Consider the following 42550-nt stretch of genomic DNA (forward strand, 5'->3'; position numbering starts at 1 on the left):
GCGGCTGATTCAGGCCGCGCCAACGGACTCGTTGCGCACCGCCCACCAGGTCTTCACGGCATCCACCGTCTGCTCCACATCATGCACGCGCACGATAAATGCTCCGCGCTCCAGCGCACACACCGCGGCGGCAATGCTGGCCGCAACACGCTGCTGCGGCGGCCGGCCACCGAGGACCGCGCCCAGCGTGGACTTGCGCGAGATGCCCGCCAGCACCGGCAGGCCCTCAAGTGCCAGCCGCGGCAGTTGGCCGAGCAGGCGCAAATTATGATCGGGTGTCTTGCCGAAGCCAAACCCCGGATCGAGGGAGATGCGCGCATCGTCGATGCCGGCAGCGCGCAGCACGGCAATGCGCTCGGCAAGGAACCCGGCCACCTCGGCGACCACGTCATCGTAGTGCGGGTCTTCCTGCATGGTCTGCGGATCGCGCTGCATATGCATCACGCACAGGCCCGCCTGCCCCGCCGCCACGGCCTCGACCGCGCCCGGCATACGGAAACCCCAGATATCGTTGATGAGATCGGCTCCGGCCGCAAGCGCGGCGCGCATGACCTCGGGCTTGTAGGTATCGACCGAGAGCGGCTTGCCGCAGTCGCGCAGCGCTTCCACCACCGGGATCACGCGCGCCAGTTCGTCTTCCAGCGGCAGCGCCGCCGAACCGGGCCGGCTCGATTCCCCGCCGATGTCGATGATGTCCACACCCTCGGCGATCATCTGCCCGGCATGGCGCAGCGCCGCGTTCCGGCTGGCATGCTGGCCGCCATCGGAGAAAGAATCGGGCGTGACGTTGAGGATACCCATCACCAGCGGGCGCTGGTCCAGGGCAAAGCGAAAACGGCCGCACTGGAAATACCGGGTCTGAGAAGTCTGCTGCAAGGTAGGAATGCTTGATTCAATCCGGGCGCCGCGGATGCCGCGCAAAAGGAAAAGCCGGTGCACCAGGCACCGGCTTCAGGGACAGGCACTACACAGCCATCACTACGGCGTCGTCTGTGAACGAACCAGGATCAGGCCGTGGCGGGCGCGTTGGTCGGCGGCGCCACCGGCGAGCCGCCCGGAGGCGTGCTGCCGCCGCCGTTCGGGCCCGACGCGCTGCGCGGCGGACGCGGCGGCTTGCCGGCCATGATGTCGTTGACCTGGTCGGCATCGATGGTTTCCCATTCCATCAGCGCGTTGGTCATGGCTTCGACCTTGTCGCGGTTCTCTTCGAGCAGGCGCTTGGCCAGCGCGTATTGCTCGTCGATGATGCGGCGGATCTCGGCGTCGACCTTCTGCTGCGTGGCTTCCGACACGGTCTTCGACGACAGCTTGCCGAACATGCCATCCTGCTCGGTATCCACGTAGACCATGGCACCCAGCGAATCGCTCATACCGAAGCGGGTCACCATGTCGCGGGCAAGCTTGGTGGCGCGCTCGAAGTCGTTGGAAGCACCGGTGCTCATGGCGTTGAGGAAGACCTCTTCCGCCGCGCGGCCGCCGAAGAGGATGGCAACCTCTTCCAGCATGCTGTCCTTGTACTTCGAATACTTGTCATGCTCCGGCAGCTGCCAGGTCACGCCCAGCGCCCAGCCACGCGGCATGATGGTGACCTTGTGCACCGGATCGGCCTTGGGCAGCAGCTTGGCCACCACCGCATGGCCCGACTCGTGGTAAGCCGTGGCCCGGCGCTCTTCTTCGCGCATGACCGTCGACTTGCGCTCCGGACCCATATAGATCTTGTCCTTGGCATCTTCGAAGTCCTGCATATCGACCACGCGCTTGCTCCGGCGGGCGGCAAACAGTGCGGCTTCGTTGACCAGGTTGGCCAGGTCCGCGCCCGAGAAGCCCGGGGTGCCGCGCGCGATGATCGAGGCGTCGACATCGTTGCCGATCGGCACCTTGCGCATATGGACCTTCAGGATCTGCTCGCGGCCGCGGATGTCCGGCAGGCCCACGTAGACCTGGCGGTCGAAACGGCCCGGACGCAGCAGCGCCTTGTCCAGCACGTCGGCACGGTTGGTCGCGGCGATCACGATCACGCCCGAGTTGGCCTCGAAGCCGTCCATCTCGACCAGCATCTGGTTCAGGGTCTGCTCGCGCTCGTCGTTGCCGCCGCCCATGCCGGCGCCACGATGGCGGCCAACCGCGTCGATTTCATCGATGAACACGATGCAGGGTGCCTGCTTCTTGGCGTTCTCGAACATGTCGCGCACGCGGGCCGCACCCACGCCGACGAACATTTCCACAAAGTCGGAACCCGAGATGCTGAAGAACGGTACCTTGGCCTCGCCGGCAATGGCGCGCGCCAGCAGCGTCTTGCCGGTACCCGGAGGGCCGACCAGCAGCACGCCGCGCGGGATGCGCCCGCCCAGCTTCTGGAACTTCTGCGGGTCCTTCAGGAAGTCGACCAGCTCGACCACTTCTTCCTTGGACTCGTCGCAGCCGGCCACGTCCTGGAACGTGACGGCGTTCTGGTTCTCGTCGATCAGGCGCGCACGCGATTTGCCGAATGAGAAAGCGCCGCCTTTGCCGCCCCCCTGCATCTGGCGCATCATGTAGAACCAGAACACGATGATCAGCAGGGTCGGCCCGAGGTAATACAGGGCCTGGACCAGCACGTTGGGTTCGTCGTCCGCCTTGCCGGTCACCTGGACGCCGTACTTCATCAGGTCGCCAACCATCCAGATGTCGCCCGGCGAGATGATGGTGTACTTGGCGCCTTCCTTGGGCGAGACCACCAGGTTGCGGCCCTGCACGTCGACACGCGACACCTTGCCATTCTTGGCGTCATCCATGAACTGCGAATAGGTGACGCTGTCCTGCGCACGGGGCTTGTCGAACTGCTTGAAGACGGTAAACAACACCAGCGCGATCACGAGCCAGATTGCCGCCTTTTGAAACAGGTTGTTATTCAAGGCCGAACTCCTTTGCAATTGCCTTGCCAACGGATAGCTGCATTGTAATGCAGCGCCCGCCCTCGGGGGGAAACAGAGAAACTATGATGCCGATAGCACCGGGTGGGGCACTTTCCACGCTTCTTTTTTTCGCCCTGGCTTGTATCGAGACCGGTCAATCCACTGCCTTGAGGTAGCGCCCAAGGATAAAGGTTTCGGAAGACTTGTCGCGAGACGCCTTGGGCTTGCGTTTCGCAACCACTTTGAAATGCCGTTTGAACTTCTCCACGATCTGGCTGTAGCCGCTCCCGTGGAAGCACTTTACCAGCAATGCCCCCTCCGGCTTAAGATGGGCCTGCGCAAATTCCAGCGCCAGGTCGCACAGGTACTCGATCCGTGCTGCATCGGCGAAGGCCACACCGGACAAATTGGGGGCCATGTCCGACAAAACAAGGTCAATCTTGTTACCGCCGGAGGCGTCCAGCACCACACTTTCCAGTTCGCGGAAGACCGATTCCTCGCGGAAGTCCCCCTGGATGAAAGTGACGTCGGCGACCGGTTCCATCGGCAGCAGGTCGATCGCGACCACGGCGCCATCGATCCTGCCGTCCTTGGCCCGGGGCGAGTCCGCCAGCTTGTTGCGGGCGTACTGGCTCCAGCTGCCCGGCGCCGCGCCCAGGTCGACGATCACCTGCCCCGGGCGGATCAGCTTGTCCTGCTCGTCGATCTCCTTGAGCTTGTAGGCCGCGCGGGCGCGATAGCCCTCGCGCTGGGCCATTTTCACGTACGGATCGTTGATGTGGTCGTGCAGCCACGAATGATTGAACTTGTTTTTTGCCATACCAGTTACCAGCCTGTTCCCTGCCCCGCCCGCCGCTCAATGCCGCCCGCGAAGGTTTTCCTACTGTTTTGATGATTTTGCTGCCCGACAGTGCCGGATTGACGGATAATACGCGCCAATCCGCATACCGACCGCCGGCTCGCCTTATCAGCTGCCGGCTTGCCGCCCCCGGGCGGCCGTCGGCAGCCTGTCCTTGCCCGACCCGCCGTGTCACGACCGGCGCGGGCTGCAGCGCCCGATTTCCAGCGCCCACGCGCTCTATCACTATTTCAAGCGCCTAATAATCAGCGCCAACCTATGCCCGCTCTACAACTAGTCCCTGCCCAGCGCTCTGACCTGCGCTCCCGTGCCCATGCCCTGAACCCGGTCGTGATGGTCGGCGCCGAAGGCCTGACCCGTGCCGTACTGGCCGAGATCGACCGCAGCCTGGCCGCCCACGACCTGATCAAGATCCGCGTGTTCGGCGACGATCGCGACGCGCGCATCGCCATCTACGAGGAAATCTGCGACCAGCTCAGCGCCGCGCCGATCCAGCATATCGGCAAGCTGCTGGTGGTCTGGCGTCCGGGCGAAGCGCGCCTGAAGGAAAACCAGGCCGAAGACCTGGGCCGCCACACCCCCGCCCGCCGTGGCGGCGCGGCCCCGCGCACGGTGACGGTCAAGAAGCCCAGCGCCGCGCCGAACCGCCGTCCGACCCGCAAGGAAGTCACGGTGCTTGGCAACGAGCGCGTCACCGCCGGCGGCAATGTGAAGCGTTCGCGCGCACGCCCGACCAGCCAGAAGAAGAAGGCGCTGGGCTGAGCACGATCAGCTGAAGCATGACGGGGTTGCTGCCAGGCGACGCCCGATGCCGGCACGCCACGCCCGTGGCCGTGCCGGCGGCCGGCCTCACTCCCCGGCCGAACGCGGCGCCGAAGCGCGCCACACCAGCACCAGCGCCAGCAGGCTTTGCAGCAGGTAGAAGGCGCTCGACACGCCGTGCAGCATGCCGAACTGCGCCTTGTAAGGCGATTCCGAAACGCCGACGCCCAGTGCCAGCGCCTTTTCCTTCAGGCCGGCCATGAACGGCTGGGTGCCGAAGTAGCCCGCCAGCACGCAGCACAACATGCCCAGCACCAGCCAGCGCAGGCCGCGATAGCGGTGGGCACCGCGCCGGATCATCACGTTGCACAGCACCAGCTGCAGCACGCCGATGGTGACCCCGACGATGGCCTCGGTATGGAACAGGTGCCCGGCGATCATGCCCGCCATCTCGCGGCTGGGCAGCACCGAAAACAAAGTCGGCGCCACCATGTAGCCGACGGTCCAGAGGCTGCCCGCCCACACCACCGTCAGCAGCAGGAAGATGCGGTGCGGCAGCGGCGGCAGATTGTTATAGGAATTGGAGAACACGTGCCGGTCTTTCCGGGGGCCGGGCCAGGTGCAAGCCTGCCGGCCGGGCCGGCGTCAGATATAGCGTACGGTAATGACTTCGTACTCGCGCTCGCCGCCAGGGGCCAGCACGGTTGCGACGTCGCCTTCGAACTTGCCGATCAGCGCACGCGCGATGGGCGAGCTGACCGAGATCTTGCCGACGTCGATGTCGGCTTCGTCATCGCCCACGATCTGGTAGCTGACGGGACTGCCGGACTCCAGGTCTTCCAGGTCCACAGTCGCGCCAAAGACGATGCGGCCGTCGGTGTCCAGCTGGGTCGGGTCGATGATCTGTGCGGCCGACAGCTTGGCCTCCACTTCCAGGATGCGGCCTTCGATAAAGGCTTGCTTTTCCTTGGCGGCGTCGTATTCGGCGTTTTCAGACAGGTCGCCCTGTGCGCGGGCTTCCGAGATCGCATTGATCACCGACGGACGCTCGACAGCCTTCAGGCGCTGCAGCTCCTCCTTCAGGAGCTCTGCGCCACGCTTGGTAATCGGAATGGTGCTCATGTCTTCGTTCAACAAAAAAATGAGCCGCAGCGGAGCTGGAGCCATCCCTGGCCAATGCTGCCAGGGCACTTCCGCTCAACCGCGGCTTTCAGACAGGACCGAATGCGGGCACGCCGCATCGATCGGCGAATTTGACGTAGTTTAGGCCAGGAAGCCCGCCGGCAGCAACTCCGGCGGGCTTCCTGGACTTGACCGGGCACAACCCGCCCGGCCAGTGGCAATGTGCCGCTTGCCTTACCTGCGGGGCTTCAGGCCAGCGAGGCGTGCAGGCTCTGCAGGTCGTAGACCTCCAGGCTCTGCATGTGCTTCAGGCCCTCCACCGCGGCGCGGGCGCCGGCGATGGTGGTGTAGTAAGGAATGCGGTGAGCCAGCGCCGAGGTCCGGATCGAGCGCGAATCGGCAATCGCGGTGCGGGTTTCGTCCACAGTGGTGAACACCAGCGCCAGTTCGCCGTTCTTGATCATGTCCACGATATGCGGACGGCCGTCCTTGACCTTGTTGACGGTCTTGACCGGGATGCCGGCGGCCTCGATGGCCGAGGCGGTGCCGCGGGTGGCAACGATCGGGTAGCCCATGTCGTGCAGCATGCGAGCCACGCCAACGGCGCGCGGCTTGTCGCTGTCCTTCACGGTGATCAGCACGGTGCCCTTCTCCGGCAGGCGCGAACCCGCGGCCAGCTGGCTCTTGAACAGCGCCTCGCCGAAGGCCTTGCCCACCCCCATCACTTCGCCGGTCGAGCGCATTTCAGGTCCGAGGACCGGATCGACGCCCGGGAACTTGTTGAACGGGAACACCGCTTCCTTGACGCTGTAGTACGGCGGGATGACTTCTTCGCCGATGCCCTGCTCGTCCAGCGACTGGCCCGCCATGCAGCGCGCGGCGATCTTGGCCAGCTGCAAGCCGGTGGCCTTGGACACGTACGGCACAGTACGCGAGGCGCGCGGGTTCACTTCCAGCACATAGACGGTATCGACGCCGTCGTTCTGCTGGATCGCGAACTGCACGTTCATCAGGCCGATCACGTTCAGCGCCTTGGCCATCGCGGCGGTCTGGCGCTTCAGTTCAGCCACGGTCTCGGCCGACAGCGAGTACGGCGGCAGCGAGCAGGCGGAGTCGCCCGAGTGCACGCCAGCCTGCTCGATGTGCTCCATCACGCCGCCGATGAAGACGCGCTTGCCGTCGGAGATGGCATCGACGTCGCACTCGATGGCGTCGTTCAGGAAGCGGTCCAGCAGCACCGGGGAATCGTTCGAGACCTTGACGGCCTCGCGCATGTAGCGCTCGAGGTCGCGCGGCTCATGCACGATTTCCATGGCGCGGCCGCCCAGCACGTACGACGGGCGCACCACCAGCGGGTAGCCGATCTCTTCGGCCAGGCGCAGCGCCTCGTCCTCGGCACGCGCGGTGCGGTTGGGCGGCTGGCGCAGGCCCAGCTCCTGCAGCAGTTTCTGGAAGCGCTCGCGGTCTTCGGCCGCGTCGATCATGTCGGGGCTGGTGCCGATGATGGGCACGCCGTTGGCTTCCAGGTCCAGCGCCAGCTTCAGCGGGGTCTGGCCGCCGTACTGCACGATCACGCCGACCGGCTTCTCGAGCGCGACGATCTCCAGCACGTCCTCCAGCGTCAGCGGCTCGAAGTACAGGCGGTCCGAGGTGTCATAGTCGGTCGACACGGTTTCCGGGTTGCAGTTGACCATGATGGTCTCGTACCCGTCTTCGCGCAGCGCCAACGCGGCGTGCACGCAGCAGTAGTCGAACTCGATGCCCTGACCGATCCGGTTCGGGCCGCCGCCCAGCACCATGATCTTCTTCTTGTCGGTCGGCTGCGCCTCGCACTCGCCATGCTCGGCCTCGTAGGTCGAGTACATGTAGGCGGTGTTGGTGGCGAACTCGGCCGCGCAGGTGTCCACGCGCTTGTAGACCGGGCGCACGTTCTGGGCGATGCGCGCTTCGCGCACGGCCTTGGCGTCGGTCTTCAGCAGCTTGGCCAGGCGGCGGTCGGAGAAGCCCTTCTGCTTCAGGAAACGCAGCTCGGCGGTCGACAGGCTTTCCAGCGTGCGCGTCTTGACCAGGCCTTCGGTCTTGATGATGTCTTCGATCTGGGCCAGGAACCAGGGGTCGATGTCGGTCTCGGCATAGACCTCTTCCAGCGACATGCCCAGGCGGAAGGCGTCGCCCACGTACCAGATGCGGTCGGGGCCGGCTTCGCCGATTTCCTCGACGACCTCGTCACGGTCCGACGACTTTTCGTCCAGGCCGTCGACGCCCACTTCCAGGCCGCGCAGGGCCTTCTGGAACGATTCCTGGAAGGTGCGGCCCATCGCCATCACCTCGCCCACCGACTTCATCTGGGTGGTCAGGTGGCTGTCGGCCTGCGGGAATTTCTCAAACGCGAAACGCGGCACCTTGGTGACCACGTAGTCGATCGACGGCTCGAACGAAGCCGGGGTCGCGCCGCCGGTGATCTCGTTCTTCAGCTCGTCCAGCGTGTAGCCCACGGCCAGCTTGGCCGCGACCTTGGCGATCGGGAAGCCGGTGGCCTTGGAGGCCAGCGCCGACGAACGCGACACGCGCGGGTTCATCTCGATGACGATCATGCGACCGTCCTTCGGGTTGATCGAGAACTGCACGTTGGAGCCGCCGGTGTCGACGCCGATCTCGCGCAGCACGGCCAGCGACGCGTTGCGCAGGATCTGGTATTCCTTGTCGGTCAGGGTCTGGGCTGGAGCGACGGTGATCGAGTCGCCGGTGTGGATGCCCATCGGGTCCAGGTTCTCGATCGAGCAGATGATGATGCAGTTGTCCTTCTTGTCGCGGACCACTTCCATCTCATACTCTTTCCAGCCCAGCAGCGATTCTTCGATCAGCAGCTCGCGCGTCGGCGACAGGTCCAGGCCGCGCTTGCAGATCTCTTCGAATTCTTCGCGGTTGTAGGCGATGCCGCCGCCGCTGCCGCCCAGCGTGAACGACGGGCGGATCACGATCGGGTAGCCGCCGGTGCCGGTTTCCTGGGCAATGCGCGACTGCACGGCCATGGCTTCGTCCATCGAGTGGGCGATGCCCGACTTGGCCGAACCCAGACCGATCTTGGTCATGGCGTCCTTGAACTTCTGGCGGTCCTCGGCCTTGTCGATGGCTTCCGGCGAGGCGCCGATCAGCTCGACCTTGTATTTCTCCAGCACGCCGTGACGGTGCAGGTCCAGCGCGCAGTTCAGCGCGGTCTGGCCGCCCATGGTCGGCAGGATCGCGTCCGGGCGTTCCTTCTCGATGATGCGCTCGACCACTTCCCAGGTGATCGGCTCGATGTAGGTCACATCGGCCGTGTTGGGGTCGGTCATGATGGTCGCCGGGTTCGAATTGACCAGGATGACCTTGAAGCCTTCCTCGCGCAGCGCCTTGCAGGCCTGGGCGCCGGAGTAGTCGAACTCGCACGCCTGGCCGATGATGATGGGGCCCGCGCCGATGATCAGGATGCTCTTGATGTCTGTGCGTTTTGGCATTGCACGCTCTCTTTATGGGCCGGCCCGCCTTGCCTGCGGACCGCGCCGGTAATCAGGGAATCCGTCAGGATTCAAAAATATCGTCTTGCTCAGTTCATCGTGGCCGTCGCCAGCTTGGCGCCGAAGCCGATGAACATCGCGCCCACCCCGCTCGACATGCCCGCCGACAGGCGCCGGCGGCGCCGGAATGCGTCGGCCAGCTTCGCGCCCACGAAGATGATCGTGGTCAGGTAGGCAAAGCTGCAGAACTGGGCGACCAGGCCCAGCACGGAGAACGACAGCACCGGGTAAGCGAAGGCCGGGTCGACAAACTGGATGAAGAACGAGATGAAGAACAGGATCGCCTTCGGGTTCAGCAGGCTGATCAGCAACGCCTTGCGGAACGGGTCGGACTGGTCGGCCTTGCTAACCGGCGCGGTGGCGGCGGCATCGCCGCGCGCGGCCCAGTTGCGCAGCGCGCCGCGCAGCATGCTGAAACCAATCCACGCCAGGTAGGCCGCGCCAACGTACTTCACCACGTAGAACAGCGCCGGGCTGGCCTTGAGCAGCGAGGCCACGCCCGCCGCCGACAGCACCATCAGCACGAAGTCGCCCAGGAACACCCCGCACGCGCCCTTGTAGCCGGCGCGCACGCCGCGCTGCGCCGCCACCGACAGCACATACATCGAGTTCGGCCCCGGCAGCAGCACGATAAAGATCGTGCCCAGCACATAGGTCCAGAAATCGGTGATGCCGAAAGCGGTATGCATGAAGGCGTTCATGGGATGTCCCTGAGGTCTGCGCTGTTCTTCTTGCCCGCTTACTTGCGCGCGTCCGTCATCAGCTTGATGAAGCGGTCGAACAGGTAAGCCACGTCGTTCGGACCGGGCGACGCTTCCGGGTGGCCCTGGAAGCAGAAAGCCGGCTTGTCGGTCAGCGCGAAACCCTGCAGCGAACCGTCGAACAGCGACTTGTGCGTCACGCGCACGTTCGACGGCAGCGTGTCCGCATCGACCGCGAAGCCGTGGTTCTGCGACGTGATCACCACGCGGCCATCGTCCAGGTCCTTGACCGGGTGGTTGGCGCCGTGGTGGCCGAACTTCATCTTCAGGGTCTTGGCGCCAACTGCCAGCGCCATGATCTGGTGGCCCAGGCAGATGCCGAAGGTCGGGATGCCGCGCTCGATGAACTCGCGCGTGGCGGCGATGGCGTAGTCGCACGGCTCGGGGTCGCCGGGGCCGTTGGACAGGAACACACCGTCCGGATTCAGCGCCAGCGCGTCGGCGGCGCTCGCCTGCGCGGGCAGCACCGTGACCTTGCAGCCGCGCTCGGCCAGCATGCGCAGGATGTTGTACTTGACGCCGTAGTCATAGGCGACCACGTGGAATTGCGGCTTGTCCTGCTTGCCGTAGCCTTCGCCCAGCTTCCATTCGGACTGGGTCCACTCGTACGGTTCCTTGACCGAGACCACCTTGGCCAGGTCCATGCCGGCCAGGCCGGGGAACGAGCGGGCCAGGTCGATGGCCTTCTGGACATTGTCTTCGCCGGCCAGGATGCAGCCGTTCTGGGCACCCTTTTCGCGCAGGATACGCGTCAGCTTGCGCGTATCGATGCCGGCGATGGCCACCACCTTTTCCTGCTTCAGGTAGTGGGCAAGGGTGTGCTCCTTGCGGAAGTTCGAGGCCAGGATCGGCAGATCCTTGATGATCAGGCCGGCGGCATGGACTTTCGTGGCTTCGACATCCTCAGGATTGACCCCGTAGTTACCGATATGCGGATACGTCAGCGTGACGATCTGCCGGGAGTAACTCGGGTCGGTGAGGATTTCCTGGTAACCGGTGATGGCGGTGTTGAACACCACTTCACCGATGGTATGGCCGGAAGCGCCAATGGAATAGCCACGAAAGACCGTGCCGTCTGCAAGCGCGAGAATGGCGGACGGAAAAGACGGTAACACGGGTAGGCTCCTGCTGGACTCACCCCGTGACCGACCAATCGACGCCTCGTGCCTCCCAGGCTGGATCCGTGACGGCGGCAGCGGCATTGCGCCGATGCGGTCGGATCCGGTTGCGACATGCTCCTTGCGTCACATTGAATGCGGACAGCAAAGGCGGCGCGGCTGGGGGCGGCGGAAGGTGGAAAGCGGTAGGCGCTAGGGTGAAGGGTTCTGAAAGCGAAACTTTCGAATTATATCCCGCGCAACCCAATTTCTCAAGTTTTCAAGGACTTGCACGCGGCAGGCGCCGGCTGCGCCACGCCGCCGGCCACCATCCAGCCCTGTGCCTGCTACGTTACGCCCGCGGCGGCACGACCGCCGTGACCTCGATTTCCACCTTGGCGCGCGGCTCCACCAGGTCCGCGACCTCGACCGCCGTCATCGCCGGAAAGTGGCGGCCGATGATGGCCCGGTAATGCTGGCCGATCGCCCCATAGGCGCCGACATATTCCGCCTTGTCCTTCACATACCAGGTCATGCGCACGATATGCTCGGGCAGCGCGTCGCCGGCCGCCAGCACGGCAACCACGTTGCGCAGCGCCTGTGCCACCTGCAGGCCGAAGTCGTCGGTCTCGAATTCACATTTGCCGGTCCAGCCGATCTGGCCGCTGACAAAGAGGAGGCGGCTGCCGACCTGCATTTCGGTCATGGTGCCGTTGGCGTAGCCACGCGGGGGCGCCCAGTCGGGCGGCTGCAGGATGTTCATGGTGCGTTTTCCTGTTGGTATCTGTATGAGTAGATGGAATTCGGGGATTCAGGCCGTCGCGACTAGGTAGGACGACATGGCCTGGCGCACGGCATCGGGCAACGGCTGCGGAGCAATCGAGCCGGTATCGACGCAGACCAGCCGCTGCGTCACTTCCATGCGGGTATCGTCATGCGGGCCGGCGAAGCGGATCGCGAGGGTAAAGCTGGACTGGCCCAGCTTCAGCACGCGCAGCTCGCGCGTCAGCACCTCGCCCAGCCGGCTCGGAGCCAGGAAGCGGCACTCCAGCTCGGCGGTCGGCACGCCGGCGCGGCCCTCGCCATGCATGGCATCGAAGGGCCAGCCCAGCGCCTCGCTGAACCAGTCTTCGATCAGGTCGTTGAGCATCTCGAAATAGCGCGGGTAGAACACGATGCCCGCGGCGTCGCAGTGCTTGAAGCGCACCAGGACGGTGCTGCGGAACACGGGGCTCATGGCTTCCCCGCCTGGTTGACGCCGCCATTGCCGCCGCCATTGCCGCCGCCATTGCCGCCGCCATTGCCCTGCTCCGCCATCTGCCGCAGCCGGAAGCGCTGCAGCTTGCCGGTCTCGGTGCGCGGCAGCGCCGGCACGAACACAATGCGGCGCGGATACTTGTAGGGCGCGATCTGGCGCTTCACGTAGTCCTGCAGCGCGGTGCGGGTAGCGTCGTCCGCCGCCACGCCCTCGCGCAGCACCACATAGGCCATCACCACCTGGCCGCGCCCGTCGTCGGGCGCGCCGACCACACCGCATTCGGCCACTGCCTCGTGCTGCATCAGTGCGCTTTCCACCTCCGGCCCGGCGATGTTGTAGCCGGCTGAGATGATCATGTCGTCCGAACGCGCCTGGTAGAAGTAGTAGCCGTCCTCGTCGACGAAAAAGGTATCGCCCGGCAGGTTCCAGCCCGCCTTCACATAGTTGGACTGGCGTGGATCGTCCAGGTAGCGGCAGCCGGTCGGCCCCTGCACCGCGAGCTTGCCGACCTGCCCCGGCGGCAGGGGCTGCATGTTCTCGTCGACGATCTGCGCGACATAGCCCGGCACCACGCGCCCGATCGCGCCCGGCCTGACCTCGGCGCCGGCGCTGGAGATAAAGATATGCATCATCTCCGTGCCGCCGATGCCGTCGGTCATCTCGATGCCGGTGGCCGCCTTCCAGCTCTGGCGCGTGGCGTCCGGCAGGGCTTCGCCGGCCGACACGCTCTTCTTCAGGCTGGACAGGTCGTAGCGCCGCGCCAGCGCTGCCATCTGCCGGTAGAAGGTCGGGGCGGTAAAGACAATGGTGGCGCGGAAATCCTGGATCAGCCCGAGCAGCGTCTCTGGCGTCAGCTTCTCGGCCAGCACGGCGCTGGCGCCGATGCGCAGCGGGAAACACAGCATGCCGCCCAGCCCGAAGGTGAACGCGATCGGCGGCGTGCCGCAGAACACGTCGTCGGGCCGCGGGCGCAGCACGTGGCGCGGGAACAGGTCGCACATGGCCAGCACGTCGCGATGGAAGTGCATGGTGCCCTTGGGCTGGCCGGTGGTGCCGCTGGTAAAGGCGATCAGGCAGACGTCGTCGCTGGCGGTGTCGCAGGCCTCGAAGGCATCCGGCTTGCCCGCCATCGCCGCCTCCAGCGAACCCTCGCCTTCACCGTTGAAGTACAGCGTGCGCGCCAGGCTCGGGCAATGGAATTCGCCGCCGGCCTGCAGGTTGGCATCGAGTTCCTCGCGCAGCCGCGCATCGCACAGCGCGGCGCTGACCTGGGCCTTGTCGATGATCTGCTTCAGTTCCTTGGCGCGCAGCAGCGGCATGGTCGGCACCGCGACCAGGCCCGCCTTGAGCGTGGCCAGCCAGCTGGCGGCCATCATCAGGTTGTTGGGCCCGCGCAGCAGCACGCGATTGCCGGGCACCAGCTGCATGTCCTCGACCAGCACATGGGCGATGCGGTTCACCAGCGCCGCCAGCTGCGCATACGTGACCGTCTCGACCTGTCCGTCGCGGCGATGGCGGATGGCGATGCGCTCGCCGCGGCCTTCGCGCACATGGCGGTCTACCAGTTCCACCGCGGCATTCATCCGCTCCGGGTAGTCGGTATCGGCATTGAAGCGGAACACCGGCCACATATCGGGCGGCGGCAGGCGGTCGCGCGCGAAGGTATCGAGGTGGGCTGTGGTCGCCATGGCTTGTCTCCTGTCTGCTCTGTATCGGTACGGCAGTTCGTGGGTGGCACGCGGGCGCGTCAGGCTTTGCGCCCGGCCAGCGTCTCGCGCGCAATGATCAGCTTCTGCACTTCGGTGGCGCCTTCATAGATGCGCAGCGAGCGGATCTCGCGGTACAGGCTTTCCACCCGCGTGCCGACCTTGACGCCCAGGCCGCCGAACATCTGCACCGCACGGTCGATCACCTGCTGCGCATTCTCGGTCGCCACCATCTTGGCCATGGCCGCCTCGCGCGTGGTGCGCTGGCCCTTGACATCGCGCAGCCAGGCCGCGCGGTAGGTCAGCAGCGCCGCGGCGTCGATCGCGGTGGCCATGTCGCCGATGGCGGCCTGCGTCAGCTGCAGGTCGGCCAGCACGCCGCCGAACATCGGGCGCGCGCAGGCGCGCGCCAGTGCATCGTCCAGCGCGGCGCGGCCAAAGCCCAGCGCCGCCGCCGCGACGGAGGCACGGAAGATGTCGAGCGTCATCATCGCCACCTTGAAGCCCTGCCCCGCCTCGCCCAGCCGGTTGCCCACGGGCACGCGGCAGTTGTCGAAACGCAGCGTGGCGAGCGGGTGCGGCGCCATCACGTCGATGCGCTCGGCGATGGTCAGGCCCGGCGTATCGGCGTCCACCACAAAGGCGGAGATGCCGCGCGCGCCCGGCGCCTCGCCGGTGCGCACGAACACGCAGTAGAAGTCGGCAATGCCGCCGTTGGAAATCCAGGTCTTGGCGCCATCGATCACATAGTGGCTGCCGTCGTCCGACAGCCGTGCGCTGCACTGCATGGCGGCCACATCGGAACCGGCCTCCGGCTCGGACAGCGCAAACGCGGCAATCGCCTCGCCGCGGGCCACGCGCGGCAGGTAATGCGCGCGCAGCGCATCGCTGCCGGCCAGCGAGATCGCGCCCGAGCCCAGCCCCTGCATGGCAAAGGCAAAATCGGCCAGGCCGTCATGGCGCGCCAGGGTCTCGCGCAGCAGGCACAGCGAGCGCGAATCCAGCGCCGGCAGCGCGCCGCCGTGCGCGGCCGGCACGCAGTAGCGCAGCCAGCCGGCATCGCCCAGCTGGCGCACCAGCGCGCGGCAGGCGGCGTCGGTATCGCTGTGGTCGACATGGAGGTGTTGCGCGCACCAGGCGTCCAGTTCGCGCTCCAGTGCGCGGTGCGCGTCGTCGAACAGCGGCAGGTCGAGATAGGTCTTGTCGGACATGGCGCTTCAGTCCCCTTCGAACACCGGCTTGGTCTTGGCGACGAAGGCCTCGTAGGCGCGGCGGAAGTCGCGCGTCTGCATGCAGATGGCCTGGGCTTCGGCCTCGGCCTCGATGGCCTCGTCCAGCCCCATGTTCCATTCCTGGTGCAGCAGCTTCTTGGTCACGCCGTGGGCAAAGGTCGGGCCGGCGGCCAGTTGCGCGGCCAGTGCCTGCGCCTGGGCCAGCACCGCTTCGGACGGATGCAGCGCATTGAAGAAGCCCCACTGCAGGCCCTCTTCCGCGCTCATCGAGCGGCCGGTGTAGAGCAGCTCGCTGGCACGCCCCTGCCCGATCACGCGCGGCAGCAGCGTGCACGCGCCCATGTCGGCGCCGGCCAGGCCGACGCGCGTGAACAGGAACGCGGTCTTGGCCTGCGCCGTGCCCAGGCGCATGTCGGAGGCCAGCGCCATCATCGCGCCGGCGCCGGCGCAGATGCCGTCGACCGCGCTCACCACCGGCTGCGGGCAGGCGCGCATGGCCTTGACCAGATCGCCGGTCATGCGCGTGAAGTCGAGCAGCTCAGGCATGGTCATGCGCGTGAGAGGCCCGATGATCTCGTGCACGTCGCCGCCCGAGCAGTAGTTGCCGCCCGCGCCCGTCACCACCACCGCCTTGATGTCGCTGGCATAGCACAGGCCGCGGAACAGATCGCGCAGCTCGGCGTAGGAATCGAAGGTCAGCGGGTTCTTGCGCTCCGGCCGGTTCAGCGTCACGGTGCCGACCTTGCCGTCGCCGGACACCGACCACAGGAAGTGCTCCGGCTGGTAGCCGGCAAAGCTGCGCTTGTGGTGGCGCATGTCGAGTGCGATCTCTGTCATGGGTTCTCTCTCAGGTCCTTGTGCTGTCGTTGTCAGCCGGCCATCACCTCGCCGCCGGCCACCGGGATTGCCTGGCCGGTGATCGCCGCGGCGGACGGCTGGCACAGCCAGGCCACGGCGTCGGCCACTTCCTCGGGCTGCACCAGGCGGCGCTGCGGATTGCGCGCGGCCAGTTCAGCGCGGGCCTCGGCTTCAGTGCGGCCGGTCTTGCCGACGATATTGGCCACCGCGTCGCGCACGATGTCGGTTTCGGTATAGCCCGGGCAGACCGCGTTGACGGTCACGCCCTTGGCCGCGGTTTCCAGCGCCAGCGCGCGCGTCAGGCCGATCACCCCATGCTTGGCCGCGCAATAGGCACTGACATAACCATAGCCGATCAGGCCGGCCGTGCTCGCCACATTGACGATACGGCCCCAGCCCGCGTCGAGCATCGCCGGCAGCGCCGCCTGCGTGCACAGGAAGGTGCCGGTCAGGTTCACGTCCAGCATGCGCTGCCACAGCGCGGCGTCGGTCTTCAGGAACGGAGCGCTGTGCGCCTGGCCGGCATTGTTGACCAGCATCGACACCGGGCCGGCCTGTTCCGCGGCGGCGGCGAAGGCGCGTGCCACGCTGTCGGCATCGGCAATATCGGCCGTGACAAAGGAGACTACGGCGCCTGCGGAAGCAAGCTCACGCAGCGCTTGCACGGTCGCCTGCAAGGCGCCGGCATCGCGGCCCAGCAGTGTCACGCTGGCGCCGTCGGCCAGCAGCCGGCGCGCGATGGCCGCGCCGATGCCGCGCCCGCCGCCGGTGACCAGCGCGTGGCGCCCTGACAGTGAACCCGTGCTGCGCGTCATCCCTGCTTCTCCTGCGCCGCGGCGCGTTCCAGGTTGGTTTCAAGTTGCCGCTTGCCGGCCTGGTACTGCTTGGGCCAGGCGATATCGCGATAGCCGATGCGCGCCGCTTCCTGCAGCGTCCAGGCCGGGTTGGCCAGATGCGGCCGCGCGATCGCGCACAGGTCGGCACGGCCCGCGGCGATGATCGAGTCGACGTGGTCGGCCTCGAAGATCGCGCCCACGGCAATGGTGGCGATGCCGGCTTCGTTGCGGATGCGGTCGGCAAACGGGGTCTGGTACATGCGGCCGTAGACCGGGGCCTGGTCCGGGCTGACCTGGCCCGACGAGCAGTCGATCATATCGGCGCCGGCGGCCTTGAAGGCGCGTGCGATCTCGATCGCGTCGTCGGGGGTGATGCCGCCTTCGACCCAGTCGTGCGCCGAGATGCGCACCGACATCGGCTTGTGTTCCGGCCACACCTCACGCACCGCGGCAAACACCTCCAGCGGGTAGCGCAGCCGCGCGGCCAGCGAACCGCCGTATTCATCTTCCCGCGTATTGGTCAGCGGCGAGATAAAGCTCGACAGCAGGTAGCCGTGCGCGCAGTGTAGCTCCAGCCAGTCGAAGCCGGCCTCGGCGGCGCGGCGCGCGCTGGCGACGAAGTCATCGCGCACACGGTCCATGTCTGCGCGCGTCATCTCGCGCGGGGTCTGCGACTCGCCCGGCAGGTAGGGCAGCGGCGAGGCCGAGATCACCGGCCAGTTGCCGTCCGGCAGCGGATGGTCCATTGCCTCCCAGCCGAGCTGGGTCGAACCCTTGCGGCCCGAGTGGCCGATCTGCATGGCGATGCGCGCATCGCTGTTGGCATGCACGAAGTCGACGATGCGGCGCCAGGCATCGCGCTGTGCGTCGTTCCACAAACCCGGGCATCCCGGCGTGATGCGCGCATCGGGCGACACGCAGGTCATCTCCGCCACCACCATGCCGGCGCCGCCCAGCGCGCGCGAACCCAGGTGGACCAGGTGGAAGTCGCCGGGCACGCCGTCGGTGCATGAGTACATCGCCATCGGCGACACCACCACGCGGTTCTTCAGCGTGACGCCGCGCATGCGGAACGGCGTGAACATCGGCGGCAGCGGCTGATGCTCGCGCAGTTGCAGGCTTTCCGGTTGCACGCCGGCCTGCCGCGCCAGCCAGTGCTCGAACTGCGCCACGTAGTCCGCATCGCGCACGCGCAGGTTCTCATGCGAGATGCGCTGCGAGCGGGTCAGCAGGGAATAGGCGAACTGCTCCGGCGGCAGGCTGCCCGCGTAGCGCTCGACGTTCTCGAACCATTCGGTCGAGTTGCGCGCCGCGTTCTGGATCTTCAGCACTTCGACGCCGCGCGTGGCTTCGTAGCGCGACAGTGCATCGGGCAGGCCGTCATGACCCCTGCCACGGATTTCCTCGGCCAGGTCAATCGCATCTTCCAGCGCCAGCTTGGTGCCCGAACCGATCGAGAAGTGCGCGGTGTGCGCGGCATCGCCCATCAGCACCACCGGCACGCGGCGGCCGTCGGGCAAGGTGTTCCAATGCACCCATTGGCGGCAGATCACGCGCGGGAAGCGGATCCAGATCGCCGAGCCGCGCAGGTGCGCCGCATTGGTGATCAGCTTGTTGCCGTCGAGGTAGCGCGCGAACAGGCGCTCGCAGTAGGCCACGCCCTCTTCCTGGCTCATCTGCTCGATGCCCGCGGCGCGCCAGACCGACTCCGGGGCCTCGACGATAAAGGTCGAGGTGGTGTCGTCAAAGCGGTAGGCGTGCGCCTGGAACCAGCCGTGCTCGGTCTTCTCGAAGGCAAAGGTGAAGGCGTCGAACAGCTTGTGCGTGCCCATCCAGACAAAGCGGCACTGGCGCGTGTCGATGTCAGGCTGGAAGGTGTCGGCGTAGCGGGTGCGGATGCGGCTGTTCAGGCCGTCCGAGGCGATCACCAGGTCGGCCTGGTATTGCATCGCCAGCGCCTGGTCGTCGGACACATCGATCTCGAACACCAGCTTCACGCCCAGCGCCTCGCAGCGTGCCTGCAGGATATTGAGCAGGCGCTTGCGGCCGATGCCGATAAAGCCATGGCCGCCGGAGCGGATGGTGCGCCCGCCGATATGGATGTCGATATCGTCCCAGTGGTTGAAGGCCGCGTTGATCTCGGCCGCGCTGACCGGGTCGGCTTGCTTCAGGTTGTCCATGGTGGCGTCAGAGAACACCACGCCCCAGCCGAAGGTGTCGTAGGGCCGGTTGCGCTCGACCACGATGACCTCGTTGGCCGGATCCTGCAGCTTCATCAGCAGCCCGAAGTACAGGCCTGCCGGGCCACCACCAATACAAAGCACTCGCATCTGTCGCCTCCTGCCGGCTGCGCCGGGCACCTTTGCCCAGGATCACACCGCCATCTAGATGATGTCTAAATATTTTATGCTTCAAATATTAGACTGCATCACGGCCGATGGCAAGGGCGGGATGCGGAGTGCCCCGCACGGCACCCGCATCCCACGCCCTCAGCCCGCCATCTAGCCTTTCAGCGCTGCCTGCAACTGTTCCAGCGCACCCGGGTCCTCGATCGTGGTCAGGTCGCCCGGATCGCGTCCTTCGGCCACCGCCTGCATGGCGCGCCGCAGCAACTTGCCGGAGCGCGTCTTGGGCAGCGCATTGACAAAGAATACGCGCGCCGGCCGCGCCACGGCACCCAGTTGCTGCTCCACTGTCTTCATCAGCTCGCCCTCCAATGCCAGCCGCGCTTCGGCCGTGGCCGTGCGCGCCGGATCGCGGGCGATGCAGAAGGCCATGGCCACCTGCCCCTTGAGCGCGTCCTGCACGCCCACCACCGCCACCTCGGCCACGGCGGCGTTGGACGACAGGCTTTCCTCGATCTCGCGGGTGCCCAGCCGGTGGCCGGCCACGTTGATCACGTCGTCGGTGCGGCCCAGGATAAAGACGTAGCCGTCGGCGTCGCGCACGCCCCAGTCGAAGGTCGAATAGCACAGCCGGTTCGGCACCGCCTGCCAGTAGGTGCGCACGAAGCGGTCGTCGTCGCCCCAGACCGTGCTCATGCATCCCGGCGGCAGCGGGCCGTCGATGGCGACCACGCCCTTCTGCCCCGGCGGGCATTCAGCGCCGGTGTTCTCGTCGACGATCTTCAGGTCATAGCCATAGGCGGGCACGCCGGGCGAGCCCAGCTTGGGCGGCAGCGCCTCGATGCCGCGCTGGATCGCGAGGATCGGCCAGCCGGATTCGGTCTGCCAGTAGTTGTCGACCACGGGCTTGCCCAGGCCGTCCTGGATCCAGCGCGCGGTGGGCTCGTCCAGCGGCTCGCCGGCCAGGAACAGCAGGCGCAGGCTGGACAGGTCATAACGCGTCAGCCAGGCCGGGTCCTGCTTCTTCAGCACGCGGATCGCGGTCGGCGCGCTGAACATCAGGTTGACCTGGTATTGCTCCACCAGCCGCCACAGGATGCCACCGTCGGGGCGGATCGGCGTGCCTTCATACATCAGCGTGGCCATGCCGGCCAGCAGCGGGCCGTAGACGATATAGCTGTGCCCCACCACCCAGCCGATGTCCGACGCGGTGAACATGGTGTCGCCGGGCTTGCCGCAGAAGATGTATTCCATCGAGGTGGCCAGCGCCACCGCGTAGCCGCCGGTATCGCGCTGCACGCCCTTGGGCTTGCCGGTGGTGCCGGAGGTGTAGAGCACGTACGACGGCTCGCTCGATTCCAGCCACACGCACGGCACCTGCACGCCGGCCACGCGTTCGCGCCAGGCGGCGTAGTCCTCATCGCGGCCCTCGGTACGGGGCATTTGCGCCAGTTGCCGGTCCACCAGCAGCACCTTCCCGGGCTGGTGCGACGAGAGCCGGATGGCCTCGTCCAGCAGCGGCTTGTAGGGCACCACCTTGCCGGCGCGCGAGCCGGCGTCGGCGCTGACCACCACGCGCGGCCGGGCATCCTCGATGCGCGCGGCCAGGCTGACCGAGGCAAAGCCGCCGAACACCACCGAATGGATCGCGCCGATGCGCGCGCAGGCCAGCATGGCAAAGGCGGCTTCCGGGATCATCGGCATGTAGATCAGCACGCGGTCGCCCTTCTGCACGCCCAGGCCCTGCAGGATCGCGGCCATGCGGCTGACTTCGTCGTGCAGCTCGGCGTAGGTAAAGGTGCGGGCCTGGTCGGTCTCGCTCGAGACCCAGTGCAGCGCCGGCTGGCTGGCGCGGGCCGCCAGGTGGCGGTCGACCGCGTTGTGGCACAGGTTGGTGCGCCCGCCGGCGAACCAGCGCGTAAAGGGCGCGCGGCTGTTGTCGAGCACCTGGCCGAACGGGGTTTCCCAGTCGATGCGCGCCGCCTGTTCGGCCCAGAACCCCTCGGGGTCGGCCAGCGAACGGGCATGCACGGCATGGCTTGCCGTCATGTCTGTCTCCTCCGCGTCTGCGGTCATTGTGATGATGACCGTAGTTTGCCACCGGCGCGGGTGCGCGTGGACACAGATTCGGAGAGGGGCGCGCGGGCCCCGGGGGCCGGCACATGAAAAAAGGGGCGTGCCGACGGCATCGCCCCTTCTTGCGCCATGCGGCGGACCAGCCGGCGCCTGCATTCGTCAGCGGGCCTTGGCCCCCTTGGCGCCGGCCTTGGCCGACGCCTTGACGGTCGGCCCCGGCTTGGACTCGCGCACCACGCGCGCCGGCGCCGCCTTGACTGCCGTTCGCCGCGAGGCCGCCTCGACGGTGACGCGCTTGCGCGGCTCCGCCTTGCCCGCCTTGCCCTTGGCCGAGACCCGCACGATGCCGCCCTTGCTGCTTCGCTCGGAACGCTCCGCACGGTCGGCGCGCTCGGCACGGTCAGCCTGTTCGGCACGTGCCGCCCGAACCGCGCCGGCGCCGCGCACCGGCACCATCAGCACCAGGCTCTGCCCGGCGACCAGCTTGGTGCCGGAGAGCTTGTTCCACGACTGCACCTGCCCCGCCGAGACGCCATAGCGCCGCGCCACCGAGGCCACGGTGTCGCGCCGGCCGGCTCGCACCACCACGCGGCGCGCATCCGGCAAATCAGGCTCCATCGCCAGCATGGCGCTGTCGGCCAGGGTCGCGCTGATATCCTGGTCGTGGCGGCCCGAGCGCGGGATCATCACGGTCGAGCCGGCCTTCAGGCGCATGCCCTTCGGGATGCTGTTGATCTCGCGCAGCGTATCGGCGTCGACGTTCAGCCGTGCCGCCAGCGCTTCGATACGCTCACGGCTGTCCACCGTCACCGCCGACCAGCTCGACAACCCGCCGCGGTAGGTGTTCAGGTTGTACTGGAAGCGCTCGGCGTTATCGAACGGCAGCAGGATCTGCGGGTTGGACGCGCCCAGGATCACGGGCCGGTTGAACGACGGGTTGAGCGCCTTGAATTCCTCTACCGACATGTCCGCCAGCTTGGCCGCCAGGTTCACGTCGATATCGCGCGAGGTGGTCACCGTGACAAAGTACGGGTGGTCCGGGATCTCGGGCAGCTTGACGCCATACGCGGCCGGGTTGGCGATGATGTTCTTGACCGCCTGCAGCTTCGGCACGTAGTAGCGCGTCTCGTTGGGCATGGGCAGGCTGGCGTAGTCGGTCGGCAGCCCTCGCGCCTGGTTGCGTGCGATCGCGCGCGACACCGCGCCCTCGCCCCAGTTGTACGCCGCCAGCGCCAGGTGCCAGTCGCCGAACATGTCGTAGAGCCGCGCCAGGTAGTCCAGCGCGGCGTCGGTCGAGGCCAGCACGTCGCGGCGCTCGTCGCGGAACATGTTCTGCTTCAGGTTGTACGACTTGCCGGTGCTCGGGATGAACTGCCACATGCCGGCCGCCTTGGCGGTGGACTGGGCCTGCGGGTTGAACGCGCTCTCGACGAACGGCAGCAGCGCCAGCTCGGTCGGCATCTTGCGCCGTTCCAGCTCTTCTACGATGTGGTACAGGTAACGGCTTGAGCGCCCGACCATCCGTTCCATGTATTCCGGCCGCTGCGCATACCACTGGGTGCGATCATCGACCAGCGTGCCCTCCAGGTCCTGCATGGCAAAGCCGCGCCGGATGCGGTCCCAGATGTCGCTGGACGGGCCGCGCAGCCAGTCCAGGCCACCCTGGTCGACATTGATCGTGGATGCGGAAGAAAGCGCCGATTTGTCGCTGAGCGAGTTGAGCGGGTCCTGGCGCTTGGCGGTCTGGGCGGTCGCGGCGCCGTTGGCGCCATCAGGCGGCGTGGGGGTGCTGGCGCACGCTGCAAGCAGCGCGGCGCACGCGACCACCGCCAGTAATCGACCAATTTTCATTAAGTTCTCGAATCGTGACGCCAAAAGGATGCGTGATGCTAAAAAAAACCGCGTATCGCGTCAATCAGATTTTCCATATAGCCAATATCCGCCGGGCAGCCGGAAAGCCTTGCGGCGCAAGGCGCGCAGGCCAGGCAGGGCTCAGCGGAAATTGTCCTTCCAGCCGCGCAGCGCACCGAAGGCCTGCGCATCGCCCGTGGCGGCCCCGCCCTGCGCCGCCACCGCCGCGCGCACCGCGGGCTCGCGCGAGCGCAGGAAGGGATTGACCTCGCGCTCATGGGCGATGGTGGTCGGCAGCGTCGGCTGGTCCGCCGCGCGCAGCGCGTCGACCCGCTGCGCCCACGCCGCCAGCGCGGCATTGGCCGGTTCCACCGCCCGTGCAAAGCGCACATTGCTGCGCGTATATTCGTGCGCGCAATAGACGCGGGTATCGCCCGGCAGTGCCGCCAGCTTGTCGAGCGAGTCCAGCATCTGTGCCGGCGTGCCTTCGAACAGGCGCCCGCAGCCACTGGCAAACAGGGTATCGCCACAGAAGACCGCCGGGCCGGCTTCGCCCAGGTCGCCCACATAGGCGATATGGCCGGCGGTGTGCCCGGGCACGTCCAGCACGTGCAGCGTCAGGGCCGGCGTCTCCAGCGTCACGACATCGCCTTCGCGCAGGGCCCGGGTGCGCCCGCCAATGCGTTCGCCGGCCGGCCCCAGCACCGGCATCGGCGCGCCCGACGGGGTGCGCGGGTGCGCCGCCAGCAACTCGGCCACCCCGCCCTGGTGATCGCCGTGGTGATGGGTGATTACAATAGCGCCCAGAGCCAGACCGCTTTGCGCCAGGAAGCGCTCCACCGGCGCGGCCTCGCCGGGATCGACCACGGCGGCGCTATGCCCGTCGTGGATGGCCCAGATATAGTTATCCTGGAACGCCGGGATCGGCTCAACCTTCAACATGCGCATGCTCCTATGTCCAATCGTCCCAATCATCCGATTGTAAGCTGGGAAGACTGGCTGGCCTCGCCGCCCGGTGAGTACATGCTGCGCTGGGAAGCGCAGCAGTACGACCGGATCGTGACCGACATCTTCGGCTACCACGCCGTCCAGTTGGGCCTGCCCTTTATCGACACCCTGCGCGAGAACCGGATGCCGTTCTCGGCGCTGGCGCTGGACCCTTCCAGCGGACCGCACGGGCCGCGCGCCGCACATCCCGATGCGCGCCAGCTGCTGTGCCGCTTCGACGAGCTGCCGTTCGACACCCAGAGCATCGACCTGGTCACCCTGCCCCACATCCTGGAATTCGCCGAAGACCCGCACGAAGTGCTGCGCGAGGTCTCGCGGGTGCTGATGCCCGAGGGGCGCGTGGTGGTCACCTGCTTCAACCCGATGAGCCTGTGGGGCGCGCGCCAGGGCATGAACCGGCTCGGCGCCACGCCCTTCCTGCCGACGGACGCGCAGCAGATCGGCTTCGTGCGCATCAAGGACTGGCTCAAGCTGCTGGGCTTCGATATCATCCGCGGCCGCTTCGGCTGCTACTGCCCGCCCTACCGCACCGACCGCTGGCTGCAGCGCGCCGCCTTCATGGAAAAGGCCGGCGACCGCTGGTGGCCGATCTTCGGCGCGGTCTATATGATCTCGGCGATCAAGCGCGTGCGCAATATCCGCCTGGTCGGCCCGGCCTGGAAGAGCAAGCCGGCGCTGGCTCCGGTGTCATCGCCCGTGGCCACGCCTACCGGCACCCACGGCAAGACCCCCGGCGAAGAGCGCTGACGCCGGCGCGCGCCCGCGCTCTCACCCAATTCGCCCTCAAAGCGCCACCTGCCCGGCGGGTGGCCACCTTGGAATCACATGCAAGAAGTCACGATCTACTCCGACGGCGCCTGCAAGGGCAATCCCGGCCGCGGCGGCTGGGGCGCGGTGCTCGTCGCCGGCACCAGCGAGAAAGAAATGTTCGGCGGCGAGCCCAACACTACCAACAACCGCATGGAAATGACCGCCGTGATCGAAGCGCTGCGCGCGCTCAAGCGGCCCTGCGTCGTGCGCGTCTATACCGACTCGCAGTATGTCCAGAAGGGCATCAGCGAATGGCTGCCCGGCTGGAAGGCCCGCGGCTGGAAGACCGCCGACAAGAAGCCCGTCAAGAATGCCGACCTGTGGCAGGAACTGGACACCCTGGCGCAGCCGCACCAGATCTCCTGGCACTGGGTGCGCGGCCACAACGGCCACCCCGGCAATGAGCGCGCCGACGCACTGGCCAACCGCGGCGTCGAATCGATCGGCCGCTGATCCCTCTCGCTAACAAGAAACCGCGGAGCGCCCGCGCCGCTCCGCTAGAATGCCCGCCATGCGACAAATCGTTCTCGACACCGAAACCACCGGCCTGAGTGCCGCCACCGGCGACCGCCTGATCGAAATCGGCTGCGTCGAGCTGATGAACCGCCGCCTGACGGGGCGCCACCTGCACTTCTACGTCAACCCGGAACGCGATATCGACGAGGGCGCGATCGCCGTGCACGGCATCACGGTCGAGTTCCTGGCCGACAAGCCCCGCTTTGCCGAAGTCGTCAACGACATCCGCGAGTTCATCCAGGATGCCGAGCTGATCATCCACAACGCGCCGTTCGACCTGGGCTTCCTCGACATGGAATTCCAGCTGCTGGGCCTGCCGCCGTTCCGCCAGCATGCCGGCAATGTGATCGACACCCTGCGCGAAGCCCGCCAGATGTTCCCCGGCAAGCGCAACTCGCTCGACGCCCTGTGCGACCGCCTGGGCATCAGCAACGCCCACCGCACGCTGCACGGCGCCCTGCTGGATGCCGAGCTGCTGGCCGAGGTCTACCTGGCCATGACGCGCGGCCAGGATTCGCTGGTGATCGACATGCACGACAGCAGCGCAGGCAACGGCGGCGCGGTTGCCGTGGCCGACCTGTCGCGCCTGGCCCTGCCCGTGCTGCGCGCCACGGACGAAGAGCAGCAGGCCCACCTTGCCCTGCTCAAGGGCCTGGACAAGGCCAGCGGCGGCAAGACAGTGTGGCAGGAGGCCCCCGCGGCAGAGTCCGGAAGCCTCGCCGCCTGACAAAAATCAAAAAAGGGCTTTACAAGATACAAGAACCTCTGCATAATCTCATTTCTCCGCTGCACGACGGCAACGACGACGCAGTAAGGGGTGGTTAGCTCAGCGGTAGAGCACTGCCTTCACACGGCAGGGGTCACAGGTTCAATCCCTGTACCACCCACCAGACAAATGGCCAGCAACTGCCTAAGTTGCCAGGAAACCCAGACAGCGCAAGCTCTCTGGGTTTTTTGTTGCCCGGCGTTTGCCCACGTTTTCTACCCTCCCCGGAAAACCGTGGTTCATCACGCCAATCAAGGAAAGCTGGCCTGGCATATTTGCGCCTGGCACGCATACTTGTCCACAGGACGACGGGCCAGGCAGGCACAGTCGCCCTCGCTCCCACGGGCACAGCCCCTATCGCCCATCCGATCATCGACGCAGCTTTCGGGAGTCCGCCATGCCCGATTCACCCAGGACGACGATCCATGCCGGCGCGACCGTGCCGCCGGAGGATGCCCAGACACGGGAGCCGGTGCTGGACGTAGTGGATCGCGTCTCCGAGATGTGCTTCGGCCTGTTCATGGCGCTCACTTTTGTCGGCGCGGTGTCGAGCGGCACGGGCGGCCCGGATGCCAGCCGCACCATGATGCATGCCGCGCTGGGCTGCAACCTGGCCTGGGGCATGGTGGACGCGGTCATGTTCCTGATCCGTACGCTGGCGAGCCGCGGCCAGCGGATCTCCCTGGCACTTGCCGTCAGGAATGCTAGCGACCAGGCCACGGCGATCGGCCTGATTCGCGATGCGCTGCCTCGCGCAACGAAGTCGCTGGTCACCGACAAGGAACTGGAAGCCATGCGGGCACGGCTTGCCGCCGCCCCGGCACTGCCGCCCCGCCCCCGCCTGAACATGGCCGACCTGCTCGGTGCCGTGCGCATCTTCTTTATCGTTGTACTGGCCACGTTTCCGGTCGCACTGCCGTTCGTACTGCTGGACAATGTCAAACTGGCGCTACTGATCTCGCGCGGGCTGACCCTGGCCATGCTGTTCGCCGCCGGGTGGGCGCTGGGCCACTATGCCGGCTTTGGCGGCTGGGTCACTGGCGCAGCCATGACTGCGCTGGGCGTGGTCATAACCATCGCCATCATCGCGCTGGGCGGCTGAGATGCGAGGCGCGATCCTGCTGCTTGCCGCCGCCCTTGGCGCGGGCACGGTCCAGGCACAGGAGCCGCCCCAGCCCGCGCCGGATGCCGCCGGGCAGGCGGCCGGCTCGCCCTGGACCTTCTCGGCAACAGGCTACTGGAACATGCCGCGCCAGAGCGGCGACTACCTCTCCGGCATCTTCATCGCCGAAAGGAAGCAGCTTCACCTCGAGGCAAGAAGCAACTACGAAGCAGTCCACTCGCAGTCAGCCTTCATCGGCTGGACCTTCTCGGGCGGCGAAACCATCCAGTTCAAGGCGACCCCCATCGCTGGCTTCGTGGGAGGCTCCACCCACGGCCTGATCGGCGGGATCGAGGCCAGCGTCGCAGTGAGCAAGTTCGACTACTACATCGAAGCCGAATACCTGGACGCGCGCGGCGAAGAGCCGGGCTATCTCTACGCCTGGAGCGAACTTGGCTTCCGCCCGGTCGAATGGCTGAGGCTGGGCCTGGTCGCGCAACGTACCCGGATCTACGCGGAAGACCGCGAACTCCAGCGAGGCGGCTTTTTCCAGGTTACGGTGCGCAGGTTCACGGCGGGCTTCTACTGGTTCAACCCGGGCTCGACGGACCAGGTCGCGATCCTTTCGCTGGGCGTGAGCTTCTAGGCCGTAGCCACGTCGCGACGCAACCTTTCCGTTGCCGGCGATAAGGCTTATCTCATATCCACCCACTCATTCGCCGGCTACCTTGACCGCTCCGACCTGTACCGGAGCACGACTTGCCATCCGCCTGCCTCCCCACCGCGACCGAAACAGAACCCGCCCTACCCTGGACCGGCCGCAACCCGGTCAGTGCCGGCTGGTTCGAGATGCGCCCGGCGCGCGTGCCGCGTGATGCGCGGCCGGTCTATGACGAAGACATGGATTGCATCATCGGCTATCACCGCAGCTTTGCCTCGGTGGCTTCCACCTATGACCTGACGGGCGCGGTCGTGGCGCTCGATGCATACGTGGATGAAGCTGGCGCGGGGCGCGCACCGCTGCTGGTTGCCGGCACGCTGTGGCAGCCGCGCGTGCGCGGCATGACGCGCAGCGGCGCCGAGGGCGAAGGGCTGGCGGCGCCCGCGGCGACGCTGGCGCGGCTGCGCGGGCGCTTCATCGCACTGGCCCGGCAGCCACTGCATTTCACGCTGGCAGCGCTGGCAGACATGCAGGAGCCGGAGCGGTTCGTCCCGCTGCATATCCTGCGGCTGGCGATGCGCTGCGGCACGCGCCTCGCTGCGGCAGCGGACATGACACGCTTTGTCGCGCCAATCACGCGGCGGGGCGTGCCGACCGCACTGGAATTGACGCTGCGCCCGCGCGACCATACCGTGCTGCGCGTGCGCACCTGGCCCGTCGCTGGTTAGCCGTGCCAGGCCCCTGCATCCGCGACGACCGTGGCGAAGCGGTCGTTCAACGCGGCCAGCGTGCTGCGGTGGAGATCGGCCGCAGGCACGGCGGGGCCGCCCAGCGGGTCAGGCAGGTCGCGCGTGGCGCAGGCCGCGGCCACCACGGTGCTGCGATAGCCGTGGTCGAGCGCGGAGCGCACCGTGGCGCTTACGCACATATGCGTCTGGAAGCCGGCCACGATCAGCTCCTTGCGGCCGAGCCTGGCCAGCTCGTCGGCCAGGGTGGTGCCGGCGAAGCTGTTGGGCAAGCCCTTGGTGACGGTAATCTCACCGGCCTGCGGCCCCACCCCTTCAATGAAGGCGGCATACGGCCCGGTCGGATCGAACGCCATGCTTCCCGGACGGCCGTGGTGCGCGACATGGATCACCGGCGTGCCGTGGCTGCGCGCCAGCGCCAGCAGCTGCGCGCAGGCAGTCACGGCCGCGGGCATGCCGACCAGCGGCAGGCGGCCGTCGACATATTCGCGTTGATGGTCTATCAGGATCAGGACGGCGGCATCCCAGGCGGAAGGGGTGCGGCTGGCGCCGGCCAGGTCGAGCAGCGTAGTCGGTAAGGTCATTGGCGTTTGGACTGGAAGGAATCGGGAACGGCAATCAGGAACCGCGAGACGGGCCCGCCACATCGCGGGCCATCCCGCATGCTAATGCCAAGCCGGAATCCATGCATGAGTGCGCGTGGCGATCTCGCCACCGGCCGCGCCCTTCGCTGTAGCGCGGCAGGCACGCTGCGCTTGCACGATGGGCGCGCGGTTGCAAACAGTTGCGAATTTCATCTTGACATCTGCTAATCTTGGTTTCACGTCCCGGACAGAATCTCGGTCGGCAACACAATGCGCCGGGGACGGGATACGGGTCAGTGCGCACAAGAAACAAGTCAATCATGCAGCACTCTTTGAAGTACCGGATGGCGTTCGCCACGGCGGGTGTGGTGACGCTGATCATCGTGCTGCGCGCGCTCTACGCGCAGTGCTACGCATACGACGGCCTGAAGACTTTGCAGCAGACGCAGCAGGACACGCTGGTCAAGATGGTGGCCGAGCAACTCGATGAAAAGCTGCAGGGCCGGGCCGCCGTCCTGCGGCGCGTGGCACGCCAGCTCTCCCCCATGCTTTCGGCAAAGCCGGCCGAGCTGCGCCGGGCCGCGGAGGGCCTGGTGGAAGTGCCCGAGACCTTCAACGCCGTCTTCCTGGCCGCGCCCGACGGGCACCTGGTGTTCAGCACCGCCGTGCCGGACGGAGTGCGCCTGCGCGTCGACGACCGCGACTATTTCCGCGATATCCAGCAAGGCCAGCCATTTGCGGTGTCGGACCTGGTCCAGGGCAAGCAGACCAATGCCCCCGGCGTGGTGCTGGCAGTGCCGCTGCACGGTCCGGGCGGCGAGCTGCGCGGCGTGGTCGGGGGCGTCCTGAACCTCGCGGACAGCAACTTCCTGCGCGAGCTTGCGCACAGCCGCGTGGGCACGACCGGCAGCTTCTGCCTGGTTTCCGCCGGCACCAATCCCCGCTATGCAATGCACCCGGACGTTGCCCGCGTGCTGAGCCCCGCACGCGCGATCGGCGAAGCCTGCGGCGCCGATCATGCCCCCGCCTTCCTGGAAGTCCTGACGCCGACGCAGCCGATCGTGGCGCGCCATCTGCTGGCATCCAACGGCTGGGAGTTGGTGGCGGTCCTGCCCGCAGCCGAAGCCTACGCGCCGCTGCTCGCGGTGCGTCAACGGACCCTGGTCATCGGCGCCATCACCATGCTGCTTGCCGCCGCGATGATGTGGCTGGTCATGCGCCGGCTGCTTGAACCGCTGCAGCGGCTGCACCGCGCCGTGCGCCAGATCGGCACCAACCCGGCCGCGGTGGCAGACCTGCCCGCCGGCCGTGCCGACGAGATTGGCGAACTGGCCGTGACCTTCGCCGAAGTGGTGGCGCAGCTGTCCGAGCGCGAAGCCGCGCTGAAAACGGCCAAGGACCGCGCCGCCGAAAGCGAGAAGCGCATCGAGGCGATCGCCAACCATGTGCCGGACTTTGTCTCGTTCATCGACATGCAGCAGCGCTATGTCTTCGTCAACCAGGCCTATGCGCAGCGCTACGGCGTGCCGGCGCAGCAGATCGTGGGACTGTCGCTGCGCGAACTGTGGGGCATGCAGGAATACCTGGCTTGCCAGCAGTACCTGGAACAAGCCCGGGCCGGGCGCTCAGTGACCTTTACGCGGGAAAGCGCCGACGGCACCGAGTGCATCGAGATCACCTGCCAGCCGGCCTGGAACGATGCCCAGGACACCGTCCTCGGACTGCACATGTTCGGGCGCAACGTCACCCATGAGCGCGAAAAACTGCGCAGCCTGGAAGCGCAAACCATCTCCGACTACCTCACCGGCCTGCTCAACCGCAAGGGTTTCGACCGGCGCCTGGCCGAATGCATGGCCCGCGCCAGCGCCGACGGCCGCTCGCTGGCGCTGCTGCTGGTGGACCTGGACGACTTCAAGGGCGTCAACGACAGCCTTGGCCACCCGGTGGGCGACCAGTTGCTGGTCGCCTTTGCACAGCGGCTGCGCGCCTGCGTGCGCAAGGGCGACGCGGTCGCGCGCATCGGCGGCGATGAGTTTGCGGTGATCCTGGACGGCGTTGCCGACCGCCAGGCCATGGCATCCATCGCCAATACCATCGTGCAGGCCGCGCGCATGCCCTTCGTGATCGATGGCCACACGCTGGCGGCCTCGGCCAGCGTCGGCTCGGCCATCCATGACGCGCGCCATGCCATGACCGCGAGCGAGCTGTTCATGCACGCCGACATAGCGCTGTATGAGGCCAAGCGGCATGGGAAGGCGCGTTATGCGGTGCAGTCAGTGGCGAACGAGCCCCACTCGGAAACATCGGACTTGGCCACGTAGAGAGCGAGCGCCGAAGTCAGGGCCGGATGACCTGTTGAGTGCCCCCCTCTCCCGCATGCGGGAGAGGGGGGCAAACCAGCGGCATTCATTCATTGCCGGCAGCCTCAAACGCCTCAGCGCACCTTCCCTTCCTTCCACGCCTGCAACAGCTTGTCGTAAGGAATGGTCTCGCCCTTCGGCTTTTCGTTGGCCAGCTTCTGCCACGGCGCATGGTCGTTCGACAGCCACTTGCCCGGGTCTCCCTTCGGGTTGAGCTTGGGCGCGCAGTTGCTCATGCCGGCGCGTTGCAGCCGCGCCATGACCTGGTCCATCTCTTCGGCCAGCGTGTCCATGGCGGCTTGCGGCGTCTTCTCGCCGGTCACCGCGGTGGCCACGTTCTTCCACCACAGCTGGGCCAGCTTCGGATAGTCGGGTACGTTGGTGCCGGTCGGCGTCCAAGCCACGCGCGCGGGGCTGCGGTAGAACTCGACCAGCCCACCGTACTTGGCCGCGTTCTTGGTCAGGTACTCGTGGTGGATGTCGCTGTCGCGGATAAAGGTCAGTCCGGTCAGCGACTTCTTCAGCGAGACCGTCTTGGACGTCACGAACTGCGCATACAGCCAGGCGCCCGCCAGCTTGTTGGGGTCGGTGTTCTTGAAGAAGGTCCAGGAGCCCACGTCCTGGTAGCCGTTCTGCATGCCCTGCTTCCAGTACGGGCCGTACGGCGACGGCGCCATGCGCCACTTGGGCGAGCCGTCGGCGTTGACCACCGGCAGGCCCTTCTTGGTCATGTCCGCGGTGAAGGCGGTGTACCAGAAGATCTGCTGCGCCACCTGGCCTTGCGCGGGGACCGGGCCGGCCTCGGAGAAGGTCATGCCCATCGCCTGCGGCGGCGCGTACTTCTTCATCCAGTCGATGTACTTGGTCAGCGCATAGACCGCCGCCGGGCTGTTGGTGGCACCGCCGCGCGACACCGAGGCGCCGACCGGCGTGCACTTGTCCTCGGCCACGCGGATGCCCCACTCGTCAACCGGCATGCCGTTGGGAAGGCCCTTGTCGGCGGTGCCGGCCATCGACAGCCAGGCGTCGGTGAAGCGCCAGCCCAGCGACGGGTCCTTCTTGCCGTAATCCATGTGCCCGTAGACCTTCTTGCCGTCGAGCTCCTTCACGTCGTTGCTGAAGAAGTTGGCGATGTCCTCATAGGCTGACCAGTTGGTCGGCACGCCCAGGTCGTAGCCGTACTTGGCCTTGAACTTGTCCTGCAGGTCCTTGCGCGCGAACCAGTCGGCGCGGAACCAGTACAGGTTGGCAAACTGCTGGTCGGGCAGCTGGTACAGCTTGCCGTCCGGCGCAGTGGTGAACTTGGTGCCGATAAAGTCCTTCACATCCAGCCCGGGGTTGGTCCACTCCTTGCCGGCGCCGTTCATATAGTCGGTCAGCGGCAGGATGGAGCCATAGCGGTAGTGCGTGCCGATCAGGTCCGAGTCAGAGATCCAGCCGTCGTAGATCGACTTGCCGGACTGCATCGAGGTCTGCAGCTTCTCGACCACGTCGCCTTCCTGGATCAGGTCGTGCTTGACCTTGATGCCGGTAATCTCCTCGAACGCCTTGGCCAGCGTCTTGGATTCGTACTCGTGCGTGGTGATGGTTTCGGACACCACGCTGATCTGCGTGACACCCTTGGCCTTGAGCTTGGCGGCGGCGTCGATGAACCACTTCATTTCGGCCTGCTGCTTGTCCTTGGCCAGCGACGAGGGCTGGAACTCATTGTCGATCCACTTCTTGGCCTCAGCCTCGCCCGCCGAGACGGACCCACAAGCCAGCGCAGCCGCGCAGGCAAGGGCTGACATCCCCAACTTCACGTGCACTTTCATCAGTGTCTCCTCAAGATTTCCCCTCCCCGGCTATGGTCGTGGTGGCGGCCCCGGGGCAGGGATAAGCCGCAAACCTTCCATCCAACCCTGATGCTTATGAATAAACGGCTAGCCCTTGCGCATGATCAGCGCCAGCACCAGCATCGATACCCCGAAGCTGATCCAGACCGACGGCTCTTCGGGCAGCGACAGCCAAGCGGTGATTTTCTCGCCCAGTCCTACCCACGCCAGGTTGACCCAGGCGGCGCACATCAGCCCGATAAACAAGCGGTCGCCACGCGTGGTCGCGATCGGCAGGAAGCCCTTGCGCAGCACCGAAGGCGCGCGTATTTCCCAGATAGTCATGGTGATCAGCATGACTACGATGCAGCCGAAGAACACCGCCACCGGTGTCGTCCAGACCATCCAGCTCAGCATTGCGCCGTCTCCTTCCGTTGTGGTTAGGTTGCGTCGCGCGCTTACACGCGCCCCATCGCAAAGCCCTTCGCGATGTAGTGCCGCACGAACCAGATCACGATGCCGCCGGGCACGATGGTCAGCACGCCGGCCGCGGCGAGCACGCCCCAGTCCATTCCCGATGCCGACACCGTGCGCGTCATGGTGGCGACGATGGGCTTGGCATTGACCGAAGTCAGCGTGCGCGCCAGCAGCAGCTCGACCCAGCTGAACATGAAGCAGAAGAACGCCGCCACGCCCACGCCGGCCTTGATCAGCGGCAGGAAGATGGTCAGGAAGAAGCGCGGGAACGAGTAGCCATCGACATACGCGGTCTCGTCGATCTCGCGCGGCACGCCCGACATGAAGCCCTCCAGGATCCACACCGCGAGCGGCACGTTGAAGACCAGGTGCGCCAGCGCCACGCCCAGGTGGGTATCCATCAGCCCGATGGTGCTGTAGAGCTGGAAGAACGGCAGCAGGAACACCGCGGGCGGCGTCATGCGGTTGGTCAGCAGCCAGAAGAACACATGCTTGTCGCCGATGAACTGGTAGCGCGAAAAGGCATAGGCGGCCGGCAACGCCACGCTGATCGAGATCACCGTGTTCATCGCCACGTAGATCATCGAGTTGACGTAGCCCGAATACCAGGATGGGTCGGTGAAGATGGTCTTGTAATGCTGCAGCGTGAATTCCGCGGGCCACAGCGACAGCGTGGAGACGATCTCCTCGTTGGTCTTGAACGACATGTTCACCATCCAGTAGATCGGCACGATGGCGAACAGCAGGTAGACCAGCAGGAAGCCGGCGCGCCACCAGGTGGCGCGGTTGGCGGGGGTGCGCATCTCAGCCATGGGGCATGTCCTCGCTGCCGGCGGTGCCCGCGCGCTGCATCCAGTTATAGAGGATGAAGCACATGAGCAGGATGATCAGGAAATAGACGATGGAAAACGCCGCCGCCGGGCCCAGGTCGAACTGGCCCACGGCCTTCTGCGTCAGGTACTGCGACAGGAAGGTGGTGGCGTTGCCCGGCCCGCCGCCGGTCAGCACGAACGGCTCGGTATAGATCATGAAGCTGTCCATGAAGCGCAGCAGCACCGCGATCATCAGCACGCCGCGCAGCTTGGGCAGCTGGATATAGCGGAACACCGCCAGGCGCGAGGCGCCGTCGATCTGCGCGGCCTGGTAGTAGGCGTCGGGGATGGCGCGCAGGCCGGCGTAGCACAGCAGCGCCACCAGCGGCGTCCAGTGCCAGACGTCCATCACCAGCACCGTGACCCAGGCATCGAAAGCGCTGCCGGTATAGTTGTAGTCGAACCCCATCGCCTCGAGCGCGGCACCGAGCAGGCCGATATCGGTACGCCCGAAGATCTGCCAGATGGTGCCGACCACGTTCCACGGGATCAGCAGCGACAGCGCGATGATCACCAGCACCGCCGACGCCTTCCAGCCCCTGGCCGGCATCGACAGCGCCAGCAGGATGCCGAGCGGGATTTCCACCAGCAGCACCGCCAGCGAGAAGCCCAGCTGGCGCAGCAGCGCGTCGTGCAGCTCGCCGTCGCGCAGCACGGTGCGGAACCATTCGGTGCCGACAAAGACGCGCCGCTCGGGCGAGATGATGTCCTGCACCGAGTAGTTGACGATGGTCATCAGCGGCAGGATCGCGGAGAACGCCACGCACACCACCACCGGCAACACCAGCAGCCAGGCCTTCTGGTTGACGGGCTTCATGGCACCAGTTCCTCGTTGACGTAGTAGCAGGTATGGCGGTTGAACACCGACAGCCAGGCCGTGTCGCCCAGGCGCAGATCGGCCGCCTCGATACCCAGCCGCGCGCGCAGCGTACCCGCCAGTGCGCCCGCCTCCTGCACGCCGCCGGTCAGCAGCCAGTAAGTGCCGATGTCCTGCGCGCGCTCGACCCGCACCGGCACCGCCTGCGCGTCGCTCTCCGGCGCCAGGCGCAGGTACTCGGGCCGCACACCGATGCGGAAGCTGCCGGCCTCGCGCAGCGCCGCTTCGACTGACGGCGACAACTCCGGCATGTAGCGGCGACCCGCCAGCTCGATCGCGCCGTCGCGCCACTGCCCGGTCAGGAAATTCATGCCCGGCGAGCCGATGAAATGCCCGACGAAGGTATGCGCGGGACGCTCGAACAGCGCATCCGCCGGCCCCACCTGCACCGCCTTGCCGCGCGACATCACCACCACCTGGTCGGCAAAGGTCAGCGCCTCGGTCTGGTCGTGCGTCACGTAGATCAGCGTCAGGCGGAATTCGTGGTGGATTTCCTTGAGCTTGCGCCGCAGCTGCCATTTGAGCTGCGGGTCGATCACCGTCAGCGGCTCGTCGAAGAGGATGGCCGACACGTCCTGGCGCACCAGCCCACGCCCCAGCGAGATCTTCTGCTTGGCGTCCGCGGCCAGGCCGCTGGCGCGGCGATCGAGCGTGGCCGACAGGTCCAGCATCTCGGCCACGCGTCCTACCCGCTCGTGCACCTGGGCTTCCGGCACGCCGCGGTTGCGCAGCGGGAAGGCCAGGTTCTCGCCGACGGTCATGGTGTCGTAGATCACCGGGAACTGGAACACCTGGGCGATATTGCGCGCCTGCGGCGTGGCAGCGGTCACGTCGCGGCCATCGAAGGCAATGGTGCCGTGCGAGGGCCGCAGCAGCCCGGAAATACAGTTCAGCAGCGTGGTCTTGCCGCAGCCCGACGGGCCCAGCAGCGCATAGGCGCCGCCGTCTTCGAACGTGAATTGCAGTGGCAGCAGCGCGTAGTCCTCGTCGGTACGCGGATTGGGCACATAGGAGTGCGCCAGGTCCAGGTCGATGCGCGCCATCTCAGGCCCCTGCCCCGGCAGCCGCGGCCGCGCCGCCGGGCACGTCCGCCGCCAGCCCGCCCGGCCGGCGCGGCGCATGGATGCGGCGCCCGTCGGCGTCGAACAGATAGATCTGCTCGGGCAGCAGGTGCAGTGACACCGGCTCGCCCAGCGCCAGGTCGAGCACGCCGGCGAACTGCGCCACCAGGTTGCCCACCGGGGTATCGGCGTGGACGAAGGTGTCTGAGCCTGACAGCTCGGCCAGCGCTACGCGCCCCGGCACCGCCACCGCGCCCGGCTCAGCGGCCAGGCGCAATGCCGACGCGCGCACCCCCACCGTGACCGGGCCGTCGTGCCCGCCCGCGCCGGGCACCGGCACGGAGATATCGCCAGCCAGCGTGACCCAGCCGCCCTGCAGCCGGCCCTCGACCAGGTTCATCGGCGGATCGTTGAACGCACGCGCCACGCGCAGCGAATCGGGATAGTGGAAGACCTGGGGGGTGGGGCCGTACTGCAGCAGTTCGCCGGCGTCCAGCACCGCGGTATGGCCGCCCAGCAGCAGCGCTTCGCCGGGCTCGGTGGTGGCATAGACCACGGTGGCGTCGCCATGCGCGAACAGCTGCGCCAGTTCCTCGCGCAGTTCCTCGCGCAGCTTGTAGTCAAGGTTGACCAGCGGCTCGTCCAGCAGCATCAGCGGCGCCTCCTTGGCCAGCGCGCGCGCCAGTGCCACGCGCTGCTGCTGCCCGCCGGAGAGCTCGGACGGATAGCGGTCCAGCAGGTGGTCGATATGCAGCCGCCCGGCCAGCTCGCGCACGCGCGCGGCAATCTCTGCGGCCGGCGCCTTGCGCCGCAGCCGCAGCGGCGAGGCGATGTTGTCGAAGACCTTGAGCGACGGGTAGTTGATGAACTGCTGGTAGACCATCGATACATTGCGCTCGCGCACCGGCATGCCGGTCACGTCGTGGCCGTCGACCAGCACGCGGCCGGCGCTGGGCCGGTCCAGCCCGGCCATCAGCCGCATCAGCGAGGTCTTGCCCGCCTGCGTGGCGCCCAGCAGGATGGTCACGGCGCCCGGAACCGGCGCGAGCGTCATCGGATAGAGATACGCCTGCGAACCTGCCTGCTGTGCGACGCCTTCCAAACGTAGCTGCATCCGGCCTCCATGTTCGATATGCTTCCCGCATCACAGCTTTGGCGCGCGATGCAGGCGCACAAGTCTTAGCTTGACGTTCGTTTTAGCAACAAAACGAACGTAAAACAATAGTGCACTGCATCATTTGTTTTCGTTTCTGTTTGAACTAGAATCCCGGCATGACCCTGAATCCCCGCCAGACGGCCCTGCTCGAAGAAGTCCGCACCCAGGGCTTTGCCTCCATCGACGAACTTGCGCGCAAGTTCGGCGTCACGCTCCAGACGGTGCGCCGCGACGTCAACCTGCTGGCCGGGAATGGCATGCTGGCGCGCTTCCATGGCGGGGTTCGGGTGGAGGGCTCCACCACCGAGAACATCGCCTACCGGCAGCGGCAGGTGCTCAACGCCGAAGGCAAGGCGCGCATCGCGCGCGCGGTGGCCGCCGCGGTGCCCGAGGGCTGCTCGCTGATCCTGAACATCGGCACCACGGTGGAAGAGATAGCGCGCGAACTGATGCACCACCGCGGGCTGCGCGTCATCACCAACAACCTGAACGTGGCCAATATCCTTGCCGACAACCCCGATTGCGAGGTCATCGTCGCCGGCGGCGTGCTGCGCTCACGCGACCGCGGCATCGTGGGCGAGGCCACGGTGGAGTTCATCCGCCAGTTCAAGGTGGATATCGGGCTGATCGGCATCTCGGGCATCGAGACCGACGGCACGCTGCGCGACTACGATTTCCGCGAGGTCAAGGTGGCGCGGACGATCATCGAGCATTCACGCGAGGTGTGGCTGGCGGCGGACGCCAGCAAGTTCAACCGCCAGGCGATGGTGGAGCTGGCGCATGTGTCGCAGGTCGACCGGCTCTTTACCGACGAGCCGCTGGCAGCGCCGTTCGACCAGATCGTGGCCGACAGTGGGGTGAAGTGTGTGGTGGCGGAGCGGGACTGACCCGCTGGCCCGGCATCCCCGCGCCGGCGGGGATGCGGCAGCCGTGAAGCGGCAGGATTCCCGCGGGCGCGGGAACCGGGGGACGGCGAGCTTACTTGAACACCACGGTCTTGTGGCCGTTCAGCAGGATACGGTGTTCGGCATGCCACTTGACCGCGCGCGCCAGTGCCACGCATTCCACGTCGCGGCCGACGGCGGTCAGTTGCTCGGGGTCCATGCTGTGGTCCACGCGCTCGATCTCCTGCTCGATGATCGGGCCTTCGTCCAGGGCGGCGGTGACGTAGTGCGCGGTCGCGCCGATCAGCTTCACGCCGCGGTCATGCGCCTGGTAGTAAGGCTTGGCGCCTTTGAAGCTGGGCAGGAACGAGTGGTGGATATTGATCGCGCGGCCGGCCAGCTTGCGGCACAGGTCGTCGGACAGCACCTGCATGTAGCGCGCCAGCACCACCAGGTCGATCTTCTGCTCCTGCACCACATCGAACACGCGCGCTTCCTGCGCGGCCTTCTGCTCGGCCGAGGCGTTCATCAGCGGCAGGTGGAAGAACGGCACGTCGTACGACGCCGCCAGCTGGTAGAAGTCGCGGTGGTTCGAGACGATGGCCGCGATCTCGACCGGCAGGCCGCCGACCTTGGCGCGGAACAGCAGGTCGTTCAGGCAGTGGCCGATCTTGGACACCATGATCATCACGCGCGGCTTGACCGCGGCGTCGTTCAGCTCCCACTGCATGCCGAACTGGTCGCCGACCGGCACGAACGCGGCCTTCAGCGTGTCCAGGTCCGGGCCGCCGGCGGCCGGCGTGAAATGCACGCGCATGAAGAAGCGGCCGGCGTACTCGTCACCGTACTGGTCGGAATCGACGATATTGCAGCCGTGCTGGAACAGCAGGCCCGAGACGGCATGGACGATGCCCGGCTGGTCGGGGCAAGAGAGGGTCAGGATGAATCCGGTGTTGCTCATGGTGTGTTGTTCTGTCGGAGTGGCGCGGCGCAAGGCCGGGAAAATCAGGTCAGCGAGGTCGGCAAGACCGGCACAGGCGGAACCCGCGGCGACGGCTCAGGGGCGATGGTCAGGACCGAGCCAGCCGCGTCGCCCAAGGGCATCCAGCGTCACCAGTGTCGCATCGACCGTCATGGCGCCGGCCGACATGATAGCAAGCAATGCGGCCAAGTCGACGCGCCGGTGCTCGCTGACCTCGCCATCCTGGTTGCGCGGCGTGAAGCCCGGCGGCAGCAGCAGGTCGTAGACATAGATCTGCTCCCACTGTACGCCTTCGGGCAGGTCGCGCAGCACCTCGATCATGCCGTGGGCCTGCACGCCCTGCGCCAGCGCGGGCGGGATGCCGGATTCTTCCTCGCATTCGCGCACCAGCGTCGCCAGCGGATCGCTGCCGTGCGGCATGCCGCCGGCGACCAGGTTGTCCCACATGCCGGGGTCGACCGACTTGGCCAGGCTGCGCCGCGAGATCCACAGAGCGGGACCACCGTCCACATCGCCATCGACAATGCCGTTCATGTGCGAGGCAAAGGTCAGCAGCCCGAGAAAGCGCGCCGCCGCACGTTCCACCACGGCGAGTGCGGGCGCGTCCAGCGCGGGCGTGACCGCGAACAGTTCGTCGCGCCAGCCGCGCACATGGCCGGCATCGGCCAGCTGGCGGGCCAGCGCCTGCAGCGCGGCGCTGCGCGCGTCGAAGTCATTGCGCCCGGGCAGCAGTTCAGCCGCCGTGGTGCCATCGGCCAGGCGCTCGTCCGGGCCGAGGATGGCGCCCATGCCGCGCAGGATTGCCGCATGGGCACGCGGCAGCCAGCCAACCTGCTGGCCTGCCGCCATCAGGCGCAGCTTGGCGGCGGCGTCGAAGCCGCTGCGCGCCGCCAGCGAGGCGGCGATCTGCGCAGCGGGACCGGCGGCGAGGTTGCCCGCGGCGTCCGCGGGCGGCAAGGAAGACGTTTCAGCCATCAGGAATCCATGCGCCGGCCGGGCCGGCGCGCTTTGTCATTGTCAGGATTGAACGCATGAACCAGCCAGCCGCGCAGGCCCAGCGCCCTGCTTCGTCCCAGCTTCCCACCGAGCCGCAATATGTGCTGGCGCTCGACCAGGGCACCAGCAGTTCGCGGGCCATCCTGTTCGACCATGCCGGCAACGTGGTGCGGCTCGCGCAGCGAGAGTTCCGCCAATATTACCCACATCCCGGCCATGTCGAGCACGACCCCTACGAGATCTGGCAATCGCAGCTGGCGGTGGCGCACGCGGTGCTGTCCGACGCCGGCATCTCGGCCGCGCAGGTGCGCGCCATCGGCATCACCAACCAGCGCGAGACCACCGTGCTGTGGGACCGCAAGACCGGCGAGCCGGTCGGGCGCGCGCTGGTCTGGCAGGACCGCCGCACCGCGCCCATGTGCGAGGCGCTGCAGGCCGCCGGCCACGGCGAGCTGTTCCGCGACAAGACCGGCCTGATCATCGACGCCTACTTCTCCGGCACCAAGCTGCGCTGGATGCTCGACAACATCGAAGGCGCGCGCGAACGCGCCCAGCGCGGCGAGCTGGCCTTCGGCACCGTCGACAGCTGGCTGATCTGGCAGCTGACCGACGGCGCGCGCCATGTCACCGATGTGTCAAATGCCTCGCGCACCATGCTGTTCAATATCCACAGCTTCGAGTGGGACGATGCGCTGCTGGCGCTGCTAGACATCCCGCACGCGCTGCTGCCCGAGGTGGTGGCGTCCAGCGGCGAGGTGGCGCGCACCTCGGCGCGGCTGTTCGGCATGCAGATCCCCATTGCCGGCATCGCCGGCGACCAGCAGGCCGCCACCTTCGGCCAGGCCTGCCTGTCGCCCGGCATGGCCAAGAACACCTACGGCACCGGCTGCTTCCTGCTGATGAATACCGGCTCGCAGCCGGTCGCGTCGCACAACCGGCTGCTGACCACGATCGGCTGGCAGATCCGCGGCCAGACGCAATATTGCCTGGAAGGCGGCGTGTTCATGGGCGGCGCCACCATCCAGTGGCTGCGCGACGGCCTCAAGCTCATCAACAGCGCGCCCGAGGTCGAGCCGCTCGCGCGCCAGTGCGACGACACCGGCGGCGTGGTGCTGGTGCCCGCCTTTGCCGGCCTGGGCGCGCCGCACTGGGACCCGTTTGCACGCGGCACGCTGGTCGGCATGACGCGCGGCACCGGCCGGCCGCAGATCGCGCGCGCGGCGCTGGAATCGATCGCGCTGCAGAGCGTCGACGTGCTGGAAGCCATGCAGAAGGATGCCGACATCTCGCTGGCCGAGCTGCGCGTGGACGGCGGCGCCTCGCGCAGTGACCTGCTGATGCAGATGCAGGCCGACCTGCTCGGCACCCCGGTGGTCCGCCCGCGCGTGACCGAAACCACCGCGCTGGGCGCCGCCTACCTGGCGGGACTGGCCACCGGTTACTGGAGCGATCCGGCGGAGATCGCGCAGCAATGGCAGGTGGAGCGGCGCTTTGAGCCGAACCTGTCGGCTGACGCGCGCGGCCACCGGCTGGCGCGCTGGCATCGCGCAGTCGACCGCGCGCGCGACTGGGCGCGCGAGGATGAAGCCAACGGCAGCCACGCCTGAGCGCCGCCCCCCCGAACACACCCCCCAAAAAAAGCGTCATGCAGAGAGTCTCCACCC

Annotated in this window: 37 protein-coding genes and 1 tRNA gene; 11 read left to right on the plus strand and 27 right to left on the minus strand. The window is 67.0% G+C overall.

Annotation, left to right across the window (positions count from 1 at the left end; all coding sequences use genetic code 11):
* Positions 1-9 precede the first annotated feature (9 nt).
* The 3 genes from folP to AC3WON_RS12250 all read right to left on the minus strand — a co-directional run bounded on the left by folP (position 10) and on the right by AC3WON_RS12250 (position 3714).
* Entirely contained in the window at positions 10-876 is an 867-nt protein-coding gene (folP, locus tag AC3WON_RS12240) for a dihydropteroate synthase (RefSeq protein WP_492320596.1), read from the minus strand.
* Positions 877-1007: 131 nt separating this feature from the next.
* Positions 1008-2894 carry an ATP-dependent zinc metalloprotease FtsH gene (gene ftsH / locus AC3WON_RS12245; protein WP_492320595.1) on the minus strand — a complete coding sequence of 629 codons (1887 nt, stop codon included), beginning with the start codon at positions 2892-2894 and terminating at the stop codon, positions 1008-1010.
* A gap of 154 nt (positions 2895-3048) precedes the next feature.
* Positions 3049-3714: an RlmE family RNA methyltransferase gene (locus tag AC3WON_RS12250; RefSeq protein ID WP_010814316.1), complete on the minus strand. Its 666-nt coding sequence runs from the start codon at positions 3712-3714 to the stop codon at positions 3049-3051.
* A gap of 297 nt (positions 3715-4011) precedes the next feature.
* On the opposite strand from AC3WON_RS12250, the gene AC3WON_RS12255 reads away from it, so the two are divergent.
* Complete coding sequence (locus tag AC3WON_RS12255; protein WP_010814317.1) at positions 4012-4515, plus strand: YhbY family RNA-binding protein; 504 nt, start codon at positions 4012-4014, stop codon at positions 4513-4515.
* A gap of 87 nt (positions 4516-4602) precedes the next feature.
* Here AC3WON_RS12255 and AC3WON_RS12260 read toward each other — a convergent pair whose 3' ends face one another.
* The 15 genes from AC3WON_RS12260 to gloB all read right to left on the minus strand — a co-directional run bounded on the left by AC3WON_RS12260 (position 4603) and on the right by gloB (position 24156).
* Positions 4603-5106, minus strand: a complete 504-nt coding sequence (locus tag AC3WON_RS12260; RefSeq protein WP_010814318.1) for a DUF4149 domain-containing protein — start codon at positions 5104-5106, stop codon at positions 4603-4605.
* A gap of 54 nt (positions 5107-5160) precedes the next feature.
* Positions 5161-5637 carry a transcription elongation factor GreA gene (greA, locus tag AC3WON_RS12265; protein ID WP_492320594.1) on the minus strand — a complete coding sequence of 159 codons (477 nt, stop codon included), beginning with the start codon at positions 5635-5637 and terminating at the stop codon, positions 5161-5163.
* 248 nt (positions 5638-5885) lie between these two features.
* A complete protein-coding gene (gene carB, locus AC3WON_RS12270) occupies positions 5886-9134 on the minus strand; it encodes a carbamoyl-phosphate synthase large subunit (RefSeq protein ID WP_492320593.1) in 3249 nt (1082 codons plus the stop codon).
* 89 nt (positions 9135-9223) lie between these two features.
* The gene (gene leuE, locus AC3WON_RS12275; protein ID WP_439670747.1) at positions 9224-9895 is read right to left on the minus strand and encodes a leucine efflux protein LeuE; all 672 of its coding nucleotides are present in this window, start codon (positions 9893-9895) and stop codon (positions 9224-9226) included.
* Positions 9896-9933: 38 nt separating this feature from the next.
* Entirely contained in the window at positions 9934-11070 is a 1137-nt protein-coding gene (gene carA, locus AC3WON_RS12280) for a glutamine-hydrolyzing carbamoyl-phosphate synthase small subunit (protein ID WP_492320592.1), read from the minus strand.
* 334 nt (positions 11071-11404) lie between these two features.
* Positions 11405-11815 carry a RidA family protein gene (locus AC3WON_RS12285; protein ID WP_010814323.1) on the minus strand — a complete coding sequence of 137 codons (411 nt, stop codon included), beginning with the start codon at positions 11813-11815 and terminating at the stop codon, positions 11405-11407.
* Between the two features lie 48 nt (positions 11816-11863).
* The gene (locus AC3WON_RS12290; protein ID WP_492320591.1) at positions 11864-12289 is read right to left on the minus strand and encodes an acyl-CoA thioesterase; all 426 of its coding nucleotides are present in this window, start codon (positions 12287-12289) and stop codon (positions 11864-11866) included.
* Entirely contained in the window at positions 12286-13998 is a 1713-nt protein-coding gene (locus AC3WON_RS12295; RefSeq protein ID WP_492351919.1) for an AMP-binding protein, read from the minus strand. The genes AC3WON_RS12290 and AC3WON_RS12295 overlap by 4 nt, the downstream gene beginning before the upstream one ends.
* 59 nt (positions 13999-14057) lie before the next feature.
* Positions 14058-15227 carry an acyl-CoA dehydrogenase family protein gene (locus tag AC3WON_RS12300; RefSeq protein WP_492351920.1) on the minus strand — a complete coding sequence of 390 codons (1170 nt, stop codon included), beginning with the start codon at positions 15225-15227 and terminating at the stop codon, positions 14058-14060.
* Positions 15228-15233: 6 nt separating this feature from the next.
* The gene (locus AC3WON_RS12305) at positions 15234-16085 is read right to left on the minus strand and encodes an enoyl-CoA hydratase family protein (RefSeq protein WP_316150529.1); all 852 of its coding nucleotides are present in this window, start codon (positions 16083-16085) and stop codon (positions 15234-15236) included.
* Between the two features lie 32 nt (positions 16086-16117).
* A complete protein-coding gene (locus AC3WON_RS12310) occupies positions 16118-16921 on the minus strand; it encodes an SDR family NAD(P)-dependent oxidoreductase (RefSeq protein WP_492320588.1) in 804 nt (267 codons plus the stop codon).
* The gene (locus tag AC3WON_RS12315; RefSeq protein WP_492320587.1) at positions 16918-19272 is read right to left on the minus strand and encodes a bifunctional salicylyl-CoA 5-hydroxylase/oxidoreductase; all 2355 of its coding nucleotides are present in this window, start codon (positions 19270-19272) and stop codon (positions 16918-16920) included. The genes AC3WON_RS12310 and AC3WON_RS12315 overlap by 4 nt, the downstream gene beginning before the upstream one ends.
* Before the next feature lie 171 nt (positions 19273-19443).
* Positions 19444-21336: a propionate--CoA ligase gene (locus AC3WON_RS12320; protein WP_492351921.1), complete on the minus strand. Its 1893-nt coding sequence runs from the start codon at positions 21334-21336 to the stop codon at positions 19444-19446.
* A 186-nt stretch (positions 21337-21522) separates the two neighbouring features.
* Positions 21523-23214, minus strand: coding sequence for a transglycosylase SLT domain-containing protein (locus AC3WON_RS12325; RefSeq protein WP_492351922.1), 1692 nt, complete (start codon positions 23212-23214; stop codon positions 21523-21525).
* A 141-nt stretch (positions 23215-23355) separates the two neighbouring features.
* Positions 23356-24156 carry a hydroxyacylglutathione hydrolase gene (gene gloB, locus AC3WON_RS12330; protein ID WP_492320584.1) on the minus strand — a complete coding sequence of 267 codons (801 nt, stop codon included), beginning with the start codon at positions 24154-24156 and terminating at the stop codon, positions 23356-23358.
* Positions 24157-24168: 12 nt separating this feature from the next.
* On the opposite strand from gloB, the gene AC3WON_RS12335 reads away from it, so the two are divergent.
* From AC3WON_RS12335 to AC3WON_RS12365, 7 genes are all read left to right on the plus strand, one after another.
* Entirely contained in the window at positions 24169-24969 is an 801-nt protein-coding gene (locus AC3WON_RS12335) for a methyltransferase domain-containing protein (RefSeq protein WP_010814333.1), read from the plus strand.
* Positions 24970-25047: 78 nt separating this feature from the next.
* Positions 25048-25485, plus strand: coding sequence for a ribonuclease HI (rnhA, locus tag AC3WON_RS12340; RefSeq protein WP_010814334.1), 438 nt, complete (start codon positions 25048-25050; stop codon positions 25483-25485).
* A 49-nt stretch (positions 25486-25534) separates the two neighbouring features.
* Entirely contained in the window at positions 25535-26275 is a 741-nt protein-coding gene (dnaQ, locus tag AC3WON_RS12345) for a DNA polymerase III subunit epsilon (protein ID WP_492320583.1), read from the plus strand.
* An 88-nt stretch (positions 26276-26363) separates the two neighbouring features.
* Positions 26364-26438: transfer RNA gene (locus AC3WON_RS12350), tRNA-Val, on the plus strand.
* A 273-nt stretch (positions 26439-26711) separates the two neighbouring features.
* A complete protein-coding gene (locus AC3WON_RS12355) occupies positions 26712-27416 on the plus strand; it encodes a hypothetical protein (protein WP_492351923.1) in 705 nt (234 codons plus the stop codon).
* A 1-nt stretch (position 27417) separates the two neighbouring features.
* Positions 27418-28062, plus strand: a complete 645-nt coding sequence (locus AC3WON_RS12360) for a hypothetical protein (protein WP_492320581.1) — start codon at positions 27418-27420, stop codon at positions 28060-28062.
* 113 nt (positions 28063-28175) lie between these two features.
* Entirely contained in the window at positions 28176-28805 is a 630-nt protein-coding gene (locus AC3WON_RS12365) for a hypothetical protein (protein WP_492320580.1), read from the plus strand.
* Here the strand turns inward: AC3WON_RS12365 and AC3WON_RS12370 are convergent.
* A complete protein-coding gene (locus AC3WON_RS12370) occupies positions 28802-29407 on the minus strand; it encodes a cysteine hydrolase family protein (RefSeq protein ID WP_492351924.1) in 606 nt (201 codons plus the stop codon). The two genes, AC3WON_RS12365 and AC3WON_RS12370, sit on opposite strands and share 4 nt — an antisense overlap.
* Positions 29408-29727: 320 nt before the next feature.
* Between AC3WON_RS12370 and AC3WON_RS12375 the strand changes: the two genes are divergently transcribed.
* Positions 29728-31728 carry a sensor domain-containing diguanylate cyclase gene (locus AC3WON_RS12375; protein WP_492320578.1) on the plus strand — a complete coding sequence of 667 codons (2001 nt, stop codon included), beginning with the start codon at positions 29728-29730 and terminating at the stop codon, positions 31726-31728.
* Between the two features lie 113 nt (positions 31729-31841).
* Here the strand turns inward: AC3WON_RS12375 and AC3WON_RS12380 are convergent, their stop codons facing one another.
* The 6 genes from AC3WON_RS12380 to AC3WON_RS12405 form a co-directional block, all read right to left on the minus strand.
* A complete protein-coding gene (locus tag AC3WON_RS12380) occupies positions 31842-33569 on the minus strand; it encodes an ABC transporter substrate-binding protein (RefSeq protein WP_492320631.1) in 1728 nt (575 codons plus the stop codon).
* 120 nt (positions 33570-33689) lie between these two features.
* Positions 33690-33998, minus strand: coding sequence for a DUF2160 domain-containing protein (locus tag AC3WON_RS12385; RefSeq protein WP_492320577.1), 309 nt, complete (start codon positions 33996-33998; stop codon positions 33690-33692).
* A 41-nt stretch (positions 33999-34039) separates the two neighbouring features.
* Positions 34040-34870: a carbohydrate ABC transporter permease gene (locus AC3WON_RS12390; protein ID WP_414217155.1), complete on the minus strand. Its 831-nt coding sequence runs from the start codon at positions 34868-34870 to the stop codon at positions 34040-34042.
* Positions 34863-35747, minus strand: coding sequence for a carbohydrate ABC transporter permease (locus AC3WON_RS12395; RefSeq protein WP_492320576.1), 885 nt, complete (start codon positions 35745-35747; stop codon positions 34863-34865). Before AC3WON_RS12395 ends, AC3WON_RS12390 begins: the two co-directional genes overlap by 8 nt.
* The gene (locus AC3WON_RS12400) at positions 35744-36850 is read right to left on the minus strand and encodes an ABC transporter ATP-binding protein (RefSeq protein WP_492351925.1); all 1107 of its coding nucleotides are present in this window, start codon (positions 36848-36850) and stop codon (positions 35744-35746) included. Before AC3WON_RS12400 ends, AC3WON_RS12395 begins: the two co-directional genes overlap by 4 nt.
* 1 nt (position 36851) lies before the next feature.
* Positions 36852-37982, minus strand: a complete 1131-nt coding sequence (locus AC3WON_RS12405) for an ABC transporter ATP-binding protein (RefSeq protein WP_492320574.1) — start codon at positions 37980-37982, stop codon at positions 36852-36854.
* A 158-nt stretch (positions 37983-38140) separates the two neighbouring features.
* Here AC3WON_RS12405 and AC3WON_RS12410 point away from each other — a divergent pair, with 158 nt between their 5' ends.
* On the plus strand, positions 38141-38911 hold the full coding sequence (locus tag AC3WON_RS12410; protein WP_492320573.1) for a DeoR/GlpR family DNA-binding transcription regulator: 771 nt from the start codon (positions 38141-38143) through the stop codon (positions 38909-38911).
* Positions 38912-39002: 91 nt separating this feature from the next.
* Here AC3WON_RS12410 and purU read toward each other — a convergent pair whose 3' ends face one another.
* Together purU and AC3WON_RS12420 are read right to left on the minus strand one after the other, a co-directional pair.
* A complete protein-coding gene (purU, locus tag AC3WON_RS12415; RefSeq protein ID WP_492320572.1) occupies positions 39003-39869 on the minus strand; it encodes a formyltetrahydrofolate deformylase in 867 nt (288 codons plus the stop codon).
* Between the two features lie 96 nt (positions 39870-39965).
* Positions 39966-40865, minus strand: coding sequence for an NUDIX hydrolase (locus AC3WON_RS12420; RefSeq protein ID WP_492320571.1), 900 nt, complete (start codon positions 40863-40865; stop codon positions 39966-39968).
* Positions 40866-40921: 56 nt separating this feature from the next.
* Between AC3WON_RS12420 and glpK the strand changes: the two genes are divergently transcribed.
* Entirely contained in the window at positions 40922-42493 is a 1572-nt protein-coding gene (gene glpK / locus AC3WON_RS12425) for a glycerol kinase GlpK (RefSeq protein WP_492320570.1), read from the plus strand.
* Positions 42494-42550 lie beyond the last annotated feature (57 nt).

It is taken from the genome of Cupriavidus sp. FW305-46 (genome assembly GCF_058787075.1).

Bases quoted from the DNA above. Each gene is read 5' to 3' on its own strand.
- AC3WON_RS12250 (WP_010814316.1), bottom strand. From the start codon at position 3,714: ATGGCAAAAAACAAGTTCAATCATTCGTGGCTGCACGACCACATCAAC.
- AC3WON_RS12255 (WP_010814317.1), top strand. From the start codon at position 4,012: ATGCCCGCTCTACAACTAGTCCCTGCCCAGCGCTCTGACCTGCGCTCC.
- greA (WP_492320594.1), bottom strand. From the start codon at position 5,637: ATGAGCACCATTCCGATTACCAAGCGTGGCGCAGAGCTCCTGAAGGAG.
- carB (WP_492320593.1), bottom strand. From the start codon at position 9,134: ATGCCAAAACGCACAGACATCAAGAGCATCCTGATCATCGGCGCGGGC.
- leuE (WP_439670747.1), bottom strand. From the start codon at position 9,895: ATGAACGCCTTCATGCATACCGCTTTCGGCATCACCGATTTCTGGACC.
- AC3WON_RS12285 (WP_010814323.1), bottom strand. From the start codon at position 11,815: ATGAACATCCTGCAGCCGCCCGACTGGGCGCCCCCGCGTGGCTACGCC.
- AC3WON_RS12290 (WP_492320591.1), bottom strand. From the start codon at position 12,289: ATGAGCCCCGTGTTCCGCAGCACCGTCCTGGTGCGCTTCAAGCACTGC.
- AC3WON_RS12295 (WP_492351919.1), bottom strand. From the start codon at position 13,998: ATGGCGACCACAGCCCACCTCGATACCTTCGCGCGCGACCGCCTGCCG.
- AC3WON_RS12300 (WP_492351920.1), bottom strand. From the start codon at position 15,227: ATGTCCGACAAGACCTATCTCGACCTGCCGCTGTTCGACGACGCGCAC.
- AC3WON_RS12305 (WP_316150529.1), bottom strand. From the start codon at position 16,085: ATGACAGAGATCGCACTCGACATGCGCCACCACAAGCGCAGCTTTGCC.
- AC3WON_RS12310 (WP_492320588.1), bottom strand. From the start codon at position 16,921: ATGACGCGCAGCACGGGTTCACTGTCAGGGCGCCACGCGCTGGTCACC.
- AC3WON_RS12315 (WP_492320587.1), bottom strand. From the start codon at position 19,272: ATGCGAGTGCTTTGTATTGGTGGTGGCCCGGCAGGCCTGTACTTCGGG.
- AC3WON_RS12320 (WP_492351921.1), bottom strand. From the start codon at position 21,336: ATGACGGCAAGCCATGCCGTGCATGCCCGTTCGCTGGCCGACCCCGAG.
- AC3WON_RS12325 (WP_492351922.1), bottom strand. From the start codon at position 23,214: ATGAAAATTGGTCGATTACTGGCGGTGGTCGCGTGCGCCGCGCTGCTT.
- gloB (WP_492320584.1), bottom strand. From the start codon at position 24,156: ATGTTGAAGGTTGAGCCGATCCCGGCGTTCCAGGATAACTATATCTGG.
- AC3WON_RS12335 (WP_010814333.1), top strand. From the start codon at position 24,169: ATGTCCAATCGTCCCAATCATCCGATTGTAAGCTGGGAAGACTGGCTG.
- rnhA (WP_010814334.1), top strand. From the start codon at position 25,048: ATGCAAGAAGTCACGATCTACTCCGACGGCGCCTGCAAGGGCAATCCC.
- dnaQ (WP_492320583.1), top strand. From the start codon at position 25,535: ATGCCCGCCATGCGACAAATCGTTCTCGACACCGAAACCACCGGCCTG.
- AC3WON_RS12355 (WP_492351923.1), top strand. From the start codon at position 26,712: ATGCCCGATTCACCCAGGACGACGATCCATGCCGGCGCGACCGTGCCG.
- AC3WON_RS12360 (WP_492320581.1), top strand. From the start codon at position 27,418: ATGCGAGGCGCGATCCTGCTGCTTGCCGCCGCCCTTGGCGCGGGCACG.
- AC3WON_RS12370 (WP_492351924.1), bottom strand. From the start codon at position 29,407: ATGACCTTACCGACTACGCTGCTCGACCTGGCCGGCGCCAGCCGCACC.
- AC3WON_RS12375 (WP_492320578.1), top strand. From the start codon at position 29,728: ATGCAGCACTCTTTGAAGTACCGGATGGCGTTCGCCACGGCGGGTGTG.
- AC3WON_RS12385 (WP_492320577.1), bottom strand. From the start codon at position 33,998: ATGCTGAGCTGGATGGTCTGGACGACACCGGTGGCGGTGTTCTTCGGC.
- AC3WON_RS12390 (WP_414217155.1), bottom strand. From the start codon at position 34,870: ATGGCTGAGATGCGCACCCCCGCCAACCGCGCCACCTGGTGGCGCGCC.
- AC3WON_RS12395 (WP_492320576.1), bottom strand. From the start codon at position 35,747: ATGAAGCCCGTCAACCAGAAGGCCTGGCTGCTGGTGTTGCCGGTGGTG.
- AC3WON_RS12400 (WP_492351925.1), bottom strand. From the start codon at position 36,850: ATGGCGCGCATCGACCTGGACCTGGCGCACTCCTATGTGCCCAATCCG.
- AC3WON_RS12405 (WP_492320574.1), bottom strand. From the start codon at position 37,982: ATGCAGCTACGTTTGGAAGGCGTCGCACAGCAGGCAGGTTCGCAGGCG.
- AC3WON_RS12410 (WP_492320573.1), top strand. From the start codon at position 38,141: ATGACCCTGAATCCCCGCCAGACGGCCCTGCTCGAAGAAGTCCGCACC.
- purU (WP_492320572.1), bottom strand. From the start codon at position 39,869: ATGAGCAACACCGGATTCATCCTGACCCTCTCTTGCCCCGACCAGCCG.
- AC3WON_RS12420 (WP_492320571.1), bottom strand. From the start codon at position 40,865: ATGGCTGAAACGTCTTCCTTGCCGCCCGCGGACGCCGCGGGCAACCTC.
- glpK (WP_492320570.1), top strand. From the start codon at position 40,922: ATGAACCAGCCAGCCGCGCAGGCCCAGCGCCCTGCTTCGTCCCAGCTT.